43 protein-coding genes (1 of these 43 running past the window's edge) are annotated in these 57671 nt (G+C 61.4%); 26 read left to right on the top strand and 17 right to left on the bottom strand.

Features of this window, described 5'->3' with window-relative positions; genetic code table 11:
• The 5 genes from BLW21_RS00005 to BLW21_RS00025 form a co-directional block, all read left to right on the top strand.
• The coding region (locus BLW21_RS00005; protein ID WP_139255023.1) for a carbamoyl phosphate synthase preATP-grasp domain-containing protein at positions 1-1871 on the top strand (1871 nt) is incomplete at its 5' end.
• Positions 1872-2177: 306 nt separating this feature from the next.
• Complete coding sequence (locus BLW21_RS00010) at positions 2178-2648, top strand: SMI1/KNR4 family protein (protein WP_092736599.1); 471 nt, start codon at positions 2178-2180, stop codon at positions 2646-2648.
• Positions 2649-2692: 44 nt separating this feature from the next.
• A complete protein-coding gene (locus tag BLW21_RS00015; protein ID WP_092736601.1) occupies positions 2693-3646 on the top strand; it encodes an N-acetylornithine carbamoyltransferase in 954 nt (317 codons plus the stop codon).
• Positions 3647-3753: 107 nt separating this feature from the next.
• On the top strand, positions 3754-4053 hold the full coding sequence (locus tag BLW21_RS00020; protein ID WP_092736603.1) for a hypothetical protein: 300 nt from the start codon (positions 3754-3756) through the stop codon (positions 4051-4053).
• 145 nt (positions 4054-4198) lie between these two features.
• Positions 4199-6010 carry a glycoside hydrolase family 10-like protein gene (locus BLW21_RS00025; RefSeq protein WP_092736605.1) on the top strand — a complete coding sequence of 604 codons (1812 nt, stop codon included), beginning with the start codon at positions 4199-4201 and terminating at the stop codon, positions 6008-6010.
• A gap of 253 nt (positions 6011-6263) precedes the next feature.
• On the opposite strand, the gene BLW21_RS00030 is transcribed toward BLW21_RS00025, so the two are convergent.
• The 3 genes from BLW21_RS00030 to BLW21_RS00040 form a co-directional block, all read right to left on the bottom strand.
• On the bottom strand, positions 6264-7556 hold the full coding sequence (locus tag BLW21_RS00030; RefSeq protein ID WP_092736607.1) for a hypothetical protein: 1293 nt from the start codon (positions 7554-7556) through the stop codon (positions 6264-6266).
• 44 nt (positions 7557-7600) lie between these two features.
• Entirely contained in the window at positions 7601-9160 is a 1560-nt protein-coding gene (locus BLW21_RS00035; protein WP_092736609.1) for a SusD/RagB family nutrient-binding outer membrane lipoprotein, read from the bottom strand.
• A 115-nt stretch (positions 9161-9275) separates the two neighbouring features.
• Entirely contained in the window at positions 9276-12416 is a 3141-nt protein-coding gene (locus BLW21_RS00040; protein WP_092736611.1) for a SusC/RagA family TonB-linked outer membrane protein, read from the bottom strand.
• Between the two features lie 274 nt (positions 12417-12690).
• Between BLW21_RS00040 and nagB the strand changes: the two genes are divergently transcribed.
• From nagB to BLW21_RS00060, 4 genes are all read left to right on the top strand, one after another.
• A complete protein-coding gene (gene nagB, locus BLW21_RS00045) occupies positions 12691-14616 on the top strand; it encodes a glucosamine-6-phosphate deaminase (RefSeq protein WP_092736613.1) in 1926 nt (641 codons plus the stop codon).
• A gap of 172 nt (positions 14617-14788) precedes the next feature.
• Positions 14789-17980 carry a SusC/RagA family TonB-linked outer membrane protein gene (locus tag BLW21_RS00050; protein ID WP_092736615.1) on the top strand — a complete coding sequence of 1064 codons (3192 nt, stop codon included), beginning with the start codon at positions 14789-14791 and terminating at the stop codon, positions 17978-17980.
• A gap of 108 nt (positions 17981-18088) precedes the next feature.
• Entirely contained in the window at positions 18089-19384 is a 1296-nt protein-coding gene (locus BLW21_RS00055) for a RagB/SusD family nutrient uptake outer membrane protein (RefSeq protein ID WP_092736617.1), read from the top strand.
• A 198-nt stretch (positions 19385-19582) separates the two neighbouring features.
• Positions 19583-20758, top strand: a complete 1176-nt coding sequence (locus tag BLW21_RS00060; protein WP_245711759.1) for an acyltransferase family protein — start codon at positions 19583-19585, stop codon at positions 20756-20758.
• A gap of 115 nt (positions 20759-20873) precedes the next feature.
• Here the strand turns inward: BLW21_RS00060 and BLW21_RS00065 are convergent, their stop codons facing one another.
• From BLW21_RS00065 to BLW21_RS00075, 3 genes are all read right to left on the bottom strand, one after another.
• Positions 20874-22505 (bottom strand): 3-(methylthio)propionyl-CoA ligase, encoded by a 1632-nt coding sequence (locus BLW21_RS00065; protein WP_245711760.1) that lies wholly within the window; start codon positions 22503-22505, stop codon positions 20874-20876.
• 94 nt (positions 22506-22599) lie between these two features.
• A complete protein-coding gene (locus tag BLW21_RS00070; RefSeq protein ID WP_092736621.1) occupies positions 22600-23259 on the bottom strand; it encodes a hypothetical protein in 660 nt (219 codons plus the stop codon).
• Between the two features lie 106 nt (positions 23260-23365).
• Positions 23366-26470 (bottom strand): serine hydrolase domain-containing protein, encoded by a 3105-nt coding sequence (locus BLW21_RS00075; RefSeq protein ID WP_092736623.1) that lies wholly within the window; start codon positions 26468-26470, stop codon positions 23366-23368.
• A gap of 571 nt (positions 26471-27041) precedes the next feature.
• Here BLW21_RS00075 and BLW21_RS00080 point away from each other — a divergent pair.
• On the top strand, positions 27042-28820 hold the full coding sequence (locus BLW21_RS00080) for a cellulase family glycosylhydrolase (RefSeq protein ID WP_092736625.1): 1779 nt from the start codon (positions 27042-27044) through the stop codon (positions 28818-28820).
• A 199-nt stretch (positions 28821-29019) separates the two neighbouring features.
• Positions 29020-29160 carry a hypothetical protein gene (locus BLW21_RS21420; protein ID WP_175470798.1) on the top strand — a complete coding sequence of 47 codons (141 nt, stop codon included), beginning with the start codon at positions 29020-29022 and terminating at the stop codon, positions 29158-29160.
• Positions 29161-29179: 19 nt separating this feature from the next.
• Here BLW21_RS21420 and BLW21_RS00085 read toward each other — a convergent pair whose 3' ends face one another.
• Positions 29180-30427: a carboxypeptidase-like regulatory domain-containing protein gene (locus tag BLW21_RS00085; protein WP_175470799.1), complete on the bottom strand. Its 1248-nt coding sequence runs from the start codon at positions 30425-30427 to the stop codon at positions 29180-29182.
• 292 nt (positions 30428-30719) lie between these two features.
• Between BLW21_RS00085 and BLW21_RS00090 the strand changes: the two genes are divergently transcribed.
• On the top strand, positions 30720-31469 hold the full coding sequence (locus tag BLW21_RS00090) for a superoxide dismutase (RefSeq protein WP_092736629.1): 750 nt from the start codon (positions 30720-30722) through the stop codon (positions 31467-31469).
• Between the two features lie 85 nt (positions 31470-31554).
• On the opposite strand, the gene BLW21_RS00095 is transcribed toward BLW21_RS00090, so the two are convergent.
• The 5 genes from BLW21_RS00095 to BLW21_RS00115 all read right to left on the bottom strand — a co-directional run bounded on the left by BLW21_RS00095 (position 31555) and on the right by BLW21_RS00115 (position 38664).
• Positions 31555-32073, bottom strand: a complete 519-nt coding sequence (locus tag BLW21_RS00095) for a DUF6438 domain-containing protein (protein WP_092736631.1) — start codon at positions 32071-32073, stop codon at positions 31555-31557.
• Positions 32074-32212: 139 nt separating this feature from the next.
• Entirely contained in the window at positions 32213-34114 is a 1902-nt protein-coding gene (yidC, locus tag BLW21_RS00100; protein ID WP_092736633.1) for a membrane protein insertase YidC, read from the bottom strand.
• A gap of 312 nt (positions 34115-34426) precedes the next feature.
• Positions 34427-36073 carry a CTP synthase gene (locus BLW21_RS00105; RefSeq protein ID WP_092736635.1) on the bottom strand — a complete coding sequence of 549 codons (1647 nt, stop codon included), beginning with the start codon at positions 36071-36073 and terminating at the stop codon, positions 34427-34429.
• A gap of 168 nt (positions 36074-36241) precedes the next feature.
• The gene (locus BLW21_RS00110; protein ID WP_139255024.1) at positions 36242-36922 is read right to left on the bottom strand and encodes a hypothetical protein; all 681 of its coding nucleotides are present in this window, start codon (positions 36920-36922) and stop codon (positions 36242-36244) included.
• A gap of 320 nt (positions 36923-37242) precedes the next feature.
• Positions 37243-38664, bottom strand: coding sequence for a dicarboxylate/amino acid:cation symporter (locus BLW21_RS00115; protein ID WP_092736639.1), 1422 nt, complete (start codon positions 38662-38664; stop codon positions 37243-37245).
• A 176-nt stretch (positions 38665-38840) separates the two neighbouring features.
• On the opposite strand from BLW21_RS00115, the gene BLW21_RS00120 reads away from it, so the two are divergent.
• Positions 38841-39854 (top strand): enolase C-terminal domain-like protein, encoded by a 1014-nt coding sequence (locus BLW21_RS00120; protein WP_092736641.1) that lies wholly within the window; start codon positions 38841-38843, stop codon positions 39852-39854.
• A gap of 77 nt (positions 39855-39931) precedes the next feature.
• On the opposite strand, the gene BLW21_RS00125 is transcribed toward BLW21_RS00120, so the two are convergent.
• Complete coding sequence (locus tag BLW21_RS00125; RefSeq protein WP_139255025.1) at positions 39932-40504, bottom strand: DUF6799 domain-containing protein; 573 nt, start codon at positions 40502-40504, stop codon at positions 39932-39934.
• Positions 40505-40677: 173 nt separating this feature from the next.
• Between BLW21_RS00125 and BLW21_RS00130 the strand changes: the two genes are divergently transcribed.
• Positions 40678-41127, top strand: coding sequence for a MarR family winged helix-turn-helix transcriptional regulator (locus BLW21_RS00130; protein WP_092736645.1), 450 nt, complete (start codon positions 40678-40680; stop codon positions 41125-41127).
• 49 nt (positions 41128-41176) lie between these two features.
• Positions 41177-41812 carry a YceI family protein gene (locus BLW21_RS00135; protein WP_092736647.1) on the top strand — a complete coding sequence of 212 codons (636 nt, stop codon included), beginning with the start codon at positions 41177-41179 and terminating at the stop codon, positions 41810-41812.
• A gap of 94 nt (positions 41813-41906) precedes the next feature.
• Here the strand turns inward: BLW21_RS00135 and BLW21_RS00140 are convergent, their stop codons facing one another.
• Together BLW21_RS00140 and BLW21_RS00145 are read right to left on the bottom strand one after the other, a co-directional pair.
• Positions 41907-42695: a hypothetical protein gene (locus tag BLW21_RS00140; protein ID WP_092736649.1), complete on the bottom strand. Its 789-nt coding sequence runs from the start codon at positions 42693-42695 to the stop codon at positions 41907-41909.
• A 29-nt stretch (positions 42696-42724) separates the two neighbouring features.
• Positions 42725-43282 (bottom strand): hypothetical protein, encoded by a 558-nt coding sequence (locus BLW21_RS00145; protein ID WP_092736651.1) that lies wholly within the window; start codon positions 43280-43282, stop codon positions 42725-42727.
• 192 nt (positions 43283-43474) lie between these two features.
• Here BLW21_RS00145 and BLW21_RS00150 point away from each other — a divergent pair, with 192 nt between their 5' ends.
• The 5 genes from BLW21_RS00150 to BLW21_RS00170 all read left to right on the top strand — a co-directional run bounded on the left by BLW21_RS00150 (position 43475) and on the right by BLW21_RS00170 (position 49015).
• Positions 43475-43756 carry an ATP-dependent Clp protease adaptor ClpS gene (locus BLW21_RS00150; RefSeq protein WP_092736653.1) on the top strand — a complete coding sequence of 94 codons (282 nt, stop codon included), beginning with the start codon at positions 43475-43477 and terminating at the stop codon, positions 43754-43756.
• A gap of 92 nt (positions 43757-43848) precedes the next feature.
• Positions 43849-44463 carry a recombination mediator RecR gene (gene recR / locus BLW21_RS00155; protein WP_092736655.1) on the top strand — a complete coding sequence of 205 codons (615 nt, stop codon included), beginning with the start codon at positions 43849-43851 and terminating at the stop codon, positions 44461-44463.
• A gap of 86 nt (positions 44464-44549) precedes the next feature.
• Complete coding sequence (locus tag BLW21_RS00160; RefSeq protein ID WP_092736657.1) at positions 44550-46556, top strand: glycosyltransferase family 2 protein; 2007 nt, start codon at positions 44550-44552, stop codon at positions 46554-46556.
• Between the two features lie 141 nt (positions 46557-46697).
• Positions 46698-47924 (top strand): pyridoxal phosphate-dependent aminotransferase, encoded by a 1227-nt coding sequence (locus BLW21_RS00165; protein WP_092736659.1) that lies wholly within the window; start codon positions 46698-46700, stop codon positions 47922-47924.
• A 77-nt stretch (positions 47925-48001) separates the two neighbouring features.
• Positions 48002-49015, top strand: a complete 1014-nt coding sequence (locus tag BLW21_RS00170; protein ID WP_092736661.1) for a bifunctional heptose 7-phosphate kinase/heptose 1-phosphate adenyltransferase — start codon at positions 48002-48004, stop codon at positions 49013-49015.
• Positions 49016-49188: 173 nt separating this feature from the next.
• On the opposite strand, the gene hemE is transcribed toward BLW21_RS00170, so the two are convergent.
• Positions 49189-50223: a uroporphyrinogen decarboxylase gene (gene hemE / locus BLW21_RS00175; protein WP_092736663.1), complete on the bottom strand. Its 1035-nt coding sequence runs from the start codon at positions 50221-50223 to the stop codon at positions 49189-49191.
• Positions 50224-50338: 115 nt separating this feature from the next.
• Positions 50339-50956, bottom strand: coding sequence for a MarC family protein (locus tag BLW21_RS00180; RefSeq protein ID WP_092736665.1), 618 nt, complete (start codon positions 50954-50956; stop codon positions 50339-50341).
• Between the two features lie 177 nt (positions 50957-51133).
• On the opposite strand from BLW21_RS00180, the gene BLW21_RS00185 reads away from it, so the two are divergent.
• From BLW21_RS00185 to BLW21_RS00210, 6 genes are all read left to right on the top strand, one after another.
• On the top strand, positions 51134-52288 hold the full coding sequence (locus BLW21_RS00185) for an endonuclease/exonuclease/phosphatase family protein (RefSeq protein WP_175470800.1): 1155 nt from the start codon (positions 51134-51136) through the stop codon (positions 52286-52288).
• Between the two features lie 37 nt (positions 52289-52325).
• On the top strand, positions 52326-54254 hold the full coding sequence (locus BLW21_RS00190; RefSeq protein WP_092736669.1) for a RecQ family ATP-dependent DNA helicase: 1929 nt from the start codon (positions 52326-52328) through the stop codon (positions 54252-54254).
• A gap of 96 nt (positions 54255-54350) precedes the next feature.
• Entirely contained in the window at positions 54351-55187 is an 837-nt protein-coding gene (gene murI, locus BLW21_RS00195) for a glutamate racemase (RefSeq protein ID WP_092736671.1), read from the top strand.
• Between the two features lie 134 nt (positions 55188-55321).
• The gene (locus BLW21_RS00200) at positions 55322-55912 is read left to right on the top strand and encodes a CsgE family curli-type amyloid fiber assembly protein (protein WP_092736673.1); all 591 of its coding nucleotides are present in this window, start codon (positions 55322-55324) and stop codon (positions 55910-55912) included.
• A 54-nt stretch (positions 55913-55966) separates the two neighbouring features.
• Positions 55967-56392, top strand: coding sequence for a curli production assembly/transport component CsgF (locus BLW21_RS00205; protein WP_092736675.1), 426 nt, complete (start codon positions 55967-55969; stop codon positions 56390-56392).
• A 113-nt stretch (positions 56393-56505) separates the two neighbouring features.
• Positions 56506-57671 carry the 5' portion of a CsgG/HfaB family protein gene (locus BLW21_RS00210; RefSeq protein ID WP_092736677.1) on the top strand. 253 nt of this gene lie beyond the right edge of the window, so 1166 of the gene's 1419 nt are visible here — the first part of the coding sequence; it begins with the start codon at positions 56506-56508; its stop codon lies beyond the right edge, outside the window.

Raw genomic sequence — 57671 nt, forward strand, 5'->3', positions numbered from 1 at the left:
TGCAGCGCCTGCACACCATTTTCACGCTGGGCCAGCAGCTGGCCGCCGGCCGCACGAGTGGCCTCGACGGGCTGGAAACCCGGCTGCTGCGCGAGGTGAAAAAGGCCGGCTTCTCGGACCAGCAGCTAGCCGTGCTGCTGCTGGGCGAGGGCGACGTGAAGGCGGATGAGCTGCGGGTGCGCGCCCGCCGCAAAGCCCTGGGCGTGCTGCCCGTCGTCAAGCAGATTGACACGCTGGCGGCCGAGTTTCCGGCCAAGACCAACTACCTCTACACCACCTACCACGGCACCGAAAACGACCTGGACCGCGAAACGGCCAAGTCGGTGGTGGTGCTGGGCTCGGGCGTGTACCGCATCGGCTCGTCGGTGGAGTTCGACTGGTGCGGGGTGCAGGCCGTGCAGACGGCGGCCGCGGAAGGCTACAAAACCATTATCATCAACTACAACCCCGAAACTGTAAGCACTGACTACGACGTGTCGGACCGGCTCTACTTCGAGGAGCTGAGCTTCGAGCGGGTCATGGATATCCTCGACTTCGAGCAGCCCGGCGGCGTGATTCTGAGCACCGGCGGCCAGATTCCCAACAACCTGGCCACTCGCCTCGAGCAGGCCGACGCGCCCATCCTGGGCACCGCGGCCGCCCGCATCGACGAGGCCGAGAACCGCCACAAGTTCTCGCGCATCATGGACGAGCTGGGCATCGCCCAGCCGCGCTGGAAGGAGCTCACGTCGCTGCAGGCCATGCAGGCCTTCGTGCAGGAAGTGGGCTACCCCGTGCTCATCCGGCCCAGCTACGTGCTGTCGGGGGCGGCCATGAACGTGGTGTCCAACGCCTTCGAGCTGGAAGCGTTTCTGCAGACGGCCGTGCAGGTGAGCGCCGAATACCCGGTGGTCGTGTCCGAGTTCATCCAGGAAGCCAAGGAAATTGAGCTCGATGCCGTGGCCGATAAAGGCGAGATTGTGAGCTACGCCATTTCGGAGCACGTGGAGTTTGCCGGCGTGCACTCGGGCGACGCGACGATGTACTACCCGCCCCAGCGCGTGTACGTGGGCACGGTGCGTAAGCTCAAGATCATCGCCGAGAAGATTGCCCGGCGCTACGAGATAAGCGGGCCGTTCAACATCCAGTTCCTGGAAAAGAACGGCGTCATTCGGGTGATTGAGTGCAACATCCGCGCCTCGCGCTCCTACCCGTTCGTATCGAAAATATCGGGCAACAACCTGATCAAGAAGGCCACGCAGGTGCTGCTGGGCAAGCCAGTGGCGCGCGACGAGAGCGAGCGGGTCTACGATTTGCCCTACGTGGGGGTGAAGGCGCCGCAGTTCTCGTTCACCCGCCTGCCCGGGGCCGACCCGGTACTGCGGGTGGACATGGTGAGCACGGGCGAAGTGGGCTGCCTGGGCGACACGGCCGAGGAGGCGCTGCTCAAGTCGATGCTGAGCGTGGGCTACAAAATACCGCAGAAGTCGGTGCTGATTTCCGGCGGCCCGATTCTGTCGAAAGTGGCGCTGCTCTCGGCCACGGAGCTGCTGGTGCAGAAGGGCTATCAGATTTACGCCACGCAGGGCACGCACCGCTTCTTCGCCGAGAACGGGGTGCCGAGCAGTCTGCTGTTCTGGCCCAGCGACGCGCAGGAGCCCAACGTGCTCACGTATCTGAAGGAGAAGAAGTTGGATCTGGTCATCAACATTCCCAAGAACCTGAGCAAAGGCGAGTTGGACAACGACTACCAGATCCGGCGCACGGCGGTGGACTCGGGCGTGGGCCTGCTGACGAACGCGCGGCTGGCCAAGGCCTTCATCCAGGCCTTCTGCAAGCTGGAGATGGCGGACCTCAAGATCAAGAGCTGGAACGAGTACAAGGCCATGTAGCGTCCGCCTATTTGCATCTCAATCGTTGAATAGCATGCGTAGCACCGATTTGCCAGAGCGCTGGAAATTGAAGCTCCGAGAGTATCTGATTGTAAAAGGAAGCACTAAGCCCGCAAAGCTTAGTGCTTCTGAGTTTCCGTCAGAAACGGTTGTAAGCATTCGGTTTGAAGACGGTTAATACGTTGAATTCAAACACGCCATTGCCATGGAAGCGCCTGAGTTTCGGAGAGTCGCCGTTTTCACGGAGCACTGTGGCCATCATGTATTTCCGCTGTATGATGAGCTGGAACTTAACACTATGAAAACATGAATATCTCTCTTCTTAAAGCCGCTTGGGAAAAGGCTCATATCAGGGCTGCCCAACCGGCCAGCCGGGCCGAAATTCGGGCTTTTGAGAGAAAGTACAGCGTGCAACTTCCAAAGGACATGTTCGATTACTTCGAACAGGTTAACGGGATGCTGGACGGAGAGGCGGACGATGATCTGTTCGCTTTCTATTCCTTGGATCAGCTTGAAACAGTTGCTGATAAGTTTAAGGACTGGCACGGGGTACCCAAATACAGCGACGCCTTAACTACCCTCGATAAGCCAGAGACGTACTTCGTGTTTTCAGATTTCTTCATCAATCTTGAGGCGTTTGCTATTAGGCTGGATGACTCAAGTATTTTCAATCAGCACGTTTATGCGATATGCGGCGGAATACATCAGGTTGTAGCAACGTCGTTTTCAGCGTTTATTGATTTATACCTGCACGATTCCGATACGTTGATTATTTAACTTCAAATCAAGCAACCCCATTGCTCTCAGCTTCTACACCCCAAATGAAAAACTTCACCTCCTTCGCCGATGCCGGCGACTACAAAGCCCTGTTGCAGCAAGCCCTCGAAATAAAGGCCAACCCTTACGGCTACCAGCACATCGGGCGCAATAAAACCGTCGGGCTCATCTTCTTCAACCCCAGCCTGCGCACCCGGCTTAGTTCGGTGAAGGCGGCCTACAACTTGGGCGCGCAAGCCTGGGTGCTCAACGCCGGTACCGATTCCTGGACCCTGGAAACGGCCGATGGCGCCGTGATGGATGGCTCGACCCAGGAGCATATTAAGGAGGCCATTGCCGTGATGAGCCAGTACTGCGACGTGCTGGGCGTGCGCACCTTCCCCACGCTCACAGACAGGGAGGCGGATTACGGTGAGGTCTTCTTCAACAAGATTCTCAGTTACGCCACGGTGCCCGTCATCAGCCTCGAAAGTGCCACGCTGCACCCGTTGCAGAGCTTCGCCGACCTGCTGACGGTGGCCGAAACCAAGCGTGCCGAGCGCATGAAAGTGGTCCTTACCTGGGCCCCGCACGTGCGCGCCTTACCCCAGTGCGTGCCGAACTCGTTCTGCGACTGGTTCACCGACATCGACTGGGTGGACCTCGTTATTACCCATCCCGAAGGCTATGAGCTGGACCCCAAATTCACGCGCGGCGCCCGCATCGAGTACGACCAGCAAAAGGCCCTGGAAGGCGCCGATTACGTGCAGGCCAAGAACTGGAGCAGCTACTACGACTACGGCCAAGTGCTCAGCACCGACCCCGGCTGGATGCTGACGCCCGCCCACATGGCCCTCACCAACGATGCCCGGTTCCTACACTGCCTGCCCGTGCGCCGCAACGTGGAAGTATCGGACGCCGTGCTAGACTCGCCCAACTCGCTCATCATCCAGGAAGCCGGCAACCGCACGTTTGCCATGCAGACGGTGCTGCATGAGCTTCTTAAGAAAGGTATATAATTCGGGTAAAGTACAATGAAGGGCTAATTACTTCGTTGATGTCCTGAATCCGAAATGACCGTCCGGTTGCTTCGGAATTCTCACCCCCATTCCTTCCCTTCCTGATCATGAAAAAGCTATTTGTTTTCGCCGCTGTATTCGTGTTTGGTGCTGTTGCTGCTAACGCACAAACCACCAACACGACCACGACCACCACCACGCCCCAGCAAAGCACGACCACCCAGACGGACCCGGCTACTGGCACGATAAATTCGACCACCACTACCGCACCTGCCACCACTACCACCGTGGAAACGCAGTCGGAAGCCACTGTAGCTCCCATGGCAGAGGCCACTACGATGCCGGCTGACGTGAAAGTGAAGGAGAAGAAGAACAAGTCCAAAAAGAAGATGAAAACCAACGACTAACGACGCATAATGCGGGTTACCGCATCTGCTAAAGAAAGCCTGATTGCCTTATAGGCAGTCAGGCTTTTTTTGTTCTGACCCCAAACCTCAGGAATAGGGTGCCGGTCGGTTCCGGCCTAGCCTTTTTAGGCCTAAATTTGTGGTAATGCTCGTATTGCCTACCGCCGCCCGCCCGTTTGTTCTGTTGTTGATTGCCTGCCTGCTTACCGGTTTGCCCCGGCAGGTGTGGGCCCAGGAGGTGCCGCCCAAGCGGGAGCTGCGGGGCGTGTGGATTGCCACCGTAGAGAACATCGACTGGCCCAGCAGCCGCAACCTGAGCCCCGAGCAGCAGCGTCGCGAGTACCGCCGTATTTTGGATGACCACCAGCGCACCGGCATCAACGCCGTGTTCGTGCAGGTGCGGCCCGCTTCCGATGCCTTTTACGCCAGCGAGCTGGAGCCCTGGAGCAAGTGGCTGACTGGCACCCAGGGCAAGGCCCCGGCCCCTTACTACGACCCGCTGCCGTTCCTGATTGAGGAAGCCCACAACCGCGGCATGGAGTTTCACGCCTGGTTCAACCCTTACCGGGCCACCATGGACACGCTCACGAGCCGGCTTGCGCCCAACCACCCCTACCGGCAGCATCCGGAGTGGTTTCTGCGGTTTTCGGGCAAGCTGCTCTACAACCCCGGTCTGCCCGAAGTGCGCGCCTACATCAACCGGGTAATCGTGGACGTGGTGCGCCGCTACGACATCGACGGGGTGCATTTCGACGACTACTTCTACCCGTATCCGGAGGCTAAACGGATAATTGAGGACCAGGACGCCTTCGCCCGCTACAACCCCGACAACCTGAAGCTGGCCGATTGGCGCCGCCAGAACGTGAACATGCTCATCCGCGACCTGCACGAATCCATCAGCAGCACCAAGCGCTGGGTGAAGTTCGGCATCTCGCCCTTCGGGGTGTGGCGCAACCAGCGCACCGACCCCAATGGCTCCGATACCCGCGCCTTCGAGGGCTACGACGGCCTGTACGCCGATGCGCTGGAATGGACCCGCCAGGGCTGGGTGGACTACGTGCTGCCCCAGCTGTACTGGAGCACCGGTTTCGCGGTGGCCCGCTACCCCACGCTCATCGAGTGGTGGGCCCGCAACGCCAACGGCCGCCACGTATACATCGGCCACGGCGCCTACCGCATGCTCGAAAACACCAAGGCCGACACCGTGTGGCGCAACCCCCGCGAGCTGCCCCGGCAGGTGCGCCTGAACCGCACCTTCCCATCTGAGCTGCAGGGCAGCGTGTTCTTCAGCTCGAAATCGCTCATGGCCAATCCGTTGCGCACCACCGATTCGCTGCGGCAGCACGAGTTCCGCTACCCGGCTCTGCCGCCCACCATGCCCTGGATTGATGCCGTGCCGCCGCTGCCGCCGGCCCGCCTGTCCCTCACGGCCAGCCCCGCCGCCAATGTGCTGAGCTGGCAGCCTTCTCCACCTGCCCCCGACGGTGACCAGGCCAGCTACTATGCCATTTACCGCTTCACGCCCGAGCAAACGCCCCGCCCCGACGACCCGCGCAACCTGCTGGCCCTGGTGCGCCCCGCGCCCGGCGCCGGCCTCATCTTCGCCGACACCACCGCTCGCCCCGGCCAGGCCTATGCCTATTACCTCACCGCCCTCGACCGCCTGCACAACGAAAGCCGCCCGGTATGGGTGCGCACCACCGGCCGCGCCGCCGAAATAGTAGTAGCGCAGGCGCCGCCCGAGCCAGTTCCCGCCCCGGCTCCTGAACCCGAACCCGAACCGGAGCCTGCAACGCCGCCTGTGCCCCAACCGGCCCCGGCTCCAGCCACCGGGCCAACCCCGCGTCCGCCTGTTGTGCGGCCCGCCCCAGGCAACCCGGCACCCACTAAAATCAAAGTGAAAACCAAAACCAAAAAGCGCGGCAGCTTCTTCGAGCGCATCTTCGGGGGGCGGTAGCGTAGGCCGCGTACCGGATGACATCCGTGGCATCCGGTACGCGGTGAATCACGTTTTGCTGTTCCAGAATTGTGGTAGCGCGTAATCCGGCCGCTGCTCGCCGTGCCTGGTGCCTGTTCGTTACCGTTACTCGATAGCGCGTAGGGTTGGCTTAGCAGCATGCGTGGCGCTGCCACCAGTCAGTAAGCAAAGAGCCCGTCGGAAAATTCCGACGGGCTCTTTGCTTACTGACTGGTAGTTGAATGGCGCGGCCTTAGAACGCCCGATACTCGAAAGCCACCCGGGCCGTGGAGCCGGCCGTGCTGGGTTTTACGCCCGTGATGCGTAGTAACATGGGTTCGGCACCGCGCACGCGCACGGCAAACAGGTCGCCGGCGGCCACGTTACCGGGCACAGCGGCTGTGCCTACCAGCGAAGCCGAGTTCTGGAAGAGTAAAATGCCCACTGCATTGGCTGAGGCGGTGGTATAGTAACCAGCGGCCGCAGTAGCCACCGGAATCCGGTAGTAAACCGTGGTGTTGGCCGAAGACAGGCTGACGGTAGTGCCAAGCACGCCACTGGCAAACAGGTCTTTGGTGGCGGCTGGTGCGCTGTTCGGCACGTTCGTGCCCAGGCGCAGGTCAAAGGCTACCGAATCCTGGGGGGCGCTGGGGCCTGCCGTTACGCGGCCGGTGCGCACCCGGCTCAGGGCCGTGGGAGGCACCACATTTACCGGCGCAGCGCCGGCCGTTGCGAAGTACGGACCGGAATAGGCCGTGAACAGGAACGTGACGGCCTGGCCCTCCGAACCCCGCGGCACCACCACATCTACGGTGCGGGCATTGGCGGCCCCGTTGCTGGGGTTGCGAATTACGCCGGTGCGTACCGGCGCACCGTTGCCAATGCGGTAGAAGGTAGTCAGGCTGTCCACGCTCTTAAACAGCCTGGCGGTAGACGGGGCAGTAGGTAGCGTACCAATGCCACCTTCGTTGAGCACCAGGTTGAAACCGATGATGTCGTTTTCAGACTGCGCGGAGCCCGCCAGGTTGTTGCGGAACGTGGTGATGGTGGTAGGAGAAGCCGTCGTACCGAAGCGCAGGGTAGGGGTAGCCGCCACGTTGTAGCTGAAGCGCTGGCGGCGGGTAGCGCCGTTCTCAAACGTCGTCGTCACATCCACCCGCACGGCCGTTTGGTTGGCCAGATTGGCCGGCACTTGGTACGGAATCACCTGAATGGAAAGCCCCGCAGCCGGCTCAAAGAATACGTTGCTGGGCGCCAGCGTCGTCACCACAGCGGAATCCGTGCGGCCAATTACCTGAAATACGGTAAACTCGCGCACCTTGTCGGCGGCATTGAAGCCCACCCGTAAACCTACCACTTCGCCGGGAGCATACTTGGTTTGCAGCCCCGACGGCGGGGCCCCGATGACAGTAAAGCCTCCGTCGCCGGTAAGCGTGTAGGGCGGCTCAATATCGTCGTCGCAGGCGGTGGTAGCCAGGCCGGCCAGGGCCAGCAGCAACACCCAGGAGCGCCGCCGGAAGCTTCGAAAATCAGGTGATATTTTCATGAGAAGAGTACATCAGAAGGGAAGAGAAAAGTACTGGCCCGCGCCTATTGCTGGTCCCACCACACGGGGCGGGTGGCGTAGTCCACATCGAGGCCGCCAATGGCCCGCACGTTCTGCGGGTTGTACTGGGTTTCGGTGAGGGCCGGCAGCAGGCGGCGCGGAAACTTGCGCTGGGCCGGGTCGGTGGACACCGGGTTGAACAGCGGGTTCGCGCCCACCGGATAGGCCAGGTTCACATAAATATCGGCGCGGTAATCCAGGCGCCGCATATCCGACCACGTTTCCGGGTTCAGGTAGAGCGCAATGTACTTCTGCTCCATAATGCGCTTGAGGTCCAGCTGGGCTTCGTTCTGGGCCACGGCCGCACTGGCCAGGTAGGCATCAATCTGCTGCTGGGTCAGCGTCGGGAAGTTCACTGTCAGGCCCTGCGAGGCGAACGTGCCGCCGCCCCCGATTTTGCGGATGTGCGCCTCAATGCCCTGGCGGTAGGCCCGCAGCGCCCGCGTTTTGTCGCCGAGGCGGAAAGCGGCTTCGGCCTCAATAAACTTGACTTCGTGGTAGGTAATGATTTCGTGGTAGCCCAGGTCGCGGGCGTACCAGCTGGAGTAGAAGTCGGAGGCGCCGCTGGTCTGGGCAATGGGCGTGCCGCCCGACACGCCGGGGTTGGTGCCCACGCTCACGTTGGTGGCCATTACCGGCAGGCGCGGATCGGTGACGCCGGGGTAGGCCGCGTTGGCCAAGCTGCCATTGAGGTAGCGCAGCAGGTTCAGCGAGAACGTGGCGCCGGCAAAGTTGGCCCGGGTGGTGCCAAAAATGCTGGTGCTACCCGTTACGGGCGGCACGGCCACTTCCAGCTGCAACTGCGCGTCGTCGGTGGTGGCCGCAAAGCCCTTATCGACGGCGGCCAGCACAGCCTGAGGGCTGTAGCTGCTTTTTTTGGTGAGGTGCTGCAGCTGGCGGGCCCGCAACGAATAGGCCAGCTTGATCCATTTCGAAACGTCGCCGCGGTACAGCAGGTCGCCGCTGGGGCTGGGCACGGTTACGTAGAGCGGGCGCAGGTTGGCCGATGCCGGCTTCAGCAATTCTTGCTCGCCCTCGTCGAGCAACCGGAAAATGGTCTGGTAAATCTGCTCCTGCGGGTCGTATTTGGGCGAGAAATTGCCGCCCCCCTGAAATGCCTCCGTGAAAGGCACGTCGCCCATCATATCGGTGAGGTGCGCCAGGGACATGGCCTGCGTGATTTTGGCCGCGCCCACGTAGTGCGGCGAGCCTTCGGCCTCGGCCGCCGTAATAGTGGCGCGCAGGTTGCCGGAAACGTAGAAGTAGAAGTAGTTGAAGGTGTTGTTGCCGTTGCTGGTTGTGAGGTAATACTGGTCGGTGCTGGAGGCCGGCACCCGGCGCACGGTATACTGCGTGATGTAGGGCGTCACGAGCGAGGTAAACATCTGCTGCTGGAACGCCTGGGAAATGCCGGCGGGCAGCAGGAAGTTGGGCGTGGAGCTGATGGGGTTGTTGGGGTCGGTATTCACGTCGAGAAAACTCTCGCACGAACTCAGGGCCCCGCTACCCACCAGTAGGCCGAGAACGATAAGGTATTTTTTCATTGAGATGGTCGGTTTTGTGGTGCGCCAGGCGGCTTGTTAGCTGATTGGTTGAGGGCCGTTGTACTGCGTGGTGCAACGGCCCGCCGCGTAGCCATTTGCCTGGCTGGCCAATGCTTTAAAAATTTACGCGCAGGGCCATGTCTACGCCGCGCGTGGCGGGGGTGCTGCCGTAGTCGAAGCCACCGGAGCCGCCGCCGCGGACGCCGGCACCTGCTGCCGCCGTTTCCGGGTCGGCGCCCGAGTAGTTGGTGAACAGCAGCAGGTTGCGGCCCGTTACGCTCAGTTCAACCCCCTTCACGAAGCCTTTGCCCAGCAGCGTAGTTGGCAGCCGGTAAGCCAGCGTGGCGTAGCGCAGGCGGGTCCAGGAACCATCTTCCACGAAGGCTAGGCCAGTGCCGCCTACCTGGGTAATGAAGTAGCCCTGCGTCAATTCCACGGGGCGCGTATTGGGCGAGTACGACCCGTCGGCGGCTCGCACCACGCCCTCAATTACAGCGGTTTGGTTGCGGTCCAGGGTTTTGTTGCTCAGGCCCGAGCGCACGGCCAGCCACTCGTTGCCGTTCACCACTTTGCCGCCCTTGCGGAAATCGAGCATAAAGGCCAGCGAGAGTCCTCTGTAAGCCACCGTGTTCGTAATCTGGGTAGTGAACTGCGGAGCCCGGTCGCCGGCGTATACAAAGGTGCCGGCCACCACCGACGGATAGCCCGTGGTAGGGCTGATAATCACCTGCCCGAAGTACTCCGATGCGGGGTCCGTCACGCGGGCGTAGTCCTGCACGCCGATAGACGTGATGGGCCGGTTGGGAAAGGCGCTGCCCCGGGCCACGTCAATCACCCACGAGTCCGATTGGTTTACCTCCGTCAGGAAGCTGGGGAGCTTTTTGGCGCGGTTCTCATTGTGGAAGAAGTTGGCCAGCACGTCCCACGTCAGGCCCGACGCCGTTTGCACGGGCCGACCGTTCAGGGCAATTTCCACCCCTTTGTTCGTAACCGTACCGCCGTTGATGTACTGCAGAATGTAGCCGGATGCCTGGCTGACGCGGGGGGCAATCAGCTGGTCGCGGGTTTCGGAGTAGTACACGCCGGCATCCAGGCCCAGGCGGCCCTTCAGGAACTGAAAGTCCAGGCCAGCCTCGTAGGAGCGGGTGCGCTCGGGCTTGAGTAGCGCGTTCGAGCCGAAGAAGCCCTGCCGGAAGCCCCCGAAAATGTAGGTGCTTTGGGCCAGCGGCGAATCAACGCGGTAGGGGCCGGTGTCTTTGCCCACTTCGGCCACGGCCAGCCGCAGCTTGCCGTAGTTGAGAATCGAGTTGTTATCGAGGCCCAGCGTGCGCGAAAACTCGTAGCCCAGCGTGGCCGAACCGTAGAGGAAGCCCTGGCCGAAGTTCTTGTTCTGGCTGGGCCGGGGCAGCGTCGACGACATGTCGTAGCGGGCGCTTACCTCGGCCGTTACCTGCTTGAACAGGTCGAGGTTGATGCGAGCAAAATTGCCCACCAGCCGCCGCAGCGAGTTGGTTGTGAGGGCCCCGCGGTTGACGGTGTTGTTGATGGAGTTGAAGTTGGGCGAGCGAAACACCAGCCCGATAATGTCGGTGGTTTCGCGCAGGCTCTGCTCAACGGAGTTGCCCAGCAGCAGCGAGCCGCTGACGTTATCGTTGAACGAGTGCGAGAAGATGGCCGTCAGGTTGGAGTTGAGCAGCCGGTTCTGGGTGGTCGTCTCCGAAATGCCGCCGTCCTGGTTGCCCGGCTGCGAGGTGCCCACCGCCCGGATGGAGCGCACCCGCTCGGTGTAAAAGTCGGTGCCCAGGTTGTAGCTGATGGTGGCCCATTTGGCGGGCTCGTACGTCACCTGCGCATTGCCGATGAGGCGGTTGGTGCGGTCGGTAATCGGGTTGCGCTCCACCGTGAAGTACGGATTGTCGGCGTCGGAGCTGCCAATGCCGCCAATCAGGCGGCGGCGGGTGCCATCGGGGTTGAGGTAGTTGCGGGCGTCGTCGTTGCGGGGCCAGCTCAGCAAGCTCACCATGTAGCCGCCCGAGCCGCCAAACAGACCGGGGCCCTGCAGCGGCCGGCGGCCGCCCGAGTTCAGGTACTGCGCCGAGCTCTGGACCCGGATTTTTGGCGCCACCTGCAGCGTGCCCGACAGGCGCACCGTGCTTTTGTCGAACTCCGAGTTGCGCGCCACGCCGGTCTGGTCGAGGTGCGAAGCCGAAAGCAGGAACGAGCCTTTCTCGGTGCCGCCCGTCACGGTCAGGTAGTTCTGGTAGTTGTAGGCCGTTTGGTAGAAGTTGTCCAGGTTGTCGTACACGGTTTCGCCGGGCGCAAACTGCGGCCCCCACGAGTTGCGCGTAGTGGCATCAAAAACGCCCAACCCACCCTGCTTATACACGCCCTGCAGCTTGGGCAAGCGGTTCACCTGGTCCACCGACACCTGCGTGCGGAAGTCCACGGTTACCACGCCGGACTTGCCTTTTTTGGTAGTGATAATGACGGCGCCGTTGGCGGCCCGCAGCCCGTAGAGGGCCGCGGCGGCGGGCCCCTTCAGTACAGTCATGGTTTCCACGTCTTCCGGGTTGATGTCGGCGGCACGGTTCTGCGACGACACCGAGCGGCCCAGCAGGCCGTTGAAGGCCGAGCCGCCACCCGGCGCCGTCGACTCCGTAAACGAGGTATTATCCATGATAATACCATCAATGACGAACAGCGGCTGGTTGTCGCCATCGAGCGAGTTGCCACCCCGGATAACGATGGAGGCGCCCTCGCCGGCCCCGCCGCCCGAACTCGTTACCTGCACGCCCGCCACCTTGCCCTGCAGGGCATTCACAATGTTGGGCTGGCGCGATTCGATGATGTCCTTGCCGCTTACTTCCTGCGCGCCGTAGTTTACCTGGCGGCGTTCCTGCTTGATGCCGAAAGCCGTTATAATGACGTCGTTCAGGGCCGTCGCATCCTCTTTAAGGCTTATGTCAACCGAGCCACTGTCGCCGACGGAACGCTCCTGGGTAGCATAGCCGATAAAGCTGAAGCTGAGGGTGCTGCCTGGGGCCGCCTGCAGCGAGTAGCGGCCATCGACGCCGGTAGAAGCCCCGTTGGTAGTGCCCTTCACGAGCACCGTTACGCCCGGCAACGGCACGCGGTTGGCATCCGTCACGATGCCCGTAATGGTGCGTTGCGCCGTTGCCTGGGCCCAGACCGCCGCTTGAGGCGACAGGGCCAGCGCAGCCCCCAGCGCGGGAGCCAGCCAGTAGAGTTTCTTCATGGGGAAGGGAGAAGAGAGGTGGGAAAAGAAAAGACGCGTCAGGCAGCTAGCTTCGGAACTACGCCGGTAATAAAAGAGCCGGAGTCGGTAGCTGCCGTCCGAAAATAGCAAAACGGGTTACAGCAGCGGAAAAAGTTACGAATATGCCAATAAAGTTGAATGCTGCCTAATATGAAATTAGCTATATTCGACAGTGCTTTATTTTTGGCATTGCGGCCGCCGCAAGTATTGCCAGCCGTTTGCCCTGCGCCTGTACGCTCTATACCACCTGCCTATGTCTGCTGCTGCCACTCCGCCCGTTGCCCACGTACCCGTCCGCATCTTCCCCGATTCTGAGGCCGCTTCTCTGCAGGTAGCGCGCGAGCTGGCCGACTTCATCCGCGAGCGGGCCGCCCAGGGCCGGATGGCGGTGCTGGGCCTGGCCACCGGCTCGTCGCCGACGCGCGTGTACGAGGAGCTGGTGCGCCTGCACCAGTACGAGGGCCTGAGCTTCCGGAACGTGGTCAGCTTCAACCTCGACGAGTACTACCCCATGGCCCCCGACTCGCTGCAGAGCTACGTGCGCTTCATGCACGAGTACCTGTTCGACCACATCGACATCCGGCCCGAAAACGTGCATATTCCTGATGGCACTATTGCCGCCGACCAGGTCGCCGAATTCTGCCGCCAGTACGAGGAGCAGATTCGGGCGGCCGGCGGCATCGACTGGCAGCTGCTGGGCATCGGGCGCACGGGCCACATCGGCTTCAACGAGCCCGGCTCGGGCGCCGGCTCGCGCACCCGCCTCATCACCCTCGACCATATCACCCGCACCGACGCGGCCTCCGACTTCTACGGCGAAGAAAACGTGCCCCGCCGGGCCCTCACTATGGGCGTGGGCACCATTCTCGAAGCCCGCCACGTGGTACTGCTGGCCTGGGGCGAGGGCAAGGCGGCCGTTATTAAGCGCCTGGTAGAGGGCGAGCCGACCGACTCGGTGCCGGCCACCTACCTGCAGCACCACCCGGCCGTGCAGGTAGTGCTTGATGAGGCCGCCGCCGCCGAGCTGGCCCCTCGCAAAACGCCCTGGCTGGTGGGCGAGGCCTGCCACTGGCAGCAGCCGGCGCTGGTACGCAAGGCCGTGACGTGGCTGGCCCGCGAGCTGGAAAAATCCATTCTCAAGCTCACCGACGAAGACTACAACGAAAATGGCCTCTCGGGGCTGCTGGCCGAATCGGGCGAGGCCTACGCCATCAACATCCGGGTGTTCAACGAGCTGCAGCACACCATTACCGGCTGGCCCGGCGGCAAGCCCCACGCCGACGATACCTACCGCCCCGAGCGGGCCGCGCCCTTCCCCAAGCGGGTGCTCATTTTCTCGCCCCACCCCGACGACGACGTGATTTCGATGGGCGGCACGCTGCTGCGCCTCGTCGAGCAGGGCCACGAGGTGCACGTGGCCTACCAGACCAGCGGCAACATTGCCGTGTTTGATGAGGACGTGATTCGGTTTGCCGAGTTCGTGGCCGACTACGACGAGCTGTTTCGGTTCGATGACCAGCCGGCCGAAAACCTATACCAGCGGGTGGCCGATTTCCTGCGCAACAAGCAGCCCGGCCAGGTCGATTCGGAGGAGGTGCAGCAGATTAAGGGCCTGATCCGGCGCGGCGAGGCCAAGAGCGCGTTGCGCTACGCTGGCCTCGACCCCGACACCCGCGCCCACTTCCAGGACTTGCCCTTTTATGAAACCGGCCGGGTGCGCAAAAAGCCGCTGGGCGAAGACGACATCCGGCTGACCATGGAGCTGCTGGAGCAGCTGCAGCCGCAGCAGATTTTCGCCGCCGGCGACCTGAGCGACCCCCACGGCACGCACCGCGTCTGCCTGGCTGCCATTATGCAGGCCGTGCAGCGCCTGCAGGCCGACGGCTGCCCCTGGCTGCCCGATTGCCGGGTGTGGCTCTACCGCGGGGCCTGGCAGGAGTGGGATATTGATCAGATTGAAATGGCCGTGCCCCTGAGCCCACTGGAGCTCACGCGCAAGCGCCGGGCCATTTTCAAGCACCAGAGCCAGAAGGACCGCCCGCTGTTTCCGGGCGCCGACCAGCGCGAGTTCTGGCAGCGCGCCGAGGCCCGCAACCGCACCACCGCCCGCCTCTACGACCAGCTTGGCCTGCCCGAGTACGAGGGCATTGAGGCCTTTGTGCAGTGGACCACGGATTAGCGCGGATTTTACCGGATTACACGGATTTTGTAGATGCACTGCCGGCCGTGGGTTTGTTGCCGAACGATTGAACCTGGCAAATGGCTGCGTACCGTCATTTTTGCTACATTCTGTCCTGTTTTCTTCCTGTTCGATTCTCTTGTTTTTCGCCTCTCACCTAAACCCCACCCCTATGCCAAACCACTACTCTTTGCTCCGGCCGCTGGTGCTGCTCGGAGCCCTGGCTGCGCTGCCACTGGCCGCGGCGCGGGCGCAGGCTCCGCAGGCCTACACGCTGCAGGGGCGCATTGTCGATGAGCAGGGGCAGGGCCTGCCAGGCGTAACGGTACTCGTGACGGGTACTACCCTGGGGGCCTCTACCGATGCCGCAGGAAACTACCAGCTAGCCGTAAATCTGGCCCCTGGCCCTTACCGGCTCACGATTTCGGCCATCGGCTTTAAAACCGAAATCCGCCCTATCGCGCTCGGCAGCAGCCCCACGGTAAGCACCAGCATAACGCTGAACGCGGCCAGCCAGGCCCTCGACGACGTGGTTATTATCGGCTCGACGGTGGCCGTGAACCGCCGCGAGCTGGGCAACGCCATCACCGTAATCGACGGGACGCAACTGCAGAAAACGGGTAGCGGGCAGCTGCTTAATTCCCTGCAGGGGAAGGTGGCTGGCGCGCAAATCGTGCAAAACTCCGGCGACCCTTCCGGCTCCATTTCGGTGCGGCTGCGCGGCATTACCTCGCTGACCGGCTCCTCCGACCCGTTGTACGTGATTGATGGGGTGATTGTGAGCAACCAGAGCAACAACGTGTCGCAGCGGGCTTTGAGCAACGATATCGGGGTGGCCAACCCCGGCCAGAACCGCCTGGCCGACATCAACCCCAACGACATCGAGAGCCTGAATGTGCTGAATGGGGCCGCCGCCGCCGCCATCTACGGCTCGCGGGCCTCCAATGGCGTGGTCATCATCAACACCAAGCGCGGCAAGGCCGGAGCTGCCCGGGTATCGGTTTACACCAGCTTTCAAATAAACGAGCTGCGCAAGTCGGTGCCCGTAAACACCTACGGCAAGCAGTTCGGCTTCGAGGGGCTGCGGCTGTACCCGATTTCGGGCGTGTCGGCGGCCCAGATTGCCGCCAACCCCGGCACCACTACCGTGGGCATTACCCGCGCCGGAGCCACGGCCCAGCTGGCCAGCAACCTCGTGGATGTGCCGCGCTACGACTACTTCAAGGAGATTTTCCGCACGGCTTCCGGCACCGACAACGGCGTTTCGATTTCGGGCGGCTCCGAGCGCACCCAGTACTTCGTGTCGGCCGGCTACCTCAACAACAACGGTATCATCGACGACACCAACTTCCGGCGCTACAACCTGCGCGCCCGCGTGGATCAGCGCCTGACCAACTGGGCCAAGGTGTCGGCCGGGGTGAGCTACATCAACAGCTCGGCCAGCGAGAAAGCCAATGGTAACGTTTTCTACAGCCCCATCAACGCCGTCAACATCACCAACAACATCTACGATATCCGGCGGCGCGACACCAACGGCAACCTGCTGGCCGTCGAGCCCACCCGCGTCAACCCGCTCTCGACTATCGAGGACATGACGTTTACGCAGGAAACCAACCGCACCATCAGCGACCTGCAAGTCAACCTGACGCCGTTTAAGGGCTTTAGCCTCGACTACATTGTGGGCGTTGATGCCTACTCGCAGGTAGGCCAGGGCTACATCCGGCCCTACCCGTACCAGGCCACGGCCGGCCTGCCGCCCGCCCGCTACCCCGATGGTTTTGCCTCCGATGGCAACAACACCGAAATCAACCTCAACTCCGATATCAACTTGGGCTACGAGTACAATTTTTCGGAGGATTTCAAGCTCAATCTGCGCGCCGGCTACAACTACCAGTACCTGCGCAACACGCTGGCCACCCAGCAGGGCCAGTTTCTCACGCCCTTCATTACTACCGTCCGGGGCGCGGCCACGGCCAGCGTGCAGGCCGATTACTCGTTGGCGCAGTCGACTGTGAGCGGCTACTACGGGCAGGCCACCGTGGGCTACCGCAACCTGGCCTTCCTGACCGGGGCGTTGCGCCGCGACGGCTCGTCGCGCTTCTCGGCTTCCGAAACCAACCAGTACTACCCCAAAGTAAGCGGCTCGCTGGTACTTTCCGATATTGGCGGGTGGAAGAACGCGGCCTTCGCCCAGAAGTTTAACACCCTGAAGCTGCGGGCCAGCTACGGCGAGGCGGGTAACCTACAAGGCATCGGCCCCTACGACCGGCTGTACCAGTTCAATGCTGTACCGTTTCCGCGCAATGCCCTGGTGCCGGGTGCGCAGCTGGCCAATAACAGCGTGCGCCCCGAGCGTCTCAACGAGCTGGAAGGCGGCGTGGACCTGGGCTTTTTCGGCGACCGGCTGGGCCTGAGCGTAACGGCCTACCGCCAGAAGATAACCGACCTGGTGGTAACGCGCAACCTGGCCCCGAGTACCGGCGGCTCGTCGATTGTGAACAACGTGGGCACGATGGAAAACCGGGGCCTGGAAGTGCTGCTCAACGGCACGGCCATTCGCACCACCGATTTCTCGTGGGACATGACGGTGGTCTTCAGCCGCAACCGCAACAAGGTGCTGGAACTGCCTGGCTCGCTCGGCCTGGCCCAAACCATTTCCATCCCCAACTCGGCCGGGGCCCCGGTGTTTTTGCTCCAGGGCCAGCCGGCGGGCATATTCTACGGCTCGACCTACGCCACCAACCCCGATGGCTCGCTGCTACTGACGCCCCAGGGGTTCCCGCAGGATGAGCGCACCAGCGGCCAGATAACGGGCTCGGTAAATTACGTGCCCTCGCGCGGAGCCGACGGCCAGCCCAGCTACGCGCCGGGCACGGCCGTGGCCCAGGCCCTCATCGGCAACCCCAACCCCGACTGGACCGGCTCGTTCACGACCAATTTCACTTACAAGAAGCTGAGCCTGCGGGTGTTGCTCGATGCCGTGCAGGGCGTCGACGTGTTCAATGCCGACTATCGCACCCGCCAGGGCGTGGGCCTGGGCGATTTGGCCGAAAAAGAGCTGCGCGGTGAGCTGCCCCGCGGCTATATTTTCGCCGTCTACAACACCCAGCAGTTCCGCATCGACGACGGCTCGTTCGTGAAGCTGCGCGAAGTGGCCCTGAGCTACGGGCTGCCCACGTTCAGCAAGTACATCAGCGCCCTCGACCTCTCGCTGGTGGGCCGCAACCTGTACTCGTGGGACGATTACAAAGGCTTCGACCCCGAAACCAGCGCCGGCGGCTCCTCCGATTTGCTGCGGGCCATCGACTTCGGCAACGTGCCCATCCCGCGCACCTACCAGATTCGGCTGGCCGCCACTTTCTAGTTTTTGAGCCATTAGCTAAAAGCTGTTAGCTGCTAGTTTGAACGGAAACTGACAGCCAACCGCCACTAGCTAACAGCTCAAAACAACCCCACTTAGCTTCTCCTTCCCATGAAAAAAATACTGCTCTTATTCGTCGCCGGCGCGCTCGTGCTGGGCGGCTGCGACAAGGAATTCCTCAACCCCAGTACCGTCAGCCAGGACCAGGCCGTGAGTTCGGGGGAGGGCCTGACGCTGCTCAGCAACGGCCTGCAGGCCCGCTACGCCACCGGCGGGCTGGTGAGCGTGCTCTACAACAAAGTAGCCCTGGGCGGCCTGAGCACCAATGAGTTTCTTATCCTCAATCAGGGTAACGTGGATGAAAACAACATCCGCACCGGCGGCGCCAGCGTAATAAACGACAATGCCGTGGTGCGCAACTTCTGGACTACCTCCCAGCTGGTGCGCGCCAACGCCGACTTGATTCTGGCCAATGCCAATAACGCCACCGACCCCGGCACCCGGAGCGGTGTGGTGGCCTACGCCAGCATCTTCCGGGCCTTGGCGCTGGGCGACGTCGTGCAGTTTTTTGAGCAAACGCCCATCGTAACCGGCGATAATGCGCCCTTCGTGTCCCGCGAAGAAGCCTTGCGCAGCGCCGTAACGCAACTCGAAGTTGCCGCTGCTCAGCTGGCCGCTGCCCCCGTTTCGGCCGAGTTTACCAGCCGAATAGTGTCGGGCATCGATCTGGCCAACACGCTCCAGGCCCTCATTGCCCGCTACAGCCTCGTGCTCGGCGACTACGACAAGGCCCTGGCCGCCGCCGGGCGCGTAAATCTGGCCAGCCGCTCGGTGTTCAACTTCAACGTTACTGCCCGCAACCCGCTCTTCGACGTGGTGTTCAGCAACAAGAATATTTTTGAGCCCACCGATGCAAACCTGGGCCTGAGCGGGCCGCTGGCCCCGGCCCCCGGCGACGGGCGGATTCCGTTTCTGGTGCGGGCCGCGCCCCTGCCCACCCAAAACCGCGGCCTGGGTTTCTACACGGCCAACGACGCCCCAATTCCGGTGTACGTGCCGGGGGAGATGCTGCTGATTCGGGCCGAGGCCTACGCCCGCAAAGCTGATTTGGCCAACGCGGTGATTGAGCTGAACAAAGTGCGCACTAAAACGGCCACGGCCAACGACCCACTCGGGGCCAACCTGCCGGCGTATTCGGGCCCCGTTACGGCCGACGCCATCCTGCTCGAAATTCTGCGTAACCGCTACGTCGAGCTGGCCTTCCAGGGCTTCCGGTTAAGCGACAGCCGCCGCTTTGGCCGGCCCGGTCCGGGCCAGCCGGGCGCCGAGCGCAACCGCAATTTCTACCCATATCCGCGCATCGAGCGTGAGAACAACGCCAACACGCCCGCCGATCCGGCTAATTAGGTTTTTTTGTAAGCTATTAGCCGAAAGAAACGTCATTCTGAGCGAAGCGGAGTCGAAGAATCTCGCATGCCAAAGTAACTCCTGATGATAGGGATACTATTGCACGCGAGATTCTTCGACTCCGCTCCGCTTCGCTCAGAATGACGTTCTTTCGGCTAATAGCTAATAGCTAATAGCTAATAGCTAACCACCAAAACCATGACCACTGCTACCACCCAAGCCGCTATAGAAACCATTGGCACTCTGCCGCTGGCCGAGGCCTCGCAGCCGGCCCGCCTCATCAGCCTCGACGTGTTCCGGGGCCTCACGGTGGCGGCCATGATTCTGGTGAACAACCCCGGCGACTGGGGCCACATCTACGCCCCGCTGGAGCACGCCGAGTGGCACGGCTGCACGCCTACCGACCTGATATTTCCGTTTTTCCTGTTCATCGTGGGCGTCAGCATCAGCTACGCGCTGGCTGCAGCCCGGCAGCAGCCGGCCCGCCACGGTGCGGCCATGGGGCGGGTGCTGCGGCGGGCCGGCATGCTGTTTGGGTTGGGGCTGCTGATGGCGCTCTACCCGAAGTTTGAGTTTGCTACGGTGCGGATTCCGGGGGTGCTGGCCCGCATTTCGTGGGTATTTCTGGCCTGCGGCATCCTGTTTCTGAAAACCAGCCGCCGCCAGCAAATCGGGCTGCTGATTGCGCTGCTGGTGGGCTACAATGTGCTGCTGCAGCTGGTGCCGGTACCCGGTTTCGGCCCGGCTAACCTGGCCCCCGAAACCAACCTCGGCGCCTGGCTCGATAGGGCGGTGTTTACGGAGGCGCACCTCTGGAAGCAGAGCCGCACTTGGGACCCCGAGGGCCTGCTCGGCACGCTGCCGGCCATTGCTACCGGCCTGCTCGGGATGCTGACGGGCCAGTACCTGCGCCGTCGCGAGCTGGAGCCGGCTGTGCGGGTGGCTCAGCTGTTCGTGGCCGCCACCGGCCTTATCGTGGCGGGCCTCATCTGGAACGAGTGGTTTCCCATCAATAAAAGCCTCTGGACCGGCTCCTACGTGCTATATACCGGTGGCCTGGCCATGGCTGCGCTGGTCCTGCTTTACTGGCTCTGCGACGTGCAGGGCCGCCGCGGCTGGTGGACGGGTTTCGGGCAGGTGTACGGCGTGAATGCCATTACCGTGTTCTTCCTGTCGGGCATCGTAGCCAAAACATTGAATGCCGTCAAGGTAACCGCCGCCGAGGTGCCGCTTAAAACCTGGCTCTACAACACCTTCTTCACGCCCTATTTCAGCCCCGTTAATGCCTCGTTAGCGGGCGCCTTGGTGTGCGTGTCGATTTGGTTTGGGGTGTTGTGGCTGATGTATCGGAAGGGGGTTATCATCAAGGTTTGATTGAGGACACGAAGACTGGGGAAGGCTGTCATCTTGAGCTTGCAAAGGACCTTGTTACGCTTGAATAGTTCGTTTTTGCGTGATAAGGATCTTTGCAAGCTCAGGATGTCAGACGTTAATCTAGTTCTCCATTTCCCCCGAACGTATAGCCTCCAAAATCCTCCCGAAGCTGGGTTTTGCGGACTTTACCGGTGGCCGTATGGGGCAGCTCCTCTACGAACTCCACGGCCTCGGGCATCCACCAGCGGGCCACTTTGCCTTCGTAGAACGCCAGTAACTCTTCCACCGAAACATCCATGCCGGGCCGGCGCACCACAACCAACAGCGGCCGCTCGCTCCATTTGGGGTGGGGGCGGCCGATTACGGCGGCCTCTGCTACGGCCGGGTGGCCCACGGCCAGATTTTCCAGCGCGATACTCGAAATCCACTCCCCGCCCGACTTGATGACGTCCTTGCTCCGGTCGGTTATCTGCATGAAGCCGGCCGGGTCGATAGTGGCCACGTCGCCGGTGCTAAACCAGCCGTCGGGCGTGAGTTGGCCGGGCGTGTCGGCGCCGAAGTAGTCGGCTACCACCCAGGCGCCGCGCACCAGCAGGTCGCCGAAGGCCACGCCGTCGTGGGGCAGGGCCTCACCCGCATCATCCACTATCTTCATATCGACCCCGTAAATTACCCGGCCCTGCTTGGTGAGCAAGTCGAACTGCTCGGCAGGGCCCAGGTCTAGCTGCTGGGGCTTGAGGGTGCTGACGGTGCCCAAAGGCGAGGTTTCGGTCATGCCCCAGGCGTGGCGGATTTCCACGTTCAGCTCCTCACCAAACGCCTTGAGCAGCGCCGGCGGGCAGGCCGCGCCGCCCACAATCATCTTGCGCAGGGTGCTGAAATGCAACTCCTTTTCGCGCATGAAGGCCAGCAGCCCGAGCCAGATGGTCGGCACGCCGGCCGAAAACGTCACGCCTTCCTGCTCAAACAGCTCATAAAGGCTGGCCGCATCGAGGCCCGGACCGGGCAGCACCAGCTTGCAGCCCAGCATGGGTGCCAGGTACGGAATACCCCAGGCATTGACGTGAAACATGGGCACGACGGGCAGAATCACATCCTGGGCCGAGCAGTTGAAACAGTCGGGCAACCCGGCGGCAAAGGTGTGCAGCAGCGTGGAGCGGTGCGAGTAGAGCACGCCCTTGGGCTCGGCGGTGGTGCCCGAAGTGTAGCAGAGCGAGGATGCCGTGTTCTCGTCGAACACCGGCCACTCGAACTCGGCGGGCTCCGCATCGAGCAGGTCTTCGTAGCAGTGCAAATCGGGCAGCGTAGTGCTTTCGGGCATGTGGGCCCGGCCTGTCATCAGTACCCAGGCCCGCACGCCGGGGCAGGCAGGAGCCAGCTTCTCCACCAGCGGCAGAAAGGTCAGGTCGAAGAAAATTACCTGGTCCTGGGCGTGACCGATAATGTAAGTCAGCTGCCCGGCAAACAGGCGCGGGTTGATAGTATGGCACACGGCCCCGCTGCCCGACACGGCATAGTACAGCTCCAGGTGGCGGTGGGTGTTCCAGGCCAGCGTACCCACCCGGTCGCCGGGCCGGATGCCCAGGCGGGCCAGCACGTGGGCCAGCTGCCGGCTCCGGCGGCCCAGCCCGGCGTAGGTGTAGCGGTGCAAACCACCCTCGGCCAGCCGGCTCACAATCTCGGTATCGGCGTGCCACTTTTCGGCGTGTTCGAGTAGCCCGGCAATGCGCAGGGGCTGGTGCATCATGAGTCCTAGCATTCAGTGTGGGCTTTAGTGAGAGCCTTCAAGCTAGGGGTTTTCTGGCGGAATTGGCTATGAGGCGAAGGGTTCCGGCCCGCGCTTAGGGCAAACGGTACCACAGGCCCGTTCCTTCTTCCTCAAAGGCTACTAAACCTTTTTCGCGGGCATAGTAGAGTTGCATAACTGTTTTTGTACCCGCGGGGGTAAACTTCGGATAGGGGTTCTGTACTTTAAAAACTTGGCGGTAGGTAACCGAACCGAAGGTGGCAGTGGGCAACAACTCCGCATCAGGATAGTAAAGGGAATTAATGGGCCGGCCGATACTCACCGAGTCAATAGGCAAATTGGCACCGTAGAATCCTTCCCACCGGATCTGAGAAGGAGAAAATATTAGCCTCCCATCAACGCTATACGAAAGCCCTAAATCCAGAATGGGGGCAGGAATAGTAATAGAGTCAGTGCGTTGGGCCCGTACAGTTATATGCTGGGCAAGAGGGGCTTTCTTCGCTCCGCCAAAGGGCACAACTATAAACACGGGGGGGCTGCTCTGCTCTTCCAACCGATCCTTTACCTCTGTCACCTGGTAGGTGCGAACCCGCGCATCCTGGATTCGCCCGAAGCGCACCACCTGGCCAACCCAGTAGGGCTGCCATGCCAACTGCTCCGTCGTGAACCGATACACTACTGCCGGCTCATCCGAGGTAAAGCAGCTAGTGCAGAGCAGCAAGCTACATAATAGGGGAAAGATTTGAGTTTTCATGGCGAAAAGGCTGGATTGACCCGGTAATTATATAACGCAGAGCCAAATACCACCGCAGAAGTTGAATCTACGGAGTAAACATTTAGATGCTCAGTCTACCATAGAATTACTCCTCCACCGTCGTTTCCACCGCCGGGCGCTGCCGGATGCTCTCCAGCGCCACCTGCAGCACGTTGGTGCGCACATTGAGGCTGGAAATCTTATTGTTACGACGCGTCGGGTTTACGCGGTTGGTGAGCACGATGCAGATCAGCTCCTCCTTGGGGTCAACCCAGAACAGCGTGCCCGTGAAGCCGGTGTGCCCGTAGCTGGCCGGCGAGGCGCTTTTGGCCGAGTTCAGGCCGGGATTGGTGGCGGGCCGGTCGAAGCCCAGAGCGCGGCGGTTGTCGGGGCAGAACTGGCAGCGGGTGTACTCGGCCAGGGTTTCGGCCTTGATGAGCTGCTGCCCGCCGTAGCGCCCGTTCCAGGCGTAGAGCTGCACGAGCTTGGCCAAATCGTTGGCCGAGCCGAACAGGCCCGCGTGCCCCGAAACGCCTCCGAGCAACGCCGCGCCCTCGTCGTGCACCGTGCCGTGCAGCTGGCCGCGCCGAAACAGCGAGTCGTACTCGGTGGGCGCAATGCGGCCGAGCGGGAAGCGCCGGGTGGGGTTGAAGCCCAGTGTGGTAGCGCCCAGCGGCCGGTACAGCGCGTCGTGCACAAACTGGTCGAGCGGTTTGCCCGAGGCCGCTTTCACGAAGCGCGGGTACATGATGAACGACAGGTCGGAGTACACGTAGCCGGGCTTTTCGTTGAGCGGCGACTCGGCAATGGCTTGCGTAATCAGGTCCGGGAAATCCTGGCGCGCCCACAGGCCCGGGCCGGCCGGCAGCGGAAACCGGGCCGACGAGTCGGGCCGGAAGTAGCGGCGGTTCAGCTCGGCCGGCTGGGTAAGCGAAACCGTGCCGGCCGCTGGACTCTTGCCGAAGATGCTGTTGAACAGGCCACGGGGCTTGGTGTAGTCTTTCCAGAACGGAATCCAGGCCTTGAGGCGGGCCTGGTGGGTGAGCACGTCGCGCAGCTTTAGGTCCTGCTTATTGGTGCCCTGGAATTCCGGGAACAGTTGGCCCAGCGTCCTGTCGGGCGAGAATTTGCCCTCGTCCTGCAGCTTCATCAGAGCCGGCAGGGAGGCGCTTACTTTCGTGAGTGAGGCCAGGTCGTAGAGGTCGTTGTTGCTTACCGGGCGGGCGGTGGGGCCGTAGGTTTGGGTGCCGTAGCTTTTGCGCAATACCACCGTGCCGCGGCGGGCAATGAGCACCTCGCCGCCCGGGAAGGCCCCGGCTGCCAGCGCCCCGTTCATGATGGAGTCAACCCGGCTTTCCAGATCGTTGCTCATGCCCACGGCCTCGGGGAAGCTGTAGCGCAACCGCGTGCCGCCGGCCGTAGCCAGCCCGGCCCCGTAGCCGTAGGTGCGCGATACGGTAACGGGCAGCTGGCCACTGGCCGAAATGCCGCCGAAAATAGCCTCGGCGGCCACTTCCTGGGCGTTCTGGCTTTCCTGGTAGGCCAACACCACGGCCCCGGCGCGGCTCAGGTCGCGCAGCTTCTCCACCGCGTAGGCCGTACCAAACACACTCACCACCAACTGCTGGCCTTTGCCGCCCAGTTCGCGCAGCAGCACGTTCATTTCGGGCGTTACGCCGAAGCCCGTGGCGGGCTGACGGCCCAGGTTGTTCACGCCCACCAGCACCGTGTTGTAGGCGCGCAAGGTTTCGCGCATCTTCGTCAGCTCATCGAGCGAGGGCGTGGCGGGCAGCCAGAAGTGGCGCACCGGCCCATAATCGGCCACCCGGCGCTGGAACGCAGTGGTATCGAGGGTACCCAGCGTGAGCGTGGCCAGCCGGAGCGTATCGAGGCGCTGCAGTGGCAACAGGCTGTTTTGGTTGCGCAGTACCGTCAGGCTCAGTTCCGAAAGCTGCCGGCTCAAATACTGGTCGTGGGGCGTATTAAGGTCGGCAATGATGTTTTGCAGTTCGATGGGGCGGTAGCGGTCCAGGCCAGCCCACTGTTTCAGGGCCAATACCTTGCGGCAGCGGCGGTCAATCTCGGCCTGCGAAATCTGTCCCTTGTTGATGGCCTCGCGCACCATGCGCAACGCCAGCGGGATGTTCTCGCTGAACTCCAGAATGTCGTTGCCAGCCAGCAGCGCCCGCACGTCGCCTTCGCCGGCCGGGAACATGCTCGTGAGGCCCTTCATGTTCATGGCATCGGTGAAGATGATGCCCTCAAAACCCATTTTCTGGCGCAGCAGCCCCTCAATAATGGGTTTGGAAAGGGTAGAGGGCACGCCGGTAGTGTCGAGGGCCGGAATGTTGAGGTGGGCCACCATCATGCCGCCCAACCCCTTGGCCATCAGCTCCCGGAACGGAAACAGCTCCAGCGTATCGAGCCGCTGCTTGTCCACCCGCAGTAGGGGCAGGGCCAGGTGCGAGTCCACATCGGTGTCGCCGTGGCCGGGGAAGTGCTTGGCCACGGCCAGCACGCCTGCGTCCTGCATGCCCTGCATGTACTGCAGGCTCTTTGCGGTGACATTCTCGCGGTTTTCGCCCCAACTCCGGAAGCCAATAACCGGGTTTTGAGCGTTGTTGTTGACATCGACGACCGGCGCAAAATTTACGTGCATGCCCAGGCGCTTGAACTGGGCAGCCACCTGCCGGCCCATCTGGTAGATGGGCACATTATCCTGCAAACCACCCAGGCTCATCTGGTACGGGAAGCGCACCACGCTGTCGAGGCGCATGCCCACGCCCCATTCGGCGTCCATGGCCACCAGCAGCGGCACGCGCGCCTGGGCCTGGTAGCGGTTCAGCAGCCGGCTCTGACGAACGGGCCCGCCCTGGAAGAAAATAAGGCCCCCAATGCCATAGCGCTGAATTAGGGTCGAAACTGAGTCCTCGTCGGCGCGGGTGCGGTTGGAGTAGGCGGCCACCATGAACAGCTGGGCCACGCGCTGGTCGGGCGTGAGCGTGGCCATCACCGAATCAACCCAGCGCGAACTGGCCAGCTGCCCGGCAAAGGGCACGGGTTGGTTGCGCAACGCGGCTGGCTTGGGGGCCGCCAACGCTGGGGTATAACGCGTAGCGGCGCGGGCCGCTGGGCGGGTTTGCTGGGCCGAAACAGGACCAGCTAGCAGGACCAACAGCCCTAACAGCGGGGAAAAACGGGATGGTAACAAGGCAGGCGCGGCAAGGGGTGAGTGGGCTAATTTAGCGGAATACAGCCGAAAGCCACCCTGGCAAGCAGCATTCTGGTCAGAAACCAGTGCCTACCTGCCAGCACATGCCGCCCCTGGCCCAGCGGCCGGTTCGGGTACGGCTGAGAGAGGTTACCGGAAACGGTTGCGTATAAAATAATGACAATTAGCCATCTAAAGTTATACTTAGCGGTTACCTAATGCCTATCTTTCCCAACGGGTTAGCCTTCTGATAACCTGCCGCTTACCTGCTCCCAAGAGAAATCTGCCCTTATGGTTACGGGAAGGCACCTGCGCTAACTTTTCGCTGGTTACCTCAACTACTTCCTTGCGGGAGTCTGAGCTGGATGCCCGCCTAGATGGGTGCTGCATTCAGCCACTTCGCTCCATCCTTCGGGTATCAGCAGCATCTGCCTGCACTGGTACACCCCGTCGGCCGGTCCTCTGTTCTTGTTGCGTTGCCGGCTGCCGGCTGAGTATGCTGGTCGCCTGTAGGCGGGTTTCAACGCGGTTTCGTGCTCTTTCCTTCCACCTTTTCCACAACCACTTCCTTATGAAACAAACCCCCACCTCCCAACCAGCCGCGCACCGGGGCTGGCGAGCCGGCCTGCTTGGGGCTGCCGCTCTGCTGCTAACCGCTTGCGGGGCCTGCGAGGCCCAGGCCCCGCAAACGGCCGTGCAGCAGTACGGCCAGCTCAAGGTCAGCGGCAACAAAATCGTCGACAAAAACAACCAGCCCGTGAGTTTAGCCGGCAATAGCCTGTTTTGGTCGAACCCCGGCTGGGGGCCCTACAACGACTACTACAACGCCAACACCGTGGGCTGGCTTAAGAACAGCTGGAACGCCAAAATCGTCCGTATTGCTATGGGCGTAGAGGAAGGCGGGCAGGGTGGCCGACCTTATCTGTTCGACAAAGCCGCCAACCTGGCTAAAGTGCGCACCGTGGTAAATGCCTGCCTGGCCCAGGGAATCTATGTCATCATCGACTGGCATACCCACCACGCCGAAGACTACCAGGCTGAGGCCATCACGTTTTTCAAGCAGATGGCCACCGAGTTCGGCGACAAGCCCAACGTGATTTACGAGGTGTACAACGAGCCGCGGCCCGACGGCGCCACCGAGTGGAACAACGTCATCAAGCCCTACGCCGAAGCCGTGGCCGGGGCCATTCGTGCCATCGACCCCGACAACCTGATTATTGTGGGCACGCCGCTGTATTCGCAGCGCGTAGATCTGGCGGCCGATAATCCCATCACCAAGTACTCCAACATCGCCTACACCCTGCACTTCTACGCCGCCTTCCAGCCGCACCAGCAGCCGCTGATTGACATTGCGCAAAAGGCCCTCGACAAGGGAGTGGCCCTGTTTGTAACGGAGTGGGGAACCGTGCAGAACACCGGCGCCGGGGCGCCCGACCCGGTCTGGACGGAGAAATGGATGACTTTTTTGAAGAAGAACAGCATCAGCCACGCCAACTGGGCCATGGTGAATAAGGATGAGGGCGCTTCGGCCCTAGTGCCGGGCGCGCCCAACAGCGGGCCGTGGTCGGATAGCTACCTCACGGCTTCGGGCAAGCTGGTGAAAGGCTACATCCAGAACTGGAACGGCACGGCTACGCCCACGCCACCCACGCCGCAACCCCCAACCACGGGCAGCACCACGAAAGTGGAGGCCGAGAGCTACAACGCCATGAACGGCGTGCGCACCCAGCCCACCACCGACACCGGCGGCGGCCTGAACGTGGGTTACCTCGACGCCGGCGACTGGATGGCCTATACCATCACTGTGCCCACGGCCGGCACCTACCGCATCGACTACCGCGTGGCCAGCCTCAACGGTGGCGGCCGCATCAGCCTGGAGCAGAACTCGGGCACTACGTTCCTGGGAACCGTTACTGTGCCCAAAACCAATGGCTGGCAAACCTGGACCACTATTTCGCAGACCGTTACGCTGCAAGCTGGCCGCCAGGATATTGCCATCGGCGTGCCGGCCGGGGGCTACAATGTTAACTGGTGGAGCTTCACAAAGGTGAATTCCACCAACCGGGCAGCGTCGTCCGAATCGGTAGCTACGGCCAGCCAGCCAACGACGCTGGCGCTCTACCCCAACCCCACGCAGGAGCAGCTGACGGTAACGCTGCCCGCGGCCGATGGCACCCTGCAACTCACGGTGTTCAACGCGCAGGGCCGCGCGGTTATTAGCCGCGCGGTAGCCGGCCAACCGGGTGCCCAGCAGCTGCGGATGCCGATTGCAGCGCTGGAGCCCGGCTCGTATCTGGTGCAGGTTTCCGGTAGCGGTACCAGCCAGACATCCCGCTTCGTGATACAATAAGGCCAGTTACAAACCAAACCGGACAAGCAACGAGCCCCGTTTACCAGCTGGTAAACGGGGCTCGTTGCTTGTCCGCCGCCGAAAAAAGTTAGGGATAAGCGGCTTGTGCCAGAGCCGGTGCCCCCCGTAACCAGCGCAACTACCGCCGCCGAAGCAAAACCGCTCAGTTACTTTTAGCACAGTTCCTGGTTACTGCCTCATGTCCGAAAACCCCGAATCCCGCCGCGCCTACCACTCCAACGGCGACATCCGTCTGTTCAAGTTCATCGGTATTGGCCTTGGTTGCGCCTTCTTGGCGGGCCTGGTCTTGCTAAGCGTGGTGCTATATTTCAGTTTGTAAGCCGGATTTGCCCGATTTACTACCGCCGGGCGGGCTTGCGACTCTGGCCTTTCACCATCGAGCCAAAAGCACCTTTCTTCTCGAAGGCGGCTACCACCTCATCCTCGGCCGGGGTGCGCTTTACCACGGGATTGTTGGCCCAGAACTCGGGGTCGTAGGGTTTGGCGCGGATGTCGTCCAGGTCGCGGTCGGTGAGGCTAGCCTGGGCGTACGGCAGGCGCTGGGGCGTGGTGCTCTGGTCGTAGAAGTAGGTAAACGACGACACCTTGATGGCCAACGGTTCCTTACCCGGCTCGGTCAGGTCGGTGGTCAGGTCCATCTTCATCAGCTCCAGCGGGGCTATGCCGGCCTTGCCGCCGGACTTAAAGGCCATTTCGATGGTGAGTTTAGCATTGGTGAACTTCTGGCGCGGATTGCTGGTGCTGCCCGTGAAGCTGGGCTGCACCACCCGATAGCGCACCACTTGGTTGGTTTCCAAGTCGATCCAAACGGTGCCCTGAGACTGGTAGGCCAGCTCGGGGCGGGTTTCGAAGCTGATTTCGGCTACTCCGCCGGTCGAGTCTTCGCCCAGAATACCTTTGAGTTCGAGCAGGTAATTTTTCTCCACGTTGGAGCTGAACAGCGCCAGCGAGGTGGTGCTATCCTGCCGGATGTCGAACAGGCCGTAGCGGCGGGTGTACACCGAAAAGTTGCTCAGGCTGATGGGAGCCTGCACCCCGGCATAGCGGCCCTGCGCCAGCGTGGTGCCCTCGATGCGGGCCGGGTTCGACTTCACGTTCCAGACCACTTCCTGCAGTTCGGTGGGCTCGTCGTCGATGCGCGTAATCTGGCGGTAGAAGGCGCGGCCGTAGTAAGTGCGGCGGTAGTTGCGCGCCAGGTTGCGGAAAGCCCTGTCCACGAGCTGAAACGGGAAGCTCGCCACTTTCACTTCGGGCAGGGCCACGGCGGCCGAGGCCAGCGTGATATTCAGCGGCTGCGCCCCCGAGGTTACCCGCACCGTGTCGCGGATGTGGCCCAGCTCCGATACCAGCAGTTGCGCGGGCAGTTGCTTCACCACGAGCGTAAACTCGCCCTCGAGGTTGGTTGTGGTGCCGTTGGTAGTGCCCAGCACGGCAATGCTGGCGAAGGGCAGCACTTCCTGGGTTTCCCGGTCGCGCACTACGCCGCGCAGCTGCACCTGGGCCTGGCCGAGGTGCGCAAGGCCCAGTAGCACCAGCAGAAAAGTTAGAAAACGAATAGAATACAGCGGCAGACGAACAAAGGTCATAAGCAAAGCAGGAAAGAAAAGGCGGGTCAAAGTGGCCAGGAAACTGATAACGCGGGCCGCTTCCAAAACCGTGCCCGACGGCGTAAAAGTACGGCCAAAACCGAACCCTAAACGGTCGTTGCAGTTAAGTAATGGTATATTGGTTCGGTATTCGCCCCTGGCCGATGGGGGCCCGGTGCCAGTTTTTGGCCTGGCACCTGATGGGCGCATCCGCTGCCCGACAGCTTGCCAAACGAACCAATCGGCTCCGAAGAACGAATAATAACCCACAAGAAACGAAACCTCCTTCCGTATGATTAAGCGTGATTTCCTTAAAACCGGCCTGCTCACCGCCCTCGGGGCGCTGGTAAGCCCCGCCATGCTGGCTGCTGCTCACGACGAAAAGCTGCTGCGCGAAGCCCGCGCCACGCCCATCGCCGACGGCCCCTTCACCCTGCCGGCGCTGCCCTACGCATTCAATGCCCTGGAACCCCACATCGACGCCCGCACGATGGAAATCCACCACGATGCCCACCACAAGGGCTACGTAAGCAAGCTGAACGCGGCCGTAATGGGTACGCCAGCCGAAAAGTTGAGCTTGGCTGACTTGCTGGCATCTATGAGCAAGCAGCCCGAAGCTATCCGCAACAACGCTGGCGGCCACTGGAACCATTCGTTCTTCTGGCAGATTATGGCTCCAAAAGGTGGCGGACAGCCTACTGGTAACCTCAAAACGGCCATCGATAAGGATTTCGGTTCCTTCGACAAGTTCAGCGAGGAATTTACCAAGACCGCGGGCTCGCGCTTCGGCTCCGGCTGGGCCTGGCTGATAGTGGACAAGAAAACCGGCAAGCTGGCCGTCACCTCCACACCCAACCAGGACAACCCGCTTATGGACCTGCCCGGCATGCAGCGCGGCACCCCTGTGCTCGGCCTCGATGTGTGGGAGCATGCCTACTACCTCAAGCACCAGAACAAGCGCCCCGACTACATTGCTGCCTTCTGGAACGTCGTCAACTGGAGCGAAGCGGGTAGCCGCTACGATGCTGCCCGCAAAGGATAGCGAAGCTCTAAACTAAGTCAGGCAAGTAAAAAGGTCAAAGCGCACGGTGTGGGCTTTGACCTTTTTACTTGCCTGCCTCCGGAGGCTATTTATCCGCCACCACACCCAGGGCTTTATTCACCTCTAGGTCGAGGCGAACGAAAAGCTTTTGCAGGCCTTCTGGGCCGCCCTCATCTACGCGGACGCTCTTGGTGCCTTTGGCGGTAGTAATGCTCAGGATGGTAGAGGGCAAATCGACGGCCCCTTTGGAATACACGTCGCGTAGCTGGGAGAAGCCAATTTGGTCGGCTTCCCGCAACAGCTGTTGCACCACGGCCGGGTCGATTTTCACGGTCCGGTTGCCCTCCACGGGGGCATGCTTTCGGCCCTCATATTCCACGCGGCCGTCGGCGAAGAAGCGGGCCGTATAATCGGGGCAGGTGCCGAAGCAGGACGTGCGGCCAAAGGCCAGTACCGGCTCCTGCTGCTTGGGTAGCGGCGCAGCGACAGTTGTAGTAGTGGCAGGGGGCTGGGCGGCGGTGGCCGGCCGGCTGGCTTTGCAGGCGGGCAGCGAGGGTAGGCTCAGCACCAGTGTAAGCAGCGGGAGTAGTAGGGGAGTACGCATGGGACGGGGGAGAGACAAGGGAGAAAACCGGGTCAATATAGCAATTCGCCAATGCCAAAGTTCGGGCCAGAAGCTACCAAAAAGCCCCGCGACCCTAACGGGCGCGGGGCTTTTTGGGAAGTGCATTAACTGCTAAACCTTACGAGCGGCGGGTTTTGCGCGGTTTTTTGGGGTTCGTTACGTCGTCGGCGCCGGTGCCGGGCTCGGCTTCGTCGGCGTCGTCATTGTTGGTGGCCAGCTTCTTGCTGCCGGCGGCTTTGGGCTGGGCGTCGCGCTCCTGGGCGGCCTTCATGGCATCGGCCAGGCGGGCCGAGAAGCCACTGGGCTTCTTGTCCTTGTTTTTCACCTTGTTGGCTTCGAGCTTGGCCCGCACCTTGTCGTCATCCACGAATCGGCGGGTAATAGCCTGCTGAGCCATAGTCACGAGGTTGGAAACCAGGTAGTACCAGGTCAGGCCGGCGGCGAAGCTATTGAGCACAAAGAAGAAAATCAGCGGCATCAGGTAGCTGTAGAACTTCATCGGGCCCTGCATGGCCGAAGGGTTGTTCTGGTTGGTCTGGTAAGTCATGCCCAGCGTCGAAAGCGTCATGAGCACCGTGAACAGGCTGATGTGGTTGCCCATGAAGGGCAGGGCGAAGGGCAGGATAATCGGGTTGTCGTAGGTGCTCAGGTCGCGCGCCCACAGAAACGGTTCCTGCCGCAGCTCAATGGCGTTGGGGAAGAACTGGAACATGGCAAACAGAATCGGCAGCGTGAGCAGCGTCGGCACACAGCCACTCAGCGGATTAACGCCCATGCTCGTGTTGAGCTTCATGGTTTCCTGCTGCTGCTTCACTTGGTCATCCGGATACTTCTCCTTGATGGCGTCGATTTCCGGCTTGAGCACCTTCATCTTGGCCTGGCTCTCGTAGGTTTTGTAGGTCAGGGGCCAAGTAACGAGCTTAATGAGCACGACCAGCAGCACGATAATCAGGCCGTAGGAGGCGATGTACTGCTGCAGAAAGTGGAACACCGGCAGCACCACGAAGCGGTTCACCCAGCGGAACAGGCCCCAGCCCAGGGACACGTTGCGGTCGAATTCGGGCGTCACTGTCTGGAGCAAATCCAACGAGTTCGGACCAAAGAAGAAGCGGTAGTTGGCCTTGCCCTGCTGCACATCCGTCACCGGAATCTTGAGCGTGGTGCTCAGCGTCTTGAGGTAGGTCGAGTCGTTGAGGTCCACCGTCGAGTTGAGCTGGCCCGAGCTGAACGCGTTATCGGCAATGATGCCGGCAACGAAGAAGTTGTGCTTGTGGGCGGCCCACTTCAGGGGCTCCTCCACCTCAATTTCTTCGGGCTTCTCGCTGGCCTCGAACAGGACCGTGTGGTCGCCCGACACGAGGTAGCGGTTGATGGTGGTGTGGTTGCGGTTCTGGGTGCGGTCCTGCTCGGTCTGGCGCACATTGTCCACAAACGTGAACGTGAGCGGCTCCTGGGCCAGCGTCTGGTTCAGGCCATTAAAGCGCAGCTGGTAGCCCACCTCGTACGACTCGGGCGCCAGCGTGTAGGTCTGCTCAATCTGCCCGCCGGCCACGTCGGCCACGAAGCGCACGGTCGTGTCGCCCTGGGGCTCGGCCCGGAAGTAGAGGTCGGAAAGCTTCACCTGCTGACCGCCAATGGTGCGGAAGCGCAAATCCATCTTGGCGCTCTGGGCATCGAAAATATCGAGCGGCTGGCCGCCGAAGGTTTTGTACTTGTGCAGGCGCGCGGCCTGGGGTTGGCCGCCCTTCGAGGAGAAGGTAACCGTCAGCAGCTTGTTGCTAAGCTCCATCGTCTGGGCCGTTCCCTGAGCGGCGGCGGCAAACGAACCGAGCTGCTTCGCCAGCTGCGCCGAATCGGGCGCAACGGGCGCGGCGGCGCGGGCCGAGTCGATGCCCGCAGTGGCCGACTTGGTGGTTTTGGCCAGCTCGACGGCAGCGGGCTCGGGTTTAGGCGCGAACTGAAGGTAAATCAGAAGCAAGGCCGCCATCAAAAACAGGCCGATTGCTGAATTTCTGTCCATCTACTAAAAGGTGTGCGGAACCGCGCCGGGGCGCCTCCAACGAAAAATAAAGAGCCGGGCGCCAGCCAAATGCCGCCACCCGGCCGCAAAGGTCGGACTTACGCGCCGAATATTTTTCGGCGGAGGATTTTTGAGTTGAAATTGGGTAGGATAGAGAACCGGTAGACAGATGCTGAGGCTACAGGAACGTCATGCTGAGCTTGTCGAAGCATCTCTACCGCTTCGTTGAGCAAATTCTAACGAAGCGGTAGAGATGCTTCGACAAGCTCGGCATGACGTTCTTCTCTGCCCAAACTTACCCGCATTAATTCCCTATAACCCCTTCCGGTACTGAATAGCCGCTTTCACGAAGCGCACGAACAGCGGGTGCGGGTTCTGGACGGTGCTTTTCAGCTCAGGATGAAACTGCCCGGCCACGAACCACGGATGGTCCGCCAACTCGATTACCTCCACGAGGCCGGTTTCGGGGTTGCGGCCGGTAGCTAGCATCCCGGCTGCCTCGAAACGTGTCAGGTAGTCGTTGTTGAACTCGTAGCGGTGGCGGTGCCGCTCGCTGATGTGGTTGCGGCCGTAGGCTTTGGCCGCCTTCGAACCCCGCCGCAATTCGCAGTCATAAGCCCCCAGGCGCATGGTGCCACCTTTCTGAGTAACGGTTTTCTGCTCCTCCATCATGGCAATAACCGGTTCGGCCGTCTGCGCATCCATCTCGGTAGATGACGCTTCTTTCAGCCCCAGTACGTTGCGGGCAAATTCCACCACTGCCACCTGCATGCCCAGACAGATGCCGAAAAATGGGATGCCGTTCTCGCGCACGTACTGCACAGCGGCAATTTTGCCCTCGAAGCCCCGCTCGCCAAAACCGGGCGCCACCAACACACCGTGTACCCCAGCCAGCTGCTGGGCCACGTTGTCGGCCGTCAGGTTGTCGCTCTGGATGCTGCGCACCGTCACCTTACACTCGTTCTGGGCCCCGGCATGAATGAACGACTCGATGATAGACTTGTAGGCGTCGGGTAGCTCCACGTACTTACCCACCAGCGCAATCGTTACTTCCTCAGTTGGGTTCTTGAGGCGCCCCAAAAAGTCCTTCCAGGCCTCCAAATCGGGCTGGGCCGCGCCGCCTTTCAAGTTGAGCTTCTTGATAACGCGCTCATCCAAGTGCTCCTTGAGCATGAGCAGCGGCACCGAATAGATGCTGTCGGCGTCGAGGCTCTCGATAACCGAGTTGATGTGGACGTTGCAGAACAGCGCAATTTTGCGGCGCATCTCGGCCGGAATCGGATACTCGGAGCGACACACCAGAATGTCGGGCTGCAGACCGGCACTGCGCAAGTCGCGCACCGAGTGCTGGGTAGGCTTGGTTTTCAGTTCGCCGGCCGCTTTCAGGTAGGGCAGCAGCGTGAGGTGGATAACCAGCGTGCTGCTCTCGGGCAGGTCCCAGCGCAACTGCCGCACCGACTCCACAAAGGGCAGGCTCTCAATGTCACCAATCGAGCCCCCGATTTCGGTAATTACCACGTCGAACTGGCCGGTCTGGCCCAGCAGCAGCATGCGCCGCTTGATTTCGTCGGTGATGTGGGGCACTACCTGCACGGTTTTGCCCAGGTAGGCACCCTCGCGCTCCTTGGTAATCACGTGGTCGTAGATGCGGCCGGTCGTGACGTTGTTGGCCTGCGAGGTGGGCACGTTCAGAAACCGCTCGTAGTGGCCCAGGTCGAGGTCGGTTTCAGCCCCGTCGTCGGTCACGTAACATTCGCCGTGCTCGTAGGGGTTGAGCGTGCCGGGGTCGATGTTGATGTAGGGGTCGAACTTTTGGATGGTGACCCTAAAGCCCCGGGCCTGCAGCAGCTTGGCCAGCGAGGCCGAGATGATGCCCTTACCCAGGGAGGAAGTAACGCCGCCCGTTACAAAAATGTACTTGGCCGTTGGCGCCGCGGAAGTGGAATTTCGGTCTGGCATAACGGGAAACAAAGGTAGAGGTTAGATTGAATATCCAACCGGCAGCACCGGAAAGGGCCTTTATAGGTTGGCTCTTCAGATGGCTTTATCTCCGGCCGCTGGCCGTTGCAAAGGAGTTATTTTAGGTTATGAGGTGACAGACGGGCTTCTTTCACACCTCAACTAAACCTACCGCTGCTCTAGCGATACGCCGATTACCTCCTGCACCGGGCCAGTGCTCAACAGTTGCTGGCGCAACGTGTCGGCGGCCTGCTCCAGTTGGGGTCGAATCTGGTCGAGGGCCAGGCGCAGGCCCTGCACGTCGGCAAGGCGCGAGGCCTGGCCCTGGTCGTAGCCGTGGTACATGGCCACGCGCACCTTGCTGCGGCCGCGGCCGGAATAGGTGCCAATGGTTTCGCCCCGGGCATCAATAATCTGCACCTCTGCCTGCACCTCGGTGCGGTACCACTCCAGCGGAATACCCAGCAGGCTAGGCGTCATCAGCGTCAGCATCTGGAAAATTTGCAGCACGCGGCCCGTGCTCTGTTGGTTGGCCTGGGTGATCTGCAGCTTGGCGTAGCCGTACTGCACGCTGTCGAGGCCCACGTCGAGGCCCGTTGCAGCCGGCTCGGCCAAGTGGTAAGACAGTTCCTGCCGGAATACCTTGTTCGGGTCTTCGGGGTAGCCGTCTTCCGAGTTGGTACTGAGCGGGCCCGCATCCACGACGGACTCCAGCTTGGGCAGCGTACCCACGGCCACCGAGCTATTCGACCGGATGGTGTGGAATACGGCTTTCTCAGTTGATTTACAGCCGCTCAGGCTCAAAGCGGCCAGACATAGGATAACGCTGCTACGGTACAAATTCTGCATACGCTGTTTATTCAGGAAGCTGTTAGTCAGATAGAAATACAAAAATACGGGGAAAGCCAGGGAAAAGGATTTTCCTGTCTCTGTAAAATTAAGTACTCAGTAGCACTCACTTAACAAAAAATAGAACTGCCCCCGGATAATTTAGCCTGCCTTGTTTTAGGATAAAAAAAAGACCTGCCAGTGCAATACCGGCAGGTCCTCTGGTAATAGTCAGTGCATCTTTCAGCTGACAGTTAAATAACTCGGGTTGCGGTAGGGGCGGGGCTTAGCTTCGCTGTCCTCCGGTTGTTCCCGCCCCTACGTCGTGCTGACCTGCTCAATTAATGTCCGTGTTGCACTAATGCGCTGTCGGCTTCGGCCAGGTCATCAATCGGGTCGGGGGCCACGTAGTTGTCGATGAACTCGCCTTCCCAGCGGGCTACTACGGCCGAGGCCAGGCAGTTGCCGGCCACGTTTACGGCTGTGCGGGCCATGTCCATGAGGGCGTCAATACCCAAAATGATGAAAACGGGCCAAGCCGGCAGGTTGAATGAGGCCACCGTAGCCAGCAGAATAACGAGTGAGGCGCGGGGCACGCCGGCCACGCCCTTGCTGGTGAGCATGAGCGTAAATACCATCACCAACTGCTGGCCCCAACTCAGGTCGACGCCCGCGGCCTGGGCCACAAACACGGCCGCCAGCGAGAGGTAGAGCGTGGTGCCATCGAGGTTGAACGAGTAGCCGGTCGGCATCACGAAGGCCACAATGCGGCGCGGGACGCCCACGCTTTCCATCGCCTCCATGGCCCGCGGCAAAGCGGCTTCCGATGAGGTAGTGGCAAAGGCAATGCTCACGGGCTCGGCAATGGCTTTCACGATGCGCATCACGGGCAGTCGCGCAAGCAAGGCTACCGGCAGTAGCACGGCGAATATGAATACAATGAGGGCTCCATAAAGCGTGAGTAACAGCTTAAAGGCGTTGAACAGCGGCGCGAAGCCCATTTTGCCCACCGTGTAGGCAATGGCGCCACCCACCCCGATAGGAGCGAAGTACATCACCACGTTGGTGAACTTGAACATCACCTCCGACAGGCTCTCGGTAACCGTGAGCAGGGGCTGGCGGTGGCGCTGGTGTACCATGGCCAGACCAATGGCGAAAATAATGGCAAACACCACCACCTGCAGCACCTCGCCGTTGGCCACCGACTTGGCAATGTTTTCGGGGAAGATGTGCAGGATAATGTCGCTGGTGGTCTGCTCCACGGTCTGCAGCTGCTCCGTGTCGGCGGCAATGCCGGTGCGGTCGATACCGGCGCCCGCCTTGGTTAAGTTGATGGCCGCCAAGCCGATGAACAGGGCGAAAGTGGTAACGACCTCAAAGTACACCAAGGCCTTGATGCCCATGCGGCCCACCTGCTTAAGGTCGGCGTGGCCGGCAATGCCCACGACGAGCGTGGCAAAAACCAGCGGCGCAATAATGGTTTTCACGAGGCGCAGGAAAACGTCGCTCAGCACCTTCAGGTTCACGGCCATGGCCGGGAAGTCGTTGCCAATCTCAGCGCCCACGAACATGCTGATGACTATCCAGAACGTGAGCGAGCGGCGCTTCCAGGCGGCCCAGGTGAGGGCGGCCAGAAACAGCCAGCGAGCGGCCAGCGCCACGGTGGGGTCGAGCAGGGCTGGGGTGCGGCTGGCCAGCACCGTGAGGCCGGCGGCCAGCACGAACAAAACGAGAACCAGGAGCGTGAGTCGGGATATTTTCATGCGGTGTAGGGGCGCGGAGCACGCGCCCGCCGGTTTGGTGGGAGTAGAGGTGGAGCGCAGTAATCGTTGCTGCCTGCAAAAGCAGCATCCGACAAATATAGGCGGCCCGGCCCAAGAACCGCGGCCGAACCCTTAGCTTAGCCCGCGGCTTACCCACTATCCGGCCGCTTCGCCCCATGCTCACCTGGACGCTCACGCCCCTGCAGTTGCCGCTGCGCTTCACCTGGAAAATTGCCCGCAACGCTTCCACCACCAAAACCAACCTGCTGCTGCAAGTAAGCGGCGGCGGCCACACTGGTCGGGGCGAAGCAGCGCCCAACATCCGCTACCACGAAACGCCCGAGGGCCTGCAGGAGCAATTCGGCCAGTTGTTGGCCGCCGGCCTCGGCCACTGCGAAACGCTCGCTGAGCTGACTCATTTCCTGGCCCGGTATAAGCCCGCGGCCGCCCTCCGCTTCGCCCTCGAATCGGCCTTCATACACCGCGAGGTAGCCCGACTGGAACAATCCGTGCCCGCGTTTCTGGGGGTGTCTGCCCCGGCCGGGCCAGTGCCTACGGCCGCCACGCTGCCCATTATGGAGCCGGGGGAAGTGGCCGGTTTTGTGCGCGCGCAGGGCCTGAGCCGGTTTCCGCTGCTGAAAATAAAGGTGAACCGTGCCGGCGCCCTCGACCTGCTGCGCGAAGTAACGCGCCTGCTGCCCGGCCACCCGTTGCTCATCGACGGCAACGAAGCCTGGCCCGACGCCGACAGCCTGCGCCAAAGCTGGGAGCAAATCCAGCGCCTGCCCGGCCTGCGCGTGCGCCTGCTCGAACAGCCCCTGCCCGCCACCTGCGCCGCCGACTACCGCGCCCTCAAAGGCCGGCTTGGCTGTCCCGTTTTCGCCGACGAGTCGGTTACTGATGGGGCCGACTTTGCCGATATCGCCCGGCAGTTCGATGGCGTGAACATGAAGCTGATGAAAGCTGGCGGCTACGGCAACGGCCTGCGCATTCTGCGCGAAACCCGCGCCCAGGGCCTGCAAACCATGCTCGGCTGCATGGTCGAAACCTCGCTCGGTATCTGGTCGGCTCTGCAAATTAGCGCCTTGGCCGACGTTTGCGACCTCGACGGCTTCCTGATTGTGCGCGACGAGCCTTTCGGCATGGTGCGGGAAGAAGGCGGGATGCTAGCGGCGGCGAAGAAAGAATAAACGTAAAAACGTCCTTCAGAGCATGTGGCGTATGAATCCACATGCTCTGAAGGACGTTCAATTTGCTTGCCTCACTGCTACTTCAGTTTGGCATCAATGGCCTGAATCTGGCTGTCCAGGGCCGAAGTATCGGCGGTTTTGCTGCCGCTGCTGAGCAGGCTGATTTTCTGGTTGAGCAGGCCGATCTTCTGCGCCATAAGGCCGATTTTATCGTTCATCTCGTTCAGGCGAGCCTCCATGGCGGCGGCATTGCCGGGGGCCGGGCGTGGGTCGGTGTAGGTGCTGAACTCGGCGGTAGCGGGCACCGAATTGTCGCCGCGGGCCTGGGCCGCGCTGGCTGGCGAGCCGAACACGATGTCGCCGTTGGGCCGCACGTAGTCGCCATCCTTGAGCGTGGTGATTTTACCGCCGGGCAGCTCCACGATGCCGTTTTTGTAATTGATTTTGGTGCCGTTGCTCAGCAGCACATTTTTGGTCAGGGGCGTGGGGCGTTTGCCTCTTACGAGCACCACTTCGCCGTTTTGCAGCATGAATCGGTCGGAGGGCGATGTTTCGATGGGACCGGCCACCTCGGCGGCGGGCCGCGACTGGGCCTGCAGCAACGGCGCAGCGGCCAGGCTCAGCATTAGAGCGCAGAGTATTTTTTTCATGGGAGAGTAAAGTTACGTCGGGGAATGCAGCTACTTACGGCGTTTGAGCTGCCGCGTTGGGGCACGAAGGCGCGGTTGTTGTCTGCTCCGTTTCGGTAAGTAAAAGGAACTCCCGTGGATTATTAAATGTATGTACATATATTTGTCGCCAGTTCCGCTAGTTCCTATTGCCCATGAAGATTGAGGACGAAATCAAGCAAGCCGCTTTCCGCGACGATTATCAGAAGGCGCACGTCAACCTGATTTTCACGGCCAACTGGCTGCAGCAGCAGCAAAGTGGCTTTTTCAAGCAGTTTGGCCTCACGTTGCCCCAGTTCAACATCCTCCGCATTCTGCGCGGCCAGCACCCGCGGCCCGCAACCGTCAACCTGCTCATTGAGCGCATGCTCGACAAAACCAGTAATGCTTCGCGCATCGTCGATAAGCTTGAAGCCAAGCAGTTGGTAACGCGCCGCGTGTGCCCCAGCAACCGGCGGGCCGTTGATATCCGCATCAGCGAAGATGGCTTGGCGCTGCTTGGCCGCCTCGATGCGGCTATGGCCAGCCAGCAGTTCGGGGTGCAAAACCTCACGCTTGCCGAAGCCGCCCAACTCAGCGGTCTACTCGATAAAATCCGCGACTAGCGGCTGTTTTCAACCGCACATTTACTCTTTTCACTTCTTGTTTTTTGTCATGAAAAAATTCTTCCTGCCCGTACTGCTGGCCGCTTCGCTGCTAGCCGCCGCTCCGGCCTCGGCCCAGAAAAAAGCCAACTCGACCCAAACGGCTACTTCGGCCGCCTACAGTCTGCAGCCGCAGCTAAGCACGCTGGGCTGGGAGGGTAAAAAAGTAACTGGTGCCCACAACGGTACCATGCAGTTCCAGAGCGGCAATATTGCCGTGCGTGGCAGCCAGGTAGTAGGCGGAAAATTCGTGGTCGACATGAATTCGCTGAAAGTGGAAGACCTGAAGGATGCCGATTCCAACGGCAAGCTGGTGGGGCACCTGCGTTCCGAGGATTTCTTCAGCATTGATAAGAACGCTACCTCCACCTTCACCATCACCAGCATCACGCCGCTGCGGGGCGATGCCAAGGGCAACAACTCCACCGTAACCGGCGACCTCACCATCAAGGGCATCACCCAGCGCATCAGCTTCCCGGCCAAAACCGGCGTGAAAGGCGGTGTGGCCTCGGCTACCGGCGTGGCGACCATCGACCGCACCAAGTTCGACATCAAGTACGGCTCGAAGTCGTTCTTCGAAAGCATCGGCGACAAAGCCATCATGGACGAGTTTACGCTCAGCTTCAACGTAATTGCCAAGAAGTAAACTGGTGCTTTGGGCTTACTAAAAAGCGCCCGCAGCAGCCAGCTAAAAGGCCCCATAACTATAGTTGTGGGGCCTTTTGTATTAATCGGGCGGCTTATTTTAGACGGCTCTGGCGGCGGAGCATCTGCTGGTTCAGGGCCTCGGTAAGGGCCAAATCGGGTTGCCGAACTGGTGGGGTGCGGAGGTTCCGTAAATCGAAGCGCAGCCAGTACGGGCCATCGGCGTGGGTGAACTGGCCGTTGCGGTCGGTATCGGGCCGCACTTCGACCAGCAGCAAGCTGGTACGCGGCAGGCTGGTGCGCGGCAGGATATAGCGCGAGCCCAACTGGGTGCCATCGGGCGTGAGCTGGTGGAGCTGTTGGCCGCTGCGGTCGGAAACGAACAAGGCACTGGCATCGGCCGCGTCCTGGGTGCCGTCGCGGTTGGTATCGGCTTTGATGAGCGAGTAGAACAAGTAGGGCCAACGAGCGTCGGGCTTGCTGGCGGCATCTATTTCCGTTAGCACGAAGCGGCCGTGGGGTAACAGGGCGCGCTGCTGGCCGGTATCTTTCTGGAAGAACAGCACATTGTAGCAGGTGCCTTCGATGTTGCCGGACCCGTTTTCATAGCCGTCGTAAGAGCCACTGGAAAACAGCTTGCTCCGACCAGCCTTTTCCAGCGGTACCACCGAAACGGGGAGGTAATAGAACCCGGTGCTGTCGAGGTCGACGGGAGAATTGTAGTGGACCCGGAACTGCTGGCCCGCCTGCCGCAGGGCTACTGTATCGGGGGCGGCGCTGGCTGTTGGCGAATTGGCCGCAACGGGGCGGCCCGAGCCATCGGGCGAGCAGGCCGCCAGAACAGATAGGATAAATGCGGCGGGCAGGAAGCGGAATGAAAGCATCGACTGGCTATTTTTCCGCAAGAAAATCTCTAATCCGGCAATTCCAGCTCGCGGGGCAGTTCGAACTTGAGGCTGCGGCTTTTGCTGCGGGCGTGCAGCTGGGTCAGAAAATCGTCGAGGTCGGCTTTGTATTCGAGCCAGAGGTCTTCGTGCAGGTTCTTCTGCACCAGTTGGGTGGTGCGGCCCGCCAGCCGGGCCGTGGCCGTAAAAAAACCCGCGTAGGGGCTCTCGAACTGGCCGGTGTAGTTCTCGAAAATGTGGCGCAGCGCGTACAGGTTCAGGTCGATTTCCAGGCGCTTGTCCTTGGTGATGCGGCGGGCGCGGGCCACCTCCTTCACCGTTTTGCCTAAGGCTTTGGTGAGGCTGCGGTTAAGTAGCCGCCCGGTGGCGCCCACGGCAAACAGCTCGTGTATCTGGTCCGACGCCTGCTCGTACACCGTGGCCGCATCCACGTCGGGCAACAGCTCGAAGCAGAGCGTGTCGTAAAGCTCGGCGTCGCGCCGGGCCGCCCGCAGCAACAGGGCTTCCTTTTCCTTCTCGGAAAGCTGTTTAAGGGCGCGCTTAAAATCGGCGGACGGAACGGGCATTTGGAGAATGAAAAATTAAAAAGGAGGAATTAAGAATTGCCGCTGCTGACATAGGAGTTCTTGAATCCGGGTGCGGGAGCCCATGAGGCTCTTTTACGGACCCTGGAAACGAATAGCCGGGCTGCGCTGTTATACCCGGCTGCCAGGGGCGTAGCAGCCAGCTTTCTGGCCGGTATTTCGTATTTTTGCGTCATGAACAGCAACCCACAAATCGAGTACGACGAGGACGTTCTGCTCTTGGAAGAAACAACCGATGTACGCGACCTTATCGTGTACAACGACGACCACAATACGTTCGACCACGTCATCAAAACCCTCATCGACGTGTGCGGCCACCAGCCCGAGCAGGCCGAGCAGTGCACGCTGCTCATCCACTACAAAGGCCAGTGCACCGTCAAGCACGGCAGCTTCGACGAGCTGTCGGGCCTATGCACCGCCATCCACGACCGTGGTATCTCGGCCGACGTTTTATAATCTGAGCTGTTAGCTGACAGCTTTTAGCTAATAACTCTCTGTGGGAGTGGAGCGCGAAAAAGGCTAACAGCTTTCAGTTAATAGTTAACGAAATGGAGTTTCCTTCCAAGCTAATTGAAAACGCCGTCGGAGAGCTCTCGAAGCTGCCGGGGGTAGGTAAGAAAACGGCCCTGCGGCTGGCGTTACATCTGCTGAAGGCCGAAACCGACACCACTGCCACGCTGGCCGAGGCGCTGGCTAAAATGCGCTTCGAAATTCGCTACTGCGACACCTGCCACAATATTTCTGACACGGCGGAGTGCGGTATCTGCGCCAACCACCTGCGCGACCAGGGTACAGTGTGCGTGGTGTCGGACATCCGCGACGTTATTGCCATCGAAAATACGGCCCAATACCAAGGCATGTACCACGTGCTGGGCGGTGTCATTTCGCCCATTGAAGGCATCGGCCCCGGCGACCTGACCATCGACTCGCTGCTGGAGCGCGTCACGCGCGAGGGCTCCGAAATCCGGGAAGTCATTCTGGCCATCAGCCCTACCATGGAAGGCGATACCACGGCCTTTTACCTCTCACGCAAGCTGCGCGACCAGCCCGAGCTGCACGTCAGCAGCATTGCCCGCGGCATTCCGATGGGCGGCGAGTTGGAGTACGCCGACGAAATCACCTTGGGCCGTAGTATCGTCGATAGGCAGCGCCAGGCGTTGTAGTCGGATGAGCAAAAAGGGCTGGAGCTTCGCGCTACAACCCTTCTGCGTAACTTTCGCGGCCCCAACCACCGCCGACGCTCTGCCCCGTGCCGCCCGAAGAAGTTGCCCTGTCCGTTATCATCGTCAATTACAACGTTTGCTACTTTCTGGAGCAGGCGCTGCTATCGGTGCGGCGGGCGGGCGAGAAGCTGGGCCGGCCGCTGGAGGTGTTCGTGGTCGATAACAACTCGGTCGACGGCTCGGTGGCCATGGTGCGGGCCCGGTTTCCGGAGGTCATTCTCATCGCCAACCAGGACAATCCCGGTTTCTCGAAGGGCAACAACCAGGCCCTGCGCGTAGCTAAGGGCCAATATGTGCTGCTGCTCAACCCCGATACAGTGGTGGAGGAAGACACCTTCCGGCTGTGCTGCGAGTTCATGGACGCGCACCCACGCTGCGGGGGGATGGGCGTTAAAATGCTGGATGGGCAGGGTAAGTTTCTGCCCGAGAGCAAGCGCGGCCTGCCCACGCCGGCCGTGGCTTTTTACAAGATATTCGGGCTGGCGCGACTGTTCCCCCGGTCGCGGCGCTTCGGGCGTTATCATTTGGGCTTCCTCAGCCCCAACGAAACCCACGAAATAGAAGTGCTCAGCGGCGCCTTTATGCTGATGCGGAGCGCCGCACTGGCCGAGGTGGGCTTGCTGGACGAGGACTACTTCATGTACGGCGAGGACATCGACCTCTCGTACCGGCTCACGCAGGGCGGCTGGCAGAACTTCTACTATCCCGGCACCCGCATCATCCACTACAAGGGCGAAAGCACCAAGCGCACGAGCGTCAACTATGTGTTCGTGTTTTACCGGGCGATGGTCATTTTCGCCCGCAAGCACTTCGCCCCTGAACGGGCGGGCCTGTTTTCGGTGCTGATAAACGCGGCCATCTGGCTGCGGGCGGGCGCGGCAGTGGCTCAGCGGCTGCTGCTGCGGACCGCTCCCGTGTTGCTCGATGCCGGCCTGATTTACGCGGGCATGTATGTGCTCAAAAACTACTGGGAGCTCAACCACAAATACGTGCGCGAGCCTTATCCCGAGCAGTATATGCTGGTGGCGGTGCCCGCCTACATTGCCGTGTGGCTGGGCTCGGCCTACCTCAGCGGGGGCTACGACCGGCCGTTCCGGGCCGGGCGGCTGGTGCGCGGCATTGTGGTGGGTACGCTGCTGATTTCGGCCCTGAGCAACTTTCTGGATGCCTGGCGCTTCTCGAAGGCCCTGATTCTGCTGGGTGGCGGCTGGGCCGTGGCGGCGCTGCTGCTGCGCCGGGCGACGGGCAATTTTGTGCGCTATCGTCGTTTTGGGCTGAGCGAAAGTCAGCAGCGCAATGTGGGTATCGTGGGTTCGGCAGAGGAAAGCCACCGGGTGCGCCAGCTGCTGGAGCAGGCCGCCGTGCCCGCCCGCATCATCGGCTACGTAGAGCCGACTGCGCCGCTGGCCAACGTCGCTGAAGTTGCCGCGCCGCCGCCCGATGATTTGCTGGGCGAGGTGCGGCAGCTGGAAGATATTATCCGCATTTATGGGCTTGATGAACTGGTTTTCTGCGGCCGCGACCTGCCCGCCAGCCAGATTATCGGGCTGATGGCCGGCTTGCCCCGGCATCCGCCGGTGGCCTTTAAAATCCTGCCCCCCGGCAGCCAGTACATCATCGGCAGCTCGGGCAAAGATTCGCCCGGCGACTACTACGCCCTCGACATCACGCTCAACCTGTTTCGCCCCGAGCAGGTGCGCAATAAGCGCCTGCTCGATATTATGAGCAGCCTGTTGCTGCTGGTGTTGAGTCCGGTACTCATGTGGTTTGCGCAGCACAAAGCCGGTTTTCTGCGCAACTGCCTGCGGGTGCTGGCCGGCTCGCGCACCTGGGTGGGCCTGCGCCACGCCACCGCGCCGCAAACTGCCACCCGCGCCATCCTCTCGCCCGCCGACGCCGTTGCTGCTGCCAGCGCCCCGCTCCCTGATGCCACCCGCCGCCGCCTCGAGCTGCTTTATGCCAAAGACTACCACCCCGCCCTCGACTGGCGCGTGCTGGCCCAGTGCCTACGCCAGCTGGGCCGGGAGGAGTAGGGGATAGGGTAGCACATGATACTGAGCATATGGCGAATTAAGCCAGGGTCGGAGCGCAGTCGGAGCACAACGTTTTTCACTCTTCGCGCTTCGCTATTCACTAACATTATACCTTTGCCTTCCATCCAACCCACCCCTCGCATGCCCGCTTCTGCTGCTCCCGACCGCGCCCCACTTGTTCTTTCCGACCGCATCAACGCCATGCAGGAGTCGCAAACCATTGCCATGGCTAAAAAGGCCCGGGCGCTGGCGGCCGAGGGTGTCGATGTGATTAGCCTGAGTTTTGGGGAGCCCGATTTCCAGACGCCACAGTATATCAAGGACGCCGCGAAAAAGGCGCTGGACGAGGGCTACACCTTTTACACGCCCGTACCCGGTTACCCGGAGCTGCGCCAGGCCATCTGCGACAAATTTCGGCGCGACAACCAGTTGGACTACCTGCCCGAGAACATTGTGGTAAGTACCGGGGCCAAGCAGGCGCTGGCCAATGCTGTGCTGAGCCTGGTGAACCCCGGCGATGAGGTGCTGGTGTTTTCGCCTTACTGGGTGAGCTACGAGGAGATGGTGCGGCTGGCTGAGGGCGTGAGTATTCCGCTGACCGGAACCCTGGAAAACGACTACAAAGTGACTGCCGCGCAGGTGGAAGCCGCCATTACGCCCCGCACCCGGCTCATCATGTATTCCTCGCCCTGCAACCCTACCGGGGCCGTTTTCAGCCGCGACGAACTGGCCGCGCTGGCCGCCGTAGTGGCCCGGCATCCCCACATCCACGTGCTGGCCGACGAGATTTACGAGTACATCAACTTTGTGGGCGAGCATGTGAGCCTGGCCCAGTTCGCGGAGGTGAAGGACCAGGTAATTACTATCAACGGATTCTCGAAGGGCTATGCCATGACCGGCTGGCGGGTGGGCTACCTGGCTGCCCGGCGCGAAATTGCTGCCGCCTGCGAGAAAATCCAGAGTCAGATTACCTCCGGCACCTGCTCGATTGCCCAGCGCGCCAGCATTGCGGCCCTGGAGGGCGGCCGCGCCTCGGCCGACGAAATGGTGGCCGCCTACCGCCGCCGCCGCGACTTGGTGCTGGAGCTGGTGAAGGATATTCCCGGTTTCCGCACCAACGTGCCCAGCGGTGCCTTCTACCTGTTCCCCGACGTTAGCGGCGTTTTCGGGCGCACCACGGCCACCGGCGAAACTATAGCCACGGCCGCCGACCTGGCCCTGTACCTGCTCAACGACGCCCACGTAGCCGCCGTTGATGGGGCCGCTTTCGGCGCGCCCGACTGCCTGCGCTTCAGCACCGCCGCCGCCGACAACAAGCTCCGCGAGGCCTTCGAGCGGATCAGGGTGTCGTTGGCCAAGCTGAAATAAGCCTAGCGCTTCGCTTCGCTGTTCTTCGGTTCGCGCTACAGCTTACCTTTGCGGCCTCTTACCAGATTATCCCTTTGATGCCCGTTACTGCCCCGCCGCCTGCTTCGCTGCCCGACCTGTTTGCCGCTTTCAACCAGCTAACCGTGCTCATTGTGGGCGACGTGATGCTCGACGCCTACGTGTGGGGCCGCTCGGTGCGCCTCTCGCCCGAAGCCCCGGTGCCGGTGGTAAACGTGAGCCGCACCGAGCAGCGCCTGGGCGGGGCCGCCAACGTGGCCCTGAACGTACAGGCGCTGGGCGCCACGCCGCTACTGTGCGCCGTGATTGGGGAGGATGCGGGCGGCGACCAGCTGCTGGAGCGGCTGGCAATAAATGGGCTATCGGCCGCAGGAATCGTGCGCTCGGGCGCCCGGCCCACTACGGTTAAGCAGCGCATCCTGGCCCAGGGCCAGCAGTTGCTGCGCATCGACTCGGAAGTGGAAACCGACCTCGACGCCACCGAAAACGCGGCCCTCACGGCCCGTTTTGCCGAATTGCTGGCGCAAGCCGACGTGGTGATTTTTGAGGACTACGATAAGGGCGTGCTCACCGAGGACAATATTCGCCATTTTATTGGCCTGGCCCGCGAGCGGGGCGTGCCTACAGTAGTCGACCCCAAGAAGAAGAACTTTCTGGCCTACCAGCACTGCACCCTGTTCAAGCCCAACCTGAAGGAGCTGCGCGAGGGCCTGAAACTTGAATTTGGTGACCCCGGTACCGACCGTCCGGGTTTTGAGGCGGCCGTGGCCCGGCTGCGCGAACTGTTGGAGCCCGACACGGTGCTCGTTACGCTGTCGGAGCACGGGGTGTTTGCCCAGCACGCCGGGCAGAAAACCTATCTGCCGGCCCACCTGCGCACCATCTCCGACGTATCGGGCGCCGGCGACACAGTTATCAGCATTGCCGCGCTGTGCGTGGCCCTGCGCCTGCCGGTTCCGGCCACGGCCGCGCTGGCCAACCTGGGCGGCGGCCTCGTCTGCGAGCAGGTGGGCGTGGTGCCTATTGAGAAGAAGGAACTGCTGGCCGAAGCATTGGTGGAGCTGGATTGGTAGGTAGGAGCGAGGACAAAAAAAACGTCATTCTGAGCGAAGCCGGAAGCGTAGTCGAAGCATCGCGCGTGCCACAGTAAGCCTGTTGTCAGGAGTTAGCACTGCACGCGAGATTCTTCGATTATGGCTGCGCCTTCGCTCAGAATGACGTTCTTTTTGTCTTCCGGCTTGTTTCTCTAGCCCCGCATACCAGCACTATACTCCTTCACCGTTTCGATGAAAACCTTCACGTTGTCGGGGTTGGTGTCGGGGTAAACGCCGTGGCCGAGGTTGGCGATGTGGCGCTGGGGCCCAAACCGGTCGAGCATGGCCTTGGTGGCGGCCTGCACTTGGGCGGGGGTCCCGTAGAGGGCGCAGGGGTCGAGGTTGCCCTGCAGGGTTTTGTCGCCTACCAGCGGGCGCACGGTGCGCGGGTCCTGGTTCCAGTCGAGGCCGATGGTGCGGCAGGGCAGGGCGGCAAAGTCCTCGATGGCCCAGAAGGCCCCTTTGGCAAACACCGTAACTGGCACGTTGGGCAGCGCGGCGCAGATTTCAGCAATGTAGCGTTGGCTGAACTCGGCATAATGCGCGGGTGGCAGGATGCCGGCCCAGGAATCGAACACCTGAATGAGGTTGGCGCCGGCCGTTACCTGCGCCTGCAGGTAAGCAATGGTAGTGGCCGTGATTTTGCGCAGCAGCTCGTGGGCCAGTTCGGGGTCTTGGTATAGCATCCGGCGGGCCTTGCTGAAGGTTTTCGAGCCGTGGCCCTCCACCATATAGGCCAAGATGGTCCAAGGCGCGCCAGCAAAGCCGATGAGCGGCACCCGCCCGTTGAGCGCGCGCTTGGTGACGCGCAGCGCCTCGAGCACGTAGCCCAGGTGCTCTTCGGGGTTGGCAATGCGCATGCGGGCCACGTCGGCGGCCGTCTTTATGGTTTCGGGGAACAGCGGGCCCTTGGCCTCCACCATCTCGTAGGTCAGGCCCATGGCTTCGGGTACCACCAGAATATCGGAGAAGATGATGGCCGCGTCCACGTCGAGCGCATCGACGGGCTGGATGGTGACTTCGGCCGCCAGCTCGGGCGTTTCCACCAGCTCCTTAAAGCCGCTGAGCCGCCCGCGCAAAGCACGGTACTGGGGCAGAATGCGACCCGCCTGGCGCATAAGCCACACGGGAGTACGTTCGGTTTCTTCGCCGCGGGCGGCGCGCAGGAGTAGGTCGTTTTTAAGCACTTTTTGGAGCTGTTAGCTGAGAGCTATTAGCTGATAGCTCTCGTTTAATAAATTCAGCAAGCGGCCATTCCACCCGAAAGCTATCAGCTACTAGCTCTCAGCTAACGGCTCAAAATCAATTGACAAACAACGCCTTAATGGCCGTCATGATGAAATTTACGCCGATGGCCAGCGTGATGAAGCCCATGATGCGGGCCAGTGCGGCCAGACCCGGACGGCCCAGGAAGCGCGTCAGGCGCAGCGACGACATGAGGATGATGTAGGCCGCGAGTGCCACCAGCACGAAGCCGGCGAAAATCAGTCCCATATCGAAATACGTGAGCTTTTTGGTGTACAGGCTGATGCACACGGCAATGGCGCCGGGGCCCGAAAGCATGGGCATGGCCAGGGGCGTGAAGCTGATGTCGTCCTTCTCGCGGCTGGCTTCGATGGTTTCCTGCGACACCTTGCTGCGGTTGCCGCCGGGCGTGAGCAAATCGAAGGCCGAGCGCATGAGCAAAATACCGCCCGCGATGCGCAGGTGATGGATATTGATTCCGAAGAAGTTGAGCACGTACTGGCCCGCAAAAAACGACACCGATAGTACGCCTAGCACCGACAAGCAGGCCTTCAGGCCGATGTTGGCCCGCTCGGCGGCCGTGTCGCTTTCGGTTAGGGAGAGAAAAACCGGCATGGCCCCGAACGGATTGACCACCGACAGGAGGGTAGTGAATGTGGCGAGCAGAATATCCATAAGGGCAGGCAGGGTACGGCCGGTAAAGGTACGAGGCTTTGTGGCACGAACACGGGGAAAATCCTACTTTTAGCGAAAACAACTCCCTCGCGGTGGGTGCGTAAAGCCCGACTGCAGCCGTAGCCCGTACCCCAGGGTCGGCCAGAGGCTTCCTTTCTTACCCCAATTCCTGACCCAGTGCCCCAATTCGACGACTTTACTTGGCATATGCTGGCACAGGGCCTCGTGCTGCTGCTGGCTGCCGCCGCCCTGATTGCCACCCTGCTGCCGCTACTGCGCCAGACGGTGTGGTGGATTCGTATTTTTGATTTTCCGCGCCTGCAGATTGTGGCCGCGCTGGTATTGGTGCTGGTGGCGGGTGGGCTGCTGGGCTGGCACCAGCCTAACGGGGGCGCCTACTGGCTGCCGGCGCTGCTGGCGAGCGTGGCACTGGCGACCGGCTACCAGGCGTTCCGCATTTTGCCCTACACGCCGCTGGCTGGTAAACATGTGGGCGATAGTACCCGCACCGACGGCCAGGGCCACTTGAGCCTGGTGATGATGAACGTGCTACAGTACAACAAGCAGAGCGACCGGGCCCTGCAGGTGCTGCAAGCGGCCGATGCTGATGTCATTATGGCGGTGGAAACCGACGAGTGGTGGCATCAGCAGCTGAAGCCCATGGAGAAAACCCATCCCTACACCTGCCACGAGCCGCTCGATAACACCTACGGGCTGCTGTTTTTCTCGCGCCTCCCGCTCGACGGTTGCGAAATTAAATACCTGATGGACGACGATGTGCCCAGCGTGCACACCAAAGTGCAGCTGCCCGACGGCCGCACCTGGGTGCGCGTGTACGGGCTGCACCCCAAGCCCCCGGCGCCCGCCGAGTCGGAAACCAGCACCCGCCGTGACGCCGAGCTGCTGCTGGTGGGCCGCGAGCTGGAAAAGCGCGACGAGCCCACCATTGTGTTCGGCGACATGAACGATGTGGCTTGGTCGCACACCTCCGAGCTGTTCCGGCGCATTAGTGGCCTGCTCGACCCGCGGGTGGGACGCGGGCTGCTGCCTACCTTCCACGCCGAATACCGGCTGTTGCGCTGGCCCCTCGACCACGTATTCGTTTCGCCCCACTTCAAGGTGGATGAGATGGCGCGGCTGCCCTACGTCGGTTCCGACCACTTTCCCATCTACATCAAGCTCAGCTTCGAGCCCCAGGACAAGGCTGAGCAGGAGGAAAACCTCGAAGAGTCGGATGCGGCTGATGAGCAGGAGGCGGTGGAGAAAATCCAGGAGGGTCACCAGGAAGAACGGGAAGAAGAGGCGCAGGAAGCTGCGCAGGGCAAGCAGTAGTTTCCGAGGGTAGAAGCCTGTCGTGTACCTTTGCCCCATGCCCTCCGAGCAAGCCACCGACGATATTCTGCACGTGCTGCGCCAAACCTGGGGCCATACCCGGTTTCGGCCATTGCAGGAAGACATCATCCGGGCGGTGCTGGCCGGGCACGATGCGCTGGCGCTACTGCCCACCGGCGGCGGCAAAAGCATCTGTTTCCAAGTGCCCGCGCTGGCCCGGCCGGGGCTCTGCCTGGTGGTGTCGCCGCTGATTGCGCTGATGAAGGACCAGGTGGAAAACCTGCGCCAGCGGGGCGTGAAGGCCGAAGCCGTGTACGCCGGCATGAGCCACCAGGAAATCGACCAGACCCTCGATAACTGCGTGTACGGGCCGGTGAAGTTCCTGTACGTGAGCCCCGAACGGCTGCTGACCGACATGTTTCGGGTCCGGGTGGCTAAAATGAAAGTGAGTTTGCTGGCCATCGATGAGGCGCATTGCGTGTCGCAATGGGGCTACGATTTCCGGCCGCCTTACCTGCGCATTGCCGAGCTGCGCGTGCTGCTGCCGGGTGTGCCCTGCATCGCCCTCACGGCCACCGCCACCGAGCAGGTGCGCGAGGATATTGTGGAGAAGCTGGTTTTTGGCAAAACCCACCGCGTGTTTCAGCAGAGCTTCGCCCGGCCCAACCTTTCTTACTCGGTGCTCGAAACCGAGGACAAGTTCCGGCGCATGCTGGAGGTGGTGCGCGGAGTGGGAGCCGATAAAACGAGCATCGTATACGCCCGCACCCGCCGCCAAACCGAGGATGCCGCCGCCTACCTGCAGCAGCAACGCCTGTCGGCCGCCGCCTACCACGCCGGCCTGCCCTCCGACCAGCGCACCCGCGTGCAACAGGACTGGATGCAGAACAAAACCCGCTGCATCGTGGCCACCAACGCCTTCGGTATGGGCATCGATAAGGCCGACGTGCGCTTGGTGGTGCATCTGGAGGCCCCCGACAATCTGGAGGCCTATTACCAAGAGGCGGGCCGCGCCGGCCGCGACGAGAAATATGCCTTCGCCGTGCTGCTCAGCGGCCCCGCTGATGCCGATGAGCTGCGCCGCCGCACCCGCCTCAGCTACCCGCCCCTCGATACCGTGCGCCGCGTGTATCAGGCGCTGGCCAACTCCTCGCGCACAGCAGTGGGCGGCGGCGAGCTGGTGGCGTTTGATTTCGACTTGCAGCAGTTTGCCGAAACCTACCGCATCAAGGCCCTTGATGCTCACAATAGCCTGCGCACGCTGGCCCGCGAGGGGTTTGTGCAGTTGAACGAGGCCGTGAGCAACCCCGCCCGGGTTCATATCCCCATCGACCACACCGACCTTTACCGCTTCCAGGTGGCCAACGTGCAGCACGACCAGCTCATCAAGAGCCTGCTGCGCCTGCACGGCGGCGAGCTGTTTGCCGGTTTCCAGCGGATTTCGGAGAACAGTCTGGCTCAATACCTGCGCTTGAGCGTGGTGGAGCTGCGCAAGATGCTGCTGTTTCTGCACCGCTCGGGCATCATCCAGTTCCAGCCCCGCCACGAGTCGCCCCAGGCCCTGTTCACCACCCCGCGCCACGACGCCGATAAGCTGCCCCTCGACCAGAAGCGCCTGACCAAGCAGCGCGACCTAGCCACCCACAAAACCGATTCAGTTATTCGCTACGCCGCCGGGGGCCGCTGCCGCCAGCAGCTACTACTGGCGTATTTCGGCGAGCTGGATGCGCCCGCCTGCGGGGTTTGCGACTTCTGCCTGGCCCGCAAAAAGGCTCGTCAGGAAGCCACCCCGCTGCCCGAGCTGCGCGCCCAGCTGCTGGCGCTGGTGCAGGCCACCCCCCAGACGCCCCGCGAGGTGCTCACCCATTATGCCCCCGGCCAGGCCTCTGCCATCACTGCCCTGCTACGCGACTTGGTAGAGTTGGGGGAGTTGCGCTACGCCCCCGATGGGCGGCTGAGTAAGTAGGAGGAGGGTTATTTGGAGCTTATTATTTCAATTCTGAAAAATAAGCTCCAGCACCGCTCAAGATCGAGCCCGCCTAGGTTCTTACCTTCGCTGCCGATGAAACTCCCAACTTCCTCTGACAACTTTGCCAGCCGCCCCATCGGCGTATTCGACAGCGGTATTGGCGGCCTGACTGTCGCGCGGGCCGTATCCCGGGTGCTGCCCCACGAGCGGCTGGTGTACTTCGGCGACACAGCCCACTTGCCCTACGGCGATAAAAGTACGGCCGCCATCCAGGCCTACGCCGTGAAAATTTGCGACTTGCTGCTGCGTCAGCAGTGCAAAGTTATCCTCATTGCCTGCAACTCGGCCTCGGCTGCGGCCTACGAATTGGTGCGCGAATACGTAGGTTCCAAGGCGCAGGTACTCAACGTTATCGATCCTATTGTGGCGCACATCGGGCAGCATTACGCCGGCCGTGTAGTGGGGTTGATTGGCACCAAGCAAACGGTGAACAGCAACGTATATAAGAAGAAGGTAGACGACCTCGACGCGGGCGTGGACCTGCGCAGCCTGGCTACCCCGCTGCTGGCCCCCATGATAGAGGAAGGTTTTTTCAACGACACCATTGCCGGTAACGTCATCGAAACCTACCTCTCCAACCCCGCGCTGGAAGGGGTTGAGGCGCTGGTGCTGGCCTGCACGCACTACCCCCTCATCAAGGAGCAGATTGCCGCGTACTACCAGGGCCGTACCGAAGTGCTCGACGCCTCCGATGTGGTGGCCCAGCATGTGCGGCAGTACCTGGAAAGCCGGCAGCTACTGGCCCCTGCTGGCGCCGTTCCGCCCCGCCACCACTTCTACGTCTCCGATTTCACCCGCTCATTCGAAGAAAGCACTCGTATTTTCTTCGGCCAGGAAGTGAATCTAGAGCATTATCCGCTCTGGGAGTAGGAATATATGGCACAACGCCGAGGGGAAAACAAAATTAGTTATATTCATATACTAAATACTTACATTTAGGCACCGAAGGGGCTGGCCAACCGGTCCGACCTTTCCGTTTGTTGCTCTCACGCTCCAGCGGTGCTATGATGAATCTGCTTGATTTCTGGCGAAAAAAAGGCTGGTGGCTACTCTCCGGCCTGCTACTGTTCGCTCCGGCCGCCCTGGCCCAAGGCGTGCGGCAGCCTCCGGCCCGCGTGAAGCAGCAGGGTAGCGCTGCCCCGACCCAAGCACCTATCAACGAGAATAAGGCAAATCCGCTTACCCCCAAACAGCTGGAAGAAGCCCTGCGGCTACTGCTGCAAGTCACCGCCGACTCGACCAGTACCGAGAGAATACAGCGCGGATTTGAAATAGACGGACTTGTCGTCGACCAGACCATCAGCAAGCTGGGGCGCGACTTTTATAGTCTGTTTTTCAATACTTTCGAGGCCCCGGCCGGCTCAGGCGACTACGTGGTAACTATCACCGAGAAACCCGCCCGGGGCACCAGCATCCTCGTTACGGTAGCCGTTAACAACACCGATTTGCTCGAAATGCCACTCCAGCCAAATCAAGACTATATTGAAGCAGCGGCCAATGAGGCAATTGGTGCTGTCACCCAGCACCTCATTGAAAATAATATATTGGGCAACGAGTTGGAACAAGGCAACAGTCAGCCCCTGGAAGTCTATTGATTTTGTTCTGCCCACCCTGCTTCAACCCTGCTTTCGCTCCTAAATCGCTCTGCCATGAAATACCTGTACTGTTCCGTTTGCGCCCTGCTACTGGCGCTGATTTCCGCACCCGCTGCCACCGCGCAGGATTTCATTTACGAGCCCATCAATCCTAATTTCGGGGGTAATACGTTCAACTATTCGTCCCTGCTGAGCGCAGCCACCGCCCAGGATACCTTTAAGGACCCCGACGCCACCCAGGCCAGGCCCGTTGAGGATCCACTTGCGAATTTCGCTGCCAACCTCAACCGCCAGATTTTGAGTCAGCTGACTGACCGCTTCATCAGCGACCAGTTTGGCCGGGGCACGGTGCGGGCCGGCAACTACTCGGTAGGCGGCTACCAGATTCAGGTGACGCCCGGCTCCAATGGGGTCGTCATCGTTATTGCCGACCCTTCCACCGGCAACCAGACCACCGTCACGATTCCCAATCTGCCTTAGCCGGCTGGTATAGTGCCGGCGGCGTACCCAATGCGGGGGCTGCCGTCCGCATCGGGTACGTCCGCGTGTTTCTTCCCTTCCTGTCTCTCTAACGATAGTCGTTGTCTCGCTCTATGAACACTGCTACTGCTCGTGCTTATACCTACACGCTGTGCTTGCTGGCCGGAGTACTACTGGCCGCCTGCAGCCCATACTTTCACCAGCCCTTCAGCCCCGAGCGGGCCCGGCTGGGGTCTGAGGTGAACGGCAATGCCGAGATGCGTAATCTGCCGGCGCCCAAGTCCCGCACGGTAGTAGCTGTGTATAAGTTCCGCGACCAGACCGGCCAGTACAAGCCGCAAACCAACGGCTCCAGCTTCTCGACAGCTATTACCCAGGGCACGACCACTATTTTGCTGCGGGCCCTCGAAGAATCCGGGTGGTTCGACCCTATTGAGCGCGAAAACCTGGGCAACCTGCTCAATGAGCGCAAAATTATCCGCTCTACCCGGGCCGAGTTTACCGAGCAGACGGGTGTGAAGCAGCCCGTACTGCCGCCCCTGCTGTTCGCGGGCGTGATGCTGGAGGGCGGCATTATTTCCTACGATGCCAACATGCTCACTGGTGGAGCCGGCTTACGCTACTTCGGCACCGGTGCCTCAGGCCAATACCGCCAAGACCGCGTAACGGTGTATCTGCGGGCCATCAGCACCAGCAACGGCCGCATCCTGCGTACCGTGTACACTTCCAAAACCATCCTGTCGCAGCAGATTCAGGGTAGTCTGTTCCGCTTTGTCAGCTTCAAGCGCCTCATGGAAGCCGAAACGGGCTTCACTTACAACGAGCCCAGTGAAATGGCCGTCAAGGAAGCCATCGAAAAAGCTGTGCAGGCCCTCATCTATGAAGGTATTCAGGATCGGCTCTGGCTACCCAAAGATTCGGTTGAGGCTACCGGCCCTAAAATGCTGCAGTACGTAAGCGAGCGGGAATACGGCAAGTACTACGATGTACTGGGCCGGCAGGTGCTCACTCGCAAAAAAGGCCTGCTGGCTACCGTCTCGGGCGGTGGCCAGCGCTACGCCGGCGACTTTGCCTCGCCCCGTACCACTGCCATTACCCAACTGCAGGTTGCATATCAGCCCCCCGGCGGCTTTCTTAACCCCTACGTAGCTGTTGGGCAAAGCCGGCTGGCGGCCCGCCAATTCTTCGACCAGAAATTCTACTTCACCGAAGCCGGCGTGATGATGCGTGTGTTACCAACCGACCGCTTTACTCCCTACCTGCAACTGGGTGGTGGCGT

Origin of the sequence: Hymenobacter psychrophilus, from assembly GCF_900107135.1 — a bacterium.
Taxonomy (GTDB): domain Bacteria; phylum Bacteroidota; class Bacteroidia; order Cytophagales; family Hymenobacteraceae; genus Hymenobacter; species Hymenobacter psychrophilus.

Bases quoted from the DNA above. Each gene is read 5' to 3' on its own strand.
- BLW21_RS00065 (WP_245711760.1), bottom strand. From the start codon at position 22,505: ATGATGCACCAGCCCCTGCGCATTGCCGGGCTACTCGAACACGCCGAA.
- BLW21_RS00095 (WP_092736631.1), bottom strand. From the start codon at position 32,073: ATGCGTACTCCCCTACTACTCCCGCTGCTTACACTGGTGCTGAGCCTA.
- yidC (WP_092736633.1), bottom strand. From the start codon at position 34,114: ATGGACAGAAATTCAGCAATCGGCCTGTTTTTGATGGCGGCCTTGCTT.
- BLW21_RS00015 (WP_092736601.1), top strand. From the start codon at position 2,693: ATGAAAAACTTCACCTCCTTCGCCGATGCCGGCGACTACAAAGCCCTG.
- BLW21_RS00025 (WP_092736605.1), top strand. From the start codon at position 4,199: ATGCTCGTATTGCCTACCGCCGCCCGCCCGTTTGTTCTGTTGTTGATT.
- BLW21_RS00020 (WP_092736603.1), top strand. From the start codon at position 3,754: ATGAAAAAGCTATTTGTTTTCGCCGCTGTATTCGTGTTTGGTGCTGTT.
- BLW21_RS00150 (WP_092736653.1), top strand. From the start codon at position 43,475: ATGAACAGCAACCCACAAATCGAGTACGACGAGGACGTTCTGCTCTTG.
- BLW21_RS21420 (WP_175470798.1), top strand. From the start codon at position 29,020: ATGTCCGAAAACCCCGAATCCCGCCGCGCCTACCACTCCAACGGCGAC.
- BLW21_RS00205 (WP_092736675.1), top strand. From the start codon at position 55,967: ATGAAATACCTGTACTGTTCCGTTTGCGCCCTGCTACTGGCGCTGATT.
- BLW21_RS00135 (WP_092736647.1), top strand. From the start codon at position 41,177: ATGAAAAAATTCTTCCTGCCCGTACTGCTGGCCGCTTCGCTGCTAGCC.
- BLW21_RS00170 (WP_092736661.1), top strand. From the start codon at position 48,002: ATGCCCGTTACTGCCCCGCCGCCTGCTTCGCTGCCCGACCTGTTTGCC.
- BLW21_RS00085 (WP_175470799.1), bottom strand. From the start codon at position 30,427: ATGACCTTTGTTCGTCTGCCGCTGTATTCTATTCGTTTTCTAACTTTT.
- murI (WP_092736671.1), top strand. From the start codon at position 54,351: ATGAAACTCCCAACTTCCTCTGACAACTTTGCCAGCCGCCCCATCGGC.
- BLW21_RS00110 (WP_139255024.1), bottom strand. From the start codon at position 36,922: ATGCAGAATTTGTACCGTAGCAGCGTTATCCTATGTCTGGCCGCTTTG.
- BLW21_RS00165 (WP_092736659.1), top strand. From the start codon at position 46,698: ATGCCCGCTTCTGCTGCTCCCGACCGCGCCCCACTTGTTCTTTCCGAC.
- nagB (WP_092736613.1), top strand. From the start codon at position 12,691: ATGTCTGCTGCTGCCACTCCGCCCGTTGCCCACGTACCCGTCCGCATC.
- BLW21_RS00130 (WP_092736645.1), top strand. From the start codon at position 40,678: ATGAAGATTGAGGACGAAATCAAGCAAGCCGCTTTCCGCGACGATTAT.
- BLW21_RS00200 (WP_092736673.1), top strand. From the start codon at position 55,322: ATGATGAATCTGCTTGATTTCTGGCGAAAAAAAGGCTGGTGGCTACTC.
- BLW21_RS00080 (WP_092736625.1), top strand. From the start codon at position 27,042: ATGAAACAAACCCCCACCTCCCAACCAGCCGCGCACCGGGGCTGGCGA.
- BLW21_RS00140 (WP_092736649.1), bottom strand. From the start codon at position 42,695: ATGCTTTCATTCCGCTTCCTGCCCGCCGCATTTATCCTATCTGTTCTG.
- BLW21_RS00040 (WP_092736611.1), bottom strand. From the start codon at position 12,416: ATGAAGAAACTCTACTGGCTGGCTCCCGCGCTGGGGGCTGCGCTGGCC.
- BLW21_RS00190 (WP_092736669.1), top strand. From the start codon at position 52,326: ATGCCCTCCGAGCAAGCCACCGACGATATTCTGCACGTGCTGCGCCAA.
- BLW21_RS00060 (WP_245711759.1), top strand. From the start codon at position 19,583: ATGACCACTGCTACCACCCAAGCCGCTATAGAAACCATTGGCACTCTG.
- BLW21_RS00035 (WP_092736609.1), bottom strand. From the start codon at position 9,160: ATGAAAAAATACCTTATCGTTCTCGGCCTACTGGTGGGTAGCGGGGCC.
- BLW21_RS00050 (WP_092736615.1), top strand. From the start codon at position 14,789: ATGCCAAACCACTACTCTTTGCTCCGGCCGCTGGTGCTGCTCGGAGCC.
- BLW21_RS00010 (WP_092736599.1), top strand. From the start codon at position 2,178: ATGAATATCTCTCTTCTTAAAGCCGCTTGGGAAAAGGCTCATATCAGG.
- BLW21_RS00115 (WP_092736639.1), bottom strand. From the start codon at position 38,664: ATGAAAATATCCCGACTCACGCTCCTGGTTCTCGTTTTGTTCGTGCTG.
- BLW21_RS00125 (WP_139255025.1), bottom strand. From the start codon at position 40,504: ATGAAAAAAATACTCTGCGCTCTAATGCTGAGCCTGGCCGCTGCGCCG.
- BLW21_RS00145 (WP_092736651.1), bottom strand. From the start codon at position 43,282: ATGCCCGTTCCGTCCGCCGATTTTAAGCGCGCCCTTAAACAGCTTTCC.
- BLW21_RS00180 (WP_092736665.1), bottom strand. From the start codon at position 50,956: ATGGATATTCTGCTCGCCACATTCACTACCCTCCTGTCGGTGGTCAAT.
- BLW21_RS00105 (WP_092736635.1), bottom strand. From the start codon at position 36,073: ATGCCAGACCGAAATTCCACTTCCGCGGCGCCAACGGCCAAGTACATT.
- BLW21_RS00090 (WP_092736629.1), top strand. From the start codon at position 30,720: ATGATTAAGCGTGATTTCCTTAAAACCGGCCTGCTCACCGCCCTCGGG.
- BLW21_RS00055 (WP_092736617.1), top strand. From the start codon at position 18,089: ATGAAAAAAATACTGCTCTTATTCGTCGCCGGCGCGCTCGTGCTGGGC.
- recR (WP_092736655.1), top strand. From the start codon at position 43,849: ATGGAGTTTCCTTCCAAGCTAATTGAAAACGCCGTCGGAGAGCTCTCG.
- BLW21_RS00070 (WP_092736621.1), bottom strand. From the start codon at position 23,259: ATGAAAACTCAAATCTTTCCCCTATTATGTAGCTTGCTGCTCTGCACT.
- BLW21_RS00030 (WP_092736607.1), bottom strand. From the start codon at position 7,556: ATGAAAATATCACCTGATTTTCGAAGCTTCCGGCGGCGCTCCTGGGTG.
- BLW21_RS00120 (WP_092736641.1), top strand. From the start codon at position 38,841: ATGCTCACCTGGACGCTCACGCCCCTGCAGTTGCCGCTGCGCTTCACC.